The organism is Halomonas sp. AOP43-D1-4 (genome assembly GCF_052446175.1).
GTDB lineage: Bacteria > Pseudomonadota > Gammaproteobacteria > Pseudomonadales > Halomonadaceae > Vreelandella > Vreelandella citrativorans.
Map to the genome: position 1 here is coordinate 345190 of NZ_JBQSVY010000001.1, position 57671 is coordinate 402860.

The window sequence follows — 57671 nt, forward strand, 5'->3', positions numbered from 1 at the left end:
ACTTCCTCCTTCCCTCTGGAAACCCAAACGCTTGGCAACGAGGTTTTTGGGAGCACGTTATTCGGGACGAAAACGACTGGCAGCGGCATATCGATTACATTCACTACAACCCGGTGAAACACGGCTGGAGCAGAGCACCTCGCGATTGGGAGTGGTCAAGCTTCCATCAATACGTAAAAAAAGGATGGTACGAAAGTGATTGGGGTTCAGAACGCATTCCCGACGTTTCCACAATGGACTGGGAATAACAGCCTGTGAGCAGCATCTATAGTAAAGGGTGGTGCTAGCCGTTTTGGATATGCCGCCCAGGCGAGGAGCCGCATCCAACCCCGGCAGCGCGATGCGCTGCTTTGCGCCGGGCCGCCGCTGCGGGTGCGCTTCGCTTACACCGCACTACGGTTAAGCATGCGCAGAATCGTAGCGCGCGGTAACGCAGGCGAGGAACGAGCCTGCGGCACCCGCGAAAGGCGGCGCCAGCCGCCCGGATAACCGCACCTAACCCCGGCAGCGCGGTGCGCTGCTTTGCGGGTGCGCTTCGCTTACACCGCACTACGGTTGAAGCATGCGCAGAATCGTAGCGCGTGGTAACGCAGGCGAGGAACGAGCCTGCGGCACCCGCGAAAGGCGGCGTCAGCCGCCCGGGTGTGCCTCCTTGGTCTGGAGCCGCACTACCTCTGCATCATTTACGTGATGGTGGCGTTTTTCTCGCTAATGCCCCCAAACAACAAAATCCGGGTTGAGGGTTTCGTTGGGGTTGGCATAACAAAGCGGGGTGCCGTCCAGGGTCACTACTCGCCCACCCGCTTGTTCAACGACCGCTTGAGCGGCGGCGGTGTCCCATAGGCTGGTGGGGCCGAGGCGTGGGTATACATCGGCACTGCCTTCGGCGATGATGCCAAATTTCAACGAGCTGCCCATGGGCCTTGTCTCGTGGGGGCCTAGCTGCTTTAACCAATCTTCCAAATAGGGGCTGGCATGGGAACGGCTCCCCATTACGCGCCACGGGGTACCTTCTTTTGGCCTACCGGAAACATGAATAGCGACTCGCTGCCCATGCTTATCAATCTTAAACGCCCCCACGCCGCTGGCTGCGATATACGCCACGTTGAATACCGGTGCCAGCACAACGCCCAATACAGGCTTGCCGTTCTCGATGAGAGCGATATTCACCGTGAACTCATCATTACGCTTTACAAACTCTTTCGTGCCATCCAACGGGTCCACCAGCCAATAGCGCCCGCTGGCATCCGGCCCGGTGAACGCCTCGCCCCCTTCTTCTGAAAGAACAGGGATCCCCTCTGGAAGCGCTTTCAACTTATCTAAAATAACCTGGTTTGCCGCGTTATCGGCGGCGGTGACGGGGCTGTTATCCGATTTAATCGCTACGTCGAACGGTTGAGCGTAAACACGTAAAATAGCATCGCCCGCCTCACGAGCAATCGCACATACCTCTGTTAACAAATCATTCATACTGCCCCCTTGTCTGCTACATTGTTTTAACCCGCAGCCTAAAACGTAAAAGCCGCCAAACGTGGCGGCTTACGATGCAAACATATATGCGTGCTAACTTACAGGTTATAGCCCGCTTCACGGGCAAGCGTGTTATTCGCTTGCAGCCAGCCTTCAATATGGCCGCAATCAAAGGTGCGCCCTTGCATGCGGAACGCCTGAACCTGCTGGCCTTCCTGCATTAAGCGGTCAATGGCGTCAGTCAACTGAATTTCATTACCAGCGCCAGGCGGTTGGTCACGCAAAAGCTCCATAATCCGATACGGCAAAATGTACCGGCCAATGACCGACAACCGTGAAGGCGCGTCTTCGGGCTTGGGTTTCTCGACCACGCCGCGCATATCCGCGCTTTCACCGGCGCTGGGCTCATCACAGTCAACAATACCATAACGATAAACGTCTTCCTGGGGCACGGCTTCCACCATAATTTGCCCGGCGTTGCTGGCGTCCCAAAGCTCCACCATACGGCCCAGATCACAGGTATTACTGCTTGGCTGAGGCTTTACCAACACATCCGGCAGAATAACCGCAAACGGCTCATCGTTACCCAGTAAATGCGCAGCACAAAAAACCGCATGCCCCAAGCCCTTGGCGTTTGCCTGACGCACGCTGGTAATTTTAAGCTCTGGCGGGGCAATGGCTTCAAGCGTTGCCAGCAATGCATCTTTTCCTTTGCTAGCCAGTGCATCCTCAAGCTCAACATGGGCATCAAAGTGATCTTCAATCGCCGATTTACCTGAACGTGTCACCAGGATAATTTCATTAATGCCAGCTGCCAATGCTTCCTCTATGACGTGCTGAATTAAGGGGCGATCCACAACAGGCACCATTTCCTTGGGAATTGCCTTGCTAATGGGCAACAACCGCGTACCAAAACCGGCGACGGGAATAATCGCTTTACGCACTTGGGTCATTACTTATTTCCTTGTTTCATTTCGTAACGGGCGCCACCTACTAGCGGGTAACGCGCTATAACATATCCGAAAGCAACGCCCTAGCGCTTTCAATTAACTCATCCAAGTGCTCAGGGCCTTTGAAGCTTTCAGCATATACCTTGTAGAGCGATTCCGTGCCGCTGGGACGTGCAGCGAACCAGCCGTTTTCGGTGGTCACCTTAATACCTCCAATACTCGCCCCATTACCGGGCGCTGTCACCAGGACAGCGGTAATCGCCTCTCCTGCCAGTGTTTGTGCAGTCACACTCTCACTGTTCAGCTTTTTGAAAGCCGCTTTTTCTTCAGGCGTGCAAGCGGTATCGACCCGCTTATAGCAAGGCTCACCAAAGCGCTGAGTCAACTCGCGATAATACGCACTCGGTGTTTTCCCGGTAACTGCCAGAATCTCTGCCGCCAGCAAGCATAGCGCAATGCCATCCTTGTCGGTCGACCATGCCTTTCCATCGCGCGTTAACAGGCTAGCGCCAGCACTCTCCTCGCCACCAAAGGCCAACCAGCCTTCATGTAGTCCATCGACAAACCACTTAAACCCAACCGGTACTTCATAAAGCTCGCGATTATGAGACGCTACCACCCTATCGATCATGGAAGACGACACCAGCGTTTTACCAATTTTTAGCGACGTCGCCCACTCAGGCCGATGCCCCATCAGGTAGTCGATACATACGGCTAGAAAGTGGTTAGGGTTCATCAAGCCATTAGCATCCACAATGCCGTGACGGTCGGCATCCGGGTCGTTGCCGAAGGCGATATCGAAGCGGTCTTTCATCGTTAACAGATTCGCCATCGCCGCCGTGCTTGAACAATCCATGCGGGTTTTGCCGTCGTGGTCGGGCGGCATAAACGCAAAGGACTCATCGACCTCCATGTTGACCACGTCTAGCGCCAGCTCATAGTACTTTGCAATCGCCTGCCATACCGGCAACGCGGTCCCACCCATGGGGTCAGCGCCCAAGGTTAACCCCGCCCGCTGGATAGCCTGCATATCCACTACGCTATTAAGGTCAGCCACATAGTGAGCGGTAAAATCGTACTCTTGTGCATGAGCAAGCGCCTCGCCCACAGAGGCAAGCGGCACATCGCCCAGCTCACGCAGCAGATACGCGTTGGCGCGTAGCTCTATCCATGATGTCACTTCTGTATCGGCAGGGCCGCCGTGGGAAGGGTTGTATTTAATACCGCCATCTTCAGGCGGGTTATGTGACGGCGTAATAATCAAACCGTCGGCTAACGCCGTGTTGGATGCATTGTGTTGCAAAATGGCGTGGCTAACCAACGGCGTCGCGGTATAGCCGTGATCTTTTTCGATTAGCACCGGTACGTTATTGGCGGCCAATACACGCAGCGCGCACTCCCAGGCAGGCCGGGAAAGCGCGTGAGTATCGAATCCTAGAAATAGCGGCCCTTGGTAGCCGACCTCCATACGATAATCCACCACGGCCTGGGTAATCGCCATAATATGGGCTGCGTTAAAAGTACGCTCAGTCGCGCGGCCTCGGTGGCCAGACGTGCCAAAGGCCACCCCCTCTTTGGCCACATTGGCATTCGGTACTTGTTCGTAAAACGCGTTAAAAATAGCTTCCATACGAATAGCTCCCTTTTTAAACTTAATTATTGTCTTGCCGAGTCTGCCAAAACATAACGGCCTGTTGCAGGTCGCCAATACGTTGAGCATCGATCGCCGCCTGTTGGGCCATGTCAGCGGCTGTTTGGGGATTATTTACTAACTGCTGTAAAGCAGCCTGCCACGCGGCAGGAGAATCCTCTACCAACAAGCCATTTTCACCGTGGCGAACGATCTCCGTATAGGGGTAGCGGTTTGAGTAAATACCCACCCCTCCCATCGCGGCAATATCTAAAAACTTGATAAAGGATTTGCCCTGGTTAAACGGGGTTTCCAACAGCGGCGCCACACCAATATGTAACCGACAGTTCGCCTGGTAGTGACGAAATGCCTGCCAAGGCAACGGATCGGGCGTTTGAACGCGCGGCAATCCGGCCAATTGGCTAGGCGTATGTTTACCCAGCATTAGTTCAAGTTGCGTGTCTAACCTGCCCTGCTGAATTGCCCATAATGCCGGCGTTATATGTAGCAGATCAGTAAGATGAGCCCGCGTACCGTGAAAACCAATCTTCCACGGTGCCTGCGCTGAAGGCGATAATGTAAAATGCTCACGGGTTGGTAATGGCGCAATCAGTGGCGGCGTTAATACCGAAACATTTCCATGCTGCGCATAAAAGCGCTGAGCAAGCTTTTCGCTACAAACGACCACTTCATCGCTTAGCAACAGCAAGCGGGGCTGAAGATGAGCAATCCGCCGCATACGCTGGCAGTATGCGGCAGGTAGCGTTGGGTCGTTGGCAGCAGCAGCAATATCGTCATCAACCAAATAAACGATGTAACCAAAGGCACTGCGATGACGCTCTAACCAGCGCAACCACCCAAGCGGTAATGAACGGCAAAGCAATAAATTGCTGCCCGTGTATTGACGCAAAAAAGCCTGGCCATGCATCCAGGCAGCACCTAATGAGCGTGAAGCAGTAACGCGCGCCACCTTTGCGCCTAGACGCTGAAGCGCAGGAGCCGCAGACGCCAGAAAATAGATATCTTCTGTTGGCCGTCCGCCATCGCTTAGAACGACCCAGGAAGAGGGCTTTCCAGAAACATAATTAATGGCCATTACCTCTTCTTGCCAAGACCTACGAAATCCTCAATATCTTTTACCTTAACGAGAAATCTTCGTGCGCTAACGTAAGGTTAGGATTATAGGCTGGGTCTTCATCTAGCAAACTTCCCCATTGCTTACGCATATAACGTGCTTCTTTTAATGCACGAGCCCGCTTTTTAGGTGTGTTATCTGCTCCACGAGAAATGGACTCGTGATGGTAAAGTTCAGCATATGGTGTCCAAAGGTTTCTCAGTCCAAGCCTATGAACCTTTAGGCATAGATCCACATCATTATAAGCGACTGCTAAATCTGGTTCATTTAGGCCACCAACTTTCTCAAACACATCACGACGAAGTAATAAGCATGCCGCTGTTACTGCTGTTAAATTCTGAATAAGTTGCAATCGCCCAGTATAACCTTCTTCGTTATGCTGAAAAAAACGATGTGCATGCCCAGCAACGCCACCTATCCCTAACACAACCCCACCATGCTGGACGGTCCCATTGGGGTAGTAAAGCTTTGCTCCTACACAGCCTATTTCTGGCCGGGATGCTTGGCTAACCATCTCTGTTAACCATTCACCATCGATAGGTTCAACATCATTATTAATCAGACCGATGATGTCGCCACTTGAATGCTTAGCACCAAAGTTATTAATCGCAGAATAATTAAACTCGTGATTCCAACGAAGCACCTTCACCCGCGCATCACGCCGCTCTACTTCTTCCATATAAGCCAATGTGTTGGCACAACTGGACTGGTTATCCAGAATCAGTAATTCAAAGTGCCTATAATCGGTCCGCTCCAAGATAGCATCCACGCACGGCTTAAGTATTTCGACACCATCACGGGTAGGCACCAACAAACTCACCAGAGGCTGCGGTGAGGGTACGGGCCACTTGACCCGCGCAGAATTAACCACACGCCCAGGAACCACCTGAGCAGAGCACTGCATTTCCTGGAGGCTAAGGCGCACTAGCGAAGCGTAATCGTCAGCTGGCGACAACGTGAATGGTGACGCTCGATGGAACAGTATCCGGCTTATGCGCTTAACGTTCACAGCCTCGGTTTCAGCCCCCATCGCCAACACATTAAGCGCCAGCTTAGCCTGCCAATTACCCACAGCGGTAGCACTTGGTAAGCCACCGGCAGGCATTAGTCCTGGTAGCTTATCGCCGCGAACCCATATTGCGCAGCCAATATACGGCTGAGAAAGGAGTAAATCCGGGTTCCATTGGGGTTTGAAAAGCGGCGAGTGACGCATTCCATCTGCGCCTACTTCATCTTCATCACTGTAAATTAATTCAGCGCCCGCACTGTCCGCCAACGAGTAAAGCGCATGGGCTGCAAGCCGGTCGCCAGGGCACAGGATAGACACCCACACCGTTGCAGAAAGTACCGCTTGCTGGGGCTCATCTTGCAACACTGACAGCGTGATACGTGGATCTTGCTCAACACATGTTTCGATGTGCTGCCGAACATCCGCCGAACACTCTTCTACAGGCAACAAGACTGCTTTCCAATTACCCAACGATTGATCTTGAAGGCTTGAAAGCGTAGTAGCAAGAGCGTCCGTAGTATCAGCACCCGCGACAGGAATATAAAAATAGTACACACCTGCTGACTCAACGACGGCCTGACGCGCCTGAATGTCCGCCCTCATCTTCGCAGGATCAGGTGTCTCTTCAAACTGACGCACCCAAAGTCGATAGTTACGCCGCGAACATAAGCTGATATAGGTGGATTCGTACTCGCGAATAGCCGTTCTACGCCATGATTCGCCTCGCTCACGAGCACGCTCACGGACAATGGCAGATGCAGCTTGCTGGGTAATATCGCGATAATCCTGATGGATATTGATTAAGCGCTGTAATAAACGATCACGCGCAAACGCGGGCGTTACCCATACAAGACGAAAATGCAATATCGAAAAATGCCCCTTCGCATTCATTGGCCTGAAAGCGATGCGCTTTACGCCCCAGGGCGCATACACCAGCCGCTTACTCAATTTGCCTACGCGTAGAGGCATATCGATATTGAAAGTGCGCTTGCCTGCTTCAAAGCGAAAGCTAGCCGCTACCGAGGTGACCGAGCGGTCTACCAGCAGCTCAATCATATACCAGCCGGGTAAATAGATATTGCGCTGAGTGATAAACTCCATCGACTCGTCTAACGCTTCCCAGCGATGGTGAAAGGCATCCCATACCACGTTATCTTTAGGCTCAAGCACTTGCTGAAATGACAGCTTGCCCAGCACCACTTGCATACTGGCTGTTATCGTCACGCGCTAAACCACCCTTCCGGAAGACAATCATTCCATTTAGCCAATCCCCAGTCCGCTAAGGCAGCTTGGTCAGCGGGCATACGTTGAGCAAACGCAGCGGTGTGTTCTTCCATGCTTACGCCTTCTGTTTTTTCAAGAATGGTATCGTGCAACGACCACGTTAATTGTGGCGCCCTCACCATGAAACGTGCGTTAGTCTGCACTAACACCGTTTGAGTTGAGACGGCTTGAACAAGCGATGCATCAATATTGCCAGCGCTATGCACAAAAACCACGCGCCGGAATATTCGAACTAAAAACGGAAACATCATATAGCTTGAAGAAGCTCCCATCACCAAGCAACACTGATCAAGAAACGCATCGCTATTTTCCCACACAATGACACGCCCAAAGTTGGGCAGGCCATTGTCATAGCGTTTATGTTCCTGATGGTCAAATGAGCTTAAGCGCGGAGTTGCAGCCATGCGCACGGGATTTAACTTGCTCCCCAAATCTCCACGCACCCGCACAACTTTATACTGATCCTCAGCAAACCAACGCTTGGCATCTTCACGTGCCGCCAACCCTAATCTACTTACCGCCTCGCAGGCCACGCGCATGGCACCCTGCTGCGTCCAATGGGTATCCGTCATGTGGTAAGCGTCATCACCCATTTGTTTCAACAGCGCTTCAGGATACAGACAAAAATCATCCGGCAACGCTTCAACAACCTGGTCCACCGGCGTAACGGCTCCCATTGGGTAAGGGTGATAAGCGTGCATCACCCTTTCTTTGTTCGGTGCAACCACCATCAAAACGTTCGCGTTTACCTGACCAGAAAGCGTCGTGAGTTGCTCTGCATAGGTAACCCAATTATCGATAGCTTCTTGACGTAACGATATATAGCCAAGGTGCTGGTACAGGCTTGCGTTAGTATCCTGATCGAGAAACAGCCAGCCCTGTCGGCCAATCAGAGCACTGGCCTGAAGCTCCTGCGCTGAAGCATCAGGCATCAGCGTTAAACGCTCTAGCGGTATACGCTGCTCGCCTGCTTCAGTGGTTAGCACAGCAGATAACGTTACATTGCCGGCCCGAACCGGCAGCTCAACACGGAAATGAACAGTACCGCTTGTACTGTCGCCGTCAGTAAATTCAAAGCGAGTAGCAGGAAACACGCATTCGACGCCCTCGTGCCAACGACAGGCAAGCTTCACATTGCTATTAACAGGTGATAAGCCGGCAGCACTCACGTTAGCCTGGAGCAGCACCCCTCGCTGGGTAAGCAGCACCCGAGATTGTTGGGGCCACATTCGTTTCCAGCCAGTAATGGGAAGCTGCAGCGGTACAGCATGAGCGTGCACAAACGCATAGCGTGCCCGCTTCCACCACGATAAGGAAGCCGCCAGCATTTCACGCCATCGCGGTTGCCGAGGTGCATTAACAGGCACCGCAAAGGTGCTTGTGCAGGGTAGCGACAGTGCCTTTAGGTAGACTTGGTTGTCCCATGCCTTGGCGGCATAACACTCGCGAGCATTCCGATCAAAACGGGCGAAGTAATCATCACCTTGCATGGCTGTGAATGTGTTACTAGTGCGCTGCAATACCTGGCCTCGCACAAACTCTTCCACTGACTTAACTGCATAATGGTTAATACGCGCCCCTTGCCAGCATACTCGACGACTGACACCAGGACGCCCTTCAACCCATTGTAACGGAGCCCCCTTACTATTAACGTAATGCCCCGTGTTTAACGTCGCATGGTGTTCATTATCAAAGTGCTGCACCCGCGAAGGCCTAACTATGCTTTTGTAGAGTCGATTGTAACGAAAGGTACGAGAAGAGCGTTGAGTGAAACGCTCAATCACCAAGCCATCACCACGAAAGCGCTCTCCAGAAGACCCAAAACAAGCAGAATTAAGCGCCAAAGCGCTCACCGCGGGATCGCTGAATATATCCCTAAGCCAAGTACGCAACCTGCCTGGGTGCACCATGCTATCAGTAGAGCATTTTGTACTGGTTTCTGAATTCTCCTGAGTACTCTCTTCCTCTAGCGGTAATAAAAACTCGTCCACATTAATGAAGGCAACGATATCTAGCATCGTAGGGCAAGCGGCTAACAGAGACTGGTAAGCAAAAGCCGTACTTGACGCATCGTCCACTTTTGATGGACGACGATGCACTAATGTCACTAAACCAAGGCGTGAAAGTTCGCATAAATATGCATAAGAGCCATCGCTACTACCTGCGTCTGCGATAATAAAATGCTCGACGCCGACAGCTAAATGGAAGGCAACCCACTCTTGCAATGCATCCAGTTCATTTTTAATGACTGCCGCGACACCTAATCGGGGCAACTCCTCCGGCGTTAAAATAGTTCCCAACCCCAACTCACTCCTCATCTACTACCATTCGTTTGATTGACTTCCGTGACAACAGTAGGAAATAGGCGGCTTAATGCATGCGCCATTGCTGCTTGATGAGCTTTGGTACCAAATAAAGCATCAGCACGCTGGCGACCAGCACGCCCCATAGAGGCAAGCAACGCAGGGTTATTGGCCAATACTTCAATCCAGTGTGCTACCCGTTGCACATCCCCCAAGGGGGCTAAAAAACCCGTTTCTCCATGTACTACCAGTTCAGGTAGCGCGCCCCAATCGTAGGCCACGACTGGCCTTGCGGCCGCCATCGCTTCCAATACAGTACGGCCAAAAGACTCCTGGAAATGGGAGAGGTTCACCACAACATCGAGATTTGACAGCGCATCCTTTGGGTCTTGCACGTACCCTTTATGAAACACGCTGCCTTTGTTACCCGACGCTTTATCCACTTTACGCCGCTGATCGAGTAAAGCGTCTAAATCTGGCGTGTTTTCCCCGTACAAATAACATTCTGCCGCAACGCCTTTATGCACCAAGCTATCGGCAAGCGCGACAAAATCTTCCAACCCTTTTTTATGGATCAAGCTACCCAGCAGCCCAATCCGAAGTGGCCGCTGTCTATCAGGTTGTAAGGCTGGAACCGCCTGCCAGCCAGACATATCTATCGTATTTGGCACAATAGCGACTGGCGCACCTGTATATTGAAACGCATTAGCCGTGCACTGAGAATTCACAACCAAAAGATCAGAATGGGTAACTGCATGAGCCACAACCCCCTGCGCCGAGCTGTTTAGTGCATGGCAAAGACCATGATCATACACAGGTAGCTCGCGGACGTGCGTCAACACAGGCAAGCCTAAGCGTCTGGCGACTACCGCTGGCGCCTGAAGTGTTAGCGTATTTACATACACAGCGTTTGCATGGCTCGCTTCAAGCAATGACTGAATTGACGCAAGTGTTACAGGATGGTCTGCTTCTCCTTCTCGCCACCAGCCATACGGTACGACATACACCGAACGGCTAACGTGGCGCAACGCATCCAGGTAGCTTGGGTTGCTAGCATTTGGCACGACCACTACGGTGGCAACACCCAGCGATTTCAGAGTGGAAAGTACATCCAACAAGCTACGCTCGGCACCATATAACCGAGTGCCCACACTATGAGCAAATACCGCTAAACAAAGCTGACTGCGGCGGCTCATCTGTGTGTCGGTACCAGCGAAACGGGGTAATGGGCTTAACCCCCTCCAACGCCCCCACCACCAGTAATGTATAACGGCTTGGGAAGGCTTCCACGGAGGATGTCCGCAATAACCATAACCACTGATGCTGATATGCGGCGAAAGCTCACGGCCTTCTGCCAAGCCATATAACAAGCCATGGGCGAAAGCATTTCCTCCTTCCGCCGCCACATCAGGATTGTTCTGTAAGTACCATTGCTTATTAAACAGGCGGGCGACTGCCCAACATAAAAAAGGGTAGCGCCAGCCATGCAGTCGCCACCCCTTCATATGTTGTGCCCATCCCAAGCTTCTCACCACCCGCCACGCTCTCATAGCACCACTCGGCCACCACCCGCCAAGTAGGCTATTAGTTCTTCGGTTTGCAAGGTCGGCAATGGTTGACCTGCCAAATCACGCACACCTTCCTGTGTGGTTAGCTGCGGCACACTATCAGGCCAGCTAACCGAAGGAGCAAGCGATTGCACACGTATTTCACCGCAGTGTAATTTGATGCCGCCATGAGCAACCGCAATATCTTCCTCGTGGCAAAGTTCCCACATCTCATCCGCTAACCAGCGCGTATTAAAGTCATCAGGCTTGCTCCAAGGGCAAACCACAACGCGGTAGCCTGCTTGGCACAGTCGTAACAGCGTATTCAATAGCTGTAAAAGCTCTGGGTTACGCGCAGAGGCATCGACTACGACAGCAATGTCATAACGAATACAGGGGTGCGGGTAATTACCAAGCGGCGTGGGAAAAAGCCGCCGATGCCCTTGATTAGACATAACCGGCACCACTTGGCGCTTCCGCCACCATGCTGCCGCTTGATGATACAAATGCCGCAATCCACAGTGAATGGTGCGCACATGGGTTATTTTGCGCTGCGTCAACGAAGCTGCTTGCACTAACGAAAAAGCCAAAGGCACGTCAGTCGCCACTTTAAATAGTGCCTCTGCGCCATAGTACCTTTGTAACCGCTCAACAAACTCATTATCCGCTGCAACCGCGACCTCATCCCACAGCCCCAGCGTATCCAACACCTCACGACGTACCATGACAGAAGCAGGGTTGGGTTCCAGCCAATCAGAACATAGATGCCATGGGCCTAACGGCTGCAAATGCTCATTTACGCGCACCCAAAAAGACTGGGTAGCCATCACCTCAGCATGGCGCATAAGTGTTAATACCTGGCGTTCAATTTTTTGCGGATGTGACCAGTCATCACTATCATGCACCGTTACAAAGGCCCCCTTGGAGGCCTTCACACCCGTATTTCTAGCACTGTAGGCTCCCTGATTTCTCTCATGCCGAATAAGCGTGAGACGGGGCTCTAGACGCGCACGTTTCTCGACTCGTTTAGCCGTGCCGTCGGTACTGGCATCATCGACTACAATAATTTCAAGGTTGGGCCAGCTCTGCGCTAATAACGATTTCAGCGCCACATTAATGGTGTTTGCAGCGTTATAGGCAGGCACCACCACCGATACCAACGGCACACGCCGACGCACCTTGGCTCTCACTCGGCGTGTCTTTAATCGCCCTAAGCCACTTTTTGACTCTAACGGCAGCAACGGCACCAGCTTACGGCGAGCAAACCACTGATTTAACGGGACTAACCGCTGCTCCAAGGGTAGATTAACCGACGCCAGTTGCAACATCGCCTCATCCAAGCCATTGCCTGAGACGTGCTGTTTATCACGCAGCGCTTCAGAATCAGCTTGCTTATCCAAGCGTACATAACATTTTAGCAGCGCCTGTGGGATCCACTGCTGGTACCGTTCAGCATCACCTTCCGCAAGCGTTTGTAAATGCGTCAACGCCTCTTCATAACGGGATTGACCATAATACCAGCCTGCCAAGTACCACAGCGCCGCAGATTGCCCCTGAGCAGCCAGCGCATGCAATTTAGGAATTGCCTCCCCCGCGTGGCCATGCCAAGCCTGGTGATGCAGCCAAACCGCTTGCCCTTGGAAGAGAGGAAAATCACTGATATGGCCTTCAACGGAAGGCAAGCGCCCTTCATGAATGCCATAGCGTAAGAAGTGCAGCAGCGGGTTCACTTTAGCCCGCCCGACATCCCCATAGCGAGAGATGTACCACTGAGCATCAAACCGAGGGCTCGGGGTTAGTCCCGCACGCCACCCCAAGCGCAAGAAATGCAGTTCAGGCCTTACCCACAGCCACCGCTGCAAGGCTGGCATTTGCTGCTGATAATAACGCCGTTCGAACACACCGTGCTGTGCTAACAAACCTATGTCGCTGCGCTCTCTGGCGCTGGTAAGCGGTAACAGCGCTTTCAAATAAGAAATAATGGCCACTATTAATCAACAGTTATCGGGTAAGTTGAACACATATTAAGCACACTAATGAACGGCATGGTTAGCGAGTTTTCAATATTCTAAAGCCCGAATAGCTGAGAGCGCGACTATGCGAGGTAACAGACACCTTAGCCACAGATGCCGCCTTCGGGCCAAAATGGAGCTTACCAAGCATACGTTCCACCTTAGCAAGATCGCCTTTCAATACTGCCTGCACTGAGCCATCAGCGCGATTGCGCACCCATCCTTGGACATTCAGCGCTGCTGCCTCACGACGCAACCACTTACGATACCCCACCCCTTGCACTTTGCCTTCAATCGAAACAAGGCGCTGGCAAGGCTTAGGTAACGACGCTTTAATAGGCGTGATCGAAAAGGTACCGGCCAGCGCCTTCTGTTTTTCATAAGCGCGTCGCCAGATAGGTGTGGCTAAATCACGTGGTGCACCGCGCATCGGGAAATGGTGGCCACCAATACCAGGGCCCGTATTTACCTCGATAATGTAGGCGGTCGGCGCAGACTCATCCGACGTATCTACCATCACATCGACGCCTGCCCAATCCAAACCAGGAATAGCTGCAACGGCCTCGATAGCCGCCTGTTTCGCTATTTCCGGGACGCTATCGGTGGCATCAAACGAGTCCGCTCCTAGCGAAATATTTGCCTCTTGGCGAAGCACTACTTCCTGCCCTTCAGCCGGTATGCTTTCCCAGGTTAGTGACTGTTTAGCCAGGTTCTGCTCTACCCACTCATCTTTGGGGATCAAGCTGGTCATTAAGCGGGGGTTTAAGGCGCGAAGTTCGTTCTTCGCATCCACCAATTCACTTACTGATAACGTACCATCACCTACCACATGGGCAGATTTTTTACCCAAAACAGAAAGCACTTGACCGCCCAGTACAAAAAAACGGTATTCGATACCAGAAACCTGTTCTTCCACCAATACGCCAATGGAGGATTTCGCCTTGTGATAAGCATCGACAATCTCCGACTTATCACTCAATCCTAAACTAACACCGCGGCCTCGTGTGCCCTTGATCGGCTTCACCACGACAGGCTTGGCAAGCTTAGTAGCAAAATTAGCGGCACCTTCCGCAGAGTGCACTATTTTATAGCGCGGTTTAGAAACATGGCCCCTATCTAAAAAACGGTGAGTAAACAATTTATGGGTAGCAATTTTGGCACCAACAGCTGCTTCGTTAGAGCGTACGTCCCAAAAAAACACCTGCACGCCGTTGAGCGAAGCTAAAAACATAGCCCGGCTAAACCACGTCACCTCAGCACCTTCACTTTCCGCTACCCGGGCAATTAACCAAGGCCCCAGTAAATGTGTTTCATGGACACTACGAGCGAGATTACTTAGCTCATCGGTATAACTGTTCAGGGATTCATCGCCCGTATAAGTAGGCAATACTACAGAATTCTTCATTCTCAAGCTCTTAAAGGCATGGCTTGCAGGCTATTTATCAGCGGCCGCGTTGTCCAGCTCAAACATCGCCCCAAGGTAAAGATCAGCCTGTTCACCAAAGGCATGGTAAGTACCAGGCACCGGCGTAAGTTCACCCAGCACCGGCCCCTGGCGGGCTTCATATAAATCTACTCGGCAAAAAGGGGTAGGTAACGCCGCCGACACCCGCTCTGCAACGTACAATAGTGCTTCGGGGTCGCGCGGGGGTAGCAGCGCCGGGTCAATTGCATCAGCATACTTACCTGTTTCAACAGGGTGCCAATCACGGTCATACCAACGATAATACTGCCCTTCCGGTTGCCGAGCTACCTGTAGGATTAACCCCACACGGCCACGGAAGGCATAAAACTTGAAGTCATCCACCGGGCGCAGTAACCCAGAAGGCGGTAACAATAGTTCTTCTAACTGCCAGTGGTTGGGGAACTGATGCTCGCGCATTTCCTGATAAAGCCGTTCAAGAATGTCGACCAAGCGCAAACGACAGCGCAACTGTAAGCACTCAAAGGTAATTTCATCCACCCGCTTAAGTGAGAGCACCCCTCGGGAGCTATGAGCTTCTTTGGGTTTGATCACACATGCATCGACGCCTTGCAGCACATCCCGCAGGTGCTGCAGTGAAAAGTCATCTTTAAGAATCTTCGCGGTGGGCACCTCTAACGCATTCATTTGGCTTGCCACCCAACCACGATTACCCGCCAACTCCGCAAAGCTGTACACTCCAGCCTGCTGCTCTTCCCGCTGGTAGCGGCGCACCAGCGCATCCATCGCAGAGCGAAACGAAGGCGGCGCGGGCAAAGTACCTTTACGAGCTGGGTGGGAAGCTTGTATCCAAGCCAATTGTTCTGGCGTCAGAAGAAAATCACAAAAAGAAGGGATAACAAGCTCACTCATTGAAAAAGCCGTAGCAAATGGGTATAAAGAGGAGAAAAGAGGGCTAATATCAACCTAATAAGTAATCAGGAAAGGCTCAGCCCTAAGCAATAAAAAAATCAATGTGTTAATAATGCAGAATATACTTTGGGGAACTTTTCCATAAGATCCACTGAAAAATTTTTCAATGGATCATTGCTACGTATAATATCCAACAAAGTTTGATCTGACGGATCAATGTTTTTCAAAAGTAATGAGCGTGTTGAAAAAAGCGATCTACTTTCAGAACAGCCATTAAAACACCAATGCCAAGGCTCATAAATCACCCCAAAGATATTATCTTTTATGTATGACTCATAAAAGCCATACTTATACGCATGCTCCTTAAGCCATTTATAAGAGTCTGAACGAGATAAACGCCCGCCCTCCATTTTCTTTGGCAAACGAATATCAATTGCAAAGCCAGTATGATGCTCACTATGGCCAGGCAGAGCAACGCGGGAAAGCGTTTTAACCATGCCAAGCTTTTTTTTCACACGATAGTATTCAAAAGTGCTGGTTTGGCGCTTGTAAGAGCGATAGCCAATCTTAATAATAACGGGGGCAACGCCATCTCTATGCATAGCATTGCTCATTTCTAAAAAAGCAGAGGCAGCATGTTTATGTAGCCAGACACTATCATTTAAACACACCAGGTTTTCAGTCGCCACCTCATGATAACGCAGATGACCAAAGCGAATTGAAGAACCACTCTTTTCAAACTGCTCTAGCCCTGCGCTATCAATAACGCTTGATTGTCTCATGCTTAAAGGGCCTTTAAACTTGCAGTTTTAAGAATCGACATAACCAAAGCATCAAAATCTGTGCCCGCATGCTTAGCTGCTTGAGGAACCAGGCTACGCTCTGTCATACCCGGACAAGTATTAATTTCTATTAACCAAGGCATACCTGAATTATCGATAATAACATCTACACGACCCCAGCCTTCACAACCAATCATCTCATAGGCTTTCTTCGATAAAGCTTTGAGGCGATCTTCTGTTGCAGGCTCAAGACCACAGGGTAAATTATAAACAGTGCCTGAAGACTGATACTTCGCTTCGTAATCATAAAAATCATTGGAAGGAACCATACCAATTACTGGCAGCGCCTCACCAGACACAACGGCCACCGTATACTCATTACCCTTAACAAACTCTTCCACCATTACCAGCTTATCGTATTGCAAAGCATCCTGATAAGCTTCTATCAGTTCATTTTGATCTTTTGCTTTTACAATACCAATGCTAGAGCCTTCATGAATTGGCTTCACCATCACAGGGAACGTAAAAGTGCCACAAACTCTATCTAATTCATCTTTAGAGTGAAGAAGCGTAGATTTAGGCGTATACAAGCCTCCCATAGACCAAACTTGTTTAGTCTTATACTTATCCATACCAATAGCAGAGGCCATAACACCACTACCGGTGTAGGGTTTACCAAGCCATTCTAAAACCCCTTGGATACAGCCATCTTCGCCACCGCGGCCATGAAGCGCAACAAAAGCAACATCAAACTCAGCATCTAACAACTGCTGAACAGCATTATTCTTTAAGTCAATACCAAAGGCATCAACACCAGAACAGAGCAAGGCATTCAGAATAGCCGTACCACTTTTGAGAGACACTTCTCTTTCAGCAGAGATGCCGCCCATTAAAACAGCAATTTTAGTCATGGCTCTTAGACCCTAATTTCTTAACAAGTGAGTTTACTAATTTAGTCAAACCTATGCTGTTAGATGACTTCATTAAAACAGTATCTCCATCTTTCATATCACGCCTTAGGAGAGGGAAAATTTGAGTATATTTTGTAAGTGCGGCGCCTCTAACTTCTGGGTTAAGCTTGGACCAAAGATCCCCCATAGCATTCCCGACTAAATAAACCTTGTCAACCTCAGAACTATTGATTGAGTCTAATAACTCATCGTGATAATGCTTAGATTTCTCACCTAGTTCTAGCATATCACCTAGCACCATTATCTTCCTCCCCCCAGGACAGTCTAAATTAGAAAAATATTCTATAGAAGCTTTCATAGACAAGGGATTAGCATTATAGCAGTCGTCTATCAATTTAAACCCTTTACCCTTTAATGATAAATCATGGACAACACCACGACCTTTCACAGGCGCTATTTTTGAAAAAGCATCACGATAAGACTTAAATGAGTAACCTAAGGCTGACATTACCGCAATAGCACCAAGTGCATTTATAGCATTATGCTTACCAGCTAGGCTAAGTTTAAACTCAACTTCCTCACCGTACAAGGAAGCAAGAACTGTACCTTGCTGTGAATTGTAATCCACTAATTTAATATCAGCAAAGCTATCCTCACCAAAAGTAGTTAAATTAACACCACTTGCTAACTTACCTCTTACTTTTTCAAAAAAAGGTATATCACAATTTACAACAGCGGTACCGCCAGACTTAAGGCTAGAAAGTAGCCTTGATTTAATCTCAAAAATATTTTCCATGTTGCCATATTTTTCAAAATGCCCCTCGCCTATCGATGTCAAGACTGCAACATTCGGTTTAACGATATCCTCTGAAAAATTTAGCGCGTGAGCAGACACCTCAAAAAGTTTAAAATCAAAGCCAGAAAGTAAATAACTTCTCTCCAAAACTCCATAAGCACCATTAGACTTTGAGTGACCAATTGAGCCATTTTTTTCAAGCAAAGTTGATATTATTCTTTTCGTAGAAGTTTTACCAACGGTGCCTGTTACGGCAACTAACTTACACTTCTCCTTTTCTGCATTAAAATTCAATAGATCAACAACTGACTTAGCTACAGAAGGTACAACAATTCTATTATTAGAGGGGAGTTTTTTAAAATCGTAATTCTTATCAATCAAAAACACAACTTTATCTAAAGACAAGGATTTAATATCCTCTGGCAAAACCCCTCTTCTCCCATTAAAAAAACTCTCAACCCCTTTAGGAACCACTAAAAAATAAGAGCCAACTTCACCATCAGGAACTAGGCTCTTATCAAAACCAATACCTTTAATTGTTTGACCAGCATCTAAATTATGGTACGCAATATCACCCAACGCATCTTCTAATTCAGAAAACTCATTAAAAGTAAGCATTATCAACCTCACTATATTATGATCCAGACAGCTAGTTTTGGCTAAACACTTAGCCATGTACAATAGTAGCCCCACCTCAAATAGAACAGCGGTGACAACCAAAGACTAGAGATAGTATTAAATCACTAAATCTTAACTAAACAATGCAATTCTACGGATTAATTTCAATAAACTCTCAAAATAAGAATCTTCACCACTTCAGAGCGGCTTGAGGATAGTCATCTTTTCCGCCATTACTATATATATCTACAAACGAGAAATAAGACTTAGCACTTAACAATTATATTTTATGAAAACTTATTCAAATAATATCCATCAACAAAATAACGATAGATAAATCTTTTAAAACACACAAGCGTAAACATTAAAAAAAGACCTCCAAGCCTTATAGCTTTTAATACGGGATACGTTGAAAATCAATTACAAAAGAAACAAAAGCACCCCCATAAAAACAAAGAATAGCTTATCACCTCTTAATCAATCCACCTACAACCTTACCAAACCCAATCGAATTAGATGCCTTAAAAAGAACAACGTCTCCCTGAGAAATATTTTTACCGAGCAACGTAAGTAAATCCTTCGTGTCAGGAAGTAAAGCTATCTTCTTGCTTAAGGATATTTCCTTCCATGCTTGTGCAACTTCTTGTCCAACTAGAATAACTTTATCTGCAGACGAGCCATTAATTAATGCTGCAAGGCTTTTATGAATCTCTTCAGAAGCATCACCAAGCTCCAACATATCACCAATTACGGCAAATCTCTTTCCACTTAAACTAGGCTCAAAGTTAGAAAGACTATCAAGGCTTGCCTTGAGCGAAGCTAAATTAGAGTTATACGATTCATCAATTATAGTAAATGTTTTTCCTTTAAGATTCGCCTCATGGGTTGAGCCTCTACCTTTAGGCGTAGAAAAAGTAAGTAAATTGTTTGAAACTTTCTTCAAATCATCTGGTGTATTGCACAAGGCTGTCATAACAGCAATCGAGTTTAATAACATGTGCTTAGATTGCAATTTAGTTGAGAATACAACGTTACGGCCAAAATAAGAAACTTCTGCTTTCCCATTTTTAAGATCATAAGAAACGAGCTTTACATCTGCAGCGTCCGCCTCGCCATATGTAATAACATTATCCACCTTCATCTTGGCAATTTCGTACACTATATCTGAGCATGGCATATCCACATTTAACACAATTCGCCCATCTACTGGCATCTTATTAAATAAGGTAGATTTTATCACCGCTATATCATTAACAGAACCTAGGTATTCGGTATGGGCCTGTGATAAATTAGTAAAAATAGACACATCTGGGGAGATAGAAAAATCACTTTTAATGAAGCGTTTAGAAGCTGAGACTTCTAGAATCGCTGCTTCATAGCCATAAAGACGTGACAAAGAAGAAACAGAATCTCGAAAAAAATTGTTATTAACACCTTCGGCTGAATACAAGTGGTCGCCATAACGTTCTCTTAATGCAAGTTCAAGCATTGCACAAGTAGATGTTTTCCCAGCTGAGCCTGTAACTGCAAAAACCTTACAACCTGAAACTTCTCTTATATACTCTGCAGCATTTAGAAAAAAAGGCCAAGTATCACTAACCACTACTATACTTCTGACACCTGAAACACTCTCAATAATCTCTTTATGCTCAACCGGAACAATAAAGCCATTAAAGCCTCTAGACACTGCTTTTTTAACTAGCTTCTCAACACTTCCAACAGCAAACTGACGCTTTTTTGACTTTTCAGGCCAACTATCATCAGCAATAACAAAGAACAACCCATTAATGTATCTAGTTAAAGCACCATTCAAACCTGTGAATAATGCATTTTTATCCCCTTCAATAGTGTAATCACCATCAGGGGACATTTTTTTCATAAAACAAGAAATATTTTGCAATTTTATGCTCACAGTTTCACCTTACGTTTATCGGTGCTATACGCACCGCAAACTTTAATTAAAATTAATAAAATTTAAGATAATGAAGAATAAAGCAACTAAATTATTTAAATTAGATCTATACCAATAGGCCATCTGGCATTTCAGCTGAAACACAAAATACTAATTCTGTTCAATATTAAGCCACTCCTCCTCATTAGGCACTACCCGAACATCATTAAGATTAAAATAACCATTATTCATATTGCCACTACACAACCTCTCTAACGCTAACTTAGGTGTAGTTTTAAATGAAGTCTCACGATTATCGGTTAGCAGTGGAAGCATTTGAACAGTCGGGTAACTAGGCGCCGACTCATTGAATTCAAGCTTAACAATCATACCAAAAGGCGGAGCACCAGTTTTAGCATATTGCCCTTGAGTATTAAACACCATATTACCAATAGAGTGAAATATAATTGATCCTTTATATCTTTCTATATCCCCGATAGTATGTGTTCCATGCCCAATGATTAAGTCCACTCCATTATCAACTCTGTCTCTACAATACTGTGCAATGGAATCAGTCACATTACCGTAATCACAACCCTGCCAATGTGGGTAGTAGACTACAAATCCAGAAGGATCTTTTTGTTTTATATCCTTAACTGTTTCATCAATTCTTGAAGCTGTTGACCTAGCCAAACCTGCCTTGTTGCCTTTGGCAAAAAAACCATATTCAGAGTATCTTTTAGAAGCACGTAACGCTCCTAAAACATATACATTCCTACTTTTTTCCGAATCTTCATTAACTGTAATTACTGCGGGCTTTAATGATTGTCTGCGGCTAGTGCCAGCGCCTATAACCTCTATACCGGCCGACCGGAGATGTACGATAGTTTCTAAAAGCTTTTCGACCCCAAAATCCATAGCATGATTATTTGCTAAGGATACCGTTTTAGCACCAACATAATTAAGGCATTTTATCGTATTTTCAGGATCATCAATTCCACAATATAGCTTGCCTGGGGCTGCAATACCTTCAGTTTCGGAAATAACTGTCTCTAAATTGACCACGAGATGGTCAACACCTTCTAGCGATGGTTTTACCTCGCTGAAAAAAGAAATTGGATCATTTTTGACCCTTTCTAAGACAGGTTTCCAATTAGGACTTTGAAAATAACGATAGCCGAGACTTGTATCCCCACCAAAAGCAATTGTTTTAATACCCATTTAATTTTTTGCCTTCCATAAGTTCTGAAAATTCAGTGAATTTTTTGCCTTGAATCAAGTCAAGCAAAATTCTACCTCGTGCCTTGACATGCTCTTCACCAAGCCAACGGTCATAATCTTCTGTGAATTCATCCCACTGCCCCGGCCGCGGAGTAAACTCTCCAAGGACCATATCACCTTCACTTTTGAGCATGTCGATACGCATAAATGGGACAGGGATTTTTAAGCTTACTCTCTCTATGCTTTCTATATCGCTAAGTGAGACGCCTTCGCCAACCCAATCGTCACCAATATATTTTCCGGTGCCCGCTAAGCGTTCACCATCTCTAGACCAAAAGCAATGTCTAACCTTTTCGCCCCTTACTATTTCTAAAATAAAAACCACTTTTCCGTAGAAAGTGTAAAACTTTAGATCACGCCCTGGTATTTTTCTTCCCTTATCCTCTAGCACCAACTCTTCCAGCATCCATCTATCACGTATACCCTGAAAGTTATCTTCATGTTTTAAAACATGCTTCTTAGTGTATTCTGAAAACTCTTCCCAAGAAGAAAACTTCTTTTTATCCCTTAGTAATACAATGTCATTTTCCGAATAGAAAAAAGCAACACCTCTAGCGCCTGTTGATTTAACAGGCTTTAAAACCATTGGTTTTGTGGGTTTCTCAATTTCATCAAATGTATAAGTTTGATTGTTACAGTCTGGCCGTCTTAACCCTATTGAGTCAGCAAAATTATAAGCCTTTGTTTTTTCATCAAGCTGCCACCCTAGTACTGGCGAACCAATGTGTCTCTCTTCAGACTCCTGCATCATTATAGTGTGAAATGATAACGCTCTTTTTACTGAAAGCTTCCTTCTTTCAATATGTCTTAGCATAATATGGCTGATCTGGCGAGGATGCGCCAAAGAAACCAGTGTATTCAACTGATTTTTACTGAAGCCTCGTTGCTTATCAAGATTTTCTCTTGTAATTCGGTACTTGTAGAACTGTTGGCTTTTTTCTTCAATTATGTCTGAAATAACTTTAGGTAAATCTAAGCGCAAACCTGCAGCACGAGGACTTTCATAAAGCTCATCAATATATTTTAAAAACAATGATTTTTTAATCTCACCATTATCACTCACAGCTCGTGTCTTACGAACTTTAAAGCCATCAGTTACTTCAAGTCTTGACTCCTGCCTCTCAATGGAGTCAACTTTAAAACCGTTTGTTTCTTTCATAACCGCAATATAAAAATTTTCTAGATTATTTTCATTGCCTTTAGCAAGAATCTCAACGCGGCCATCGTCTAGATTTCTAGCCCAACCAGATATATTTAATTTATCAGCTTCACTCTTTAAATATTTCCTAAAGCCAACTTCCTGAACTTTGCCACTGACAAATATTTTTCTGGTCATTATATTATGCATAGCACTTCCTTAAAAATAAATCATGAAACTGTTACACTGGTGGGCACTTCGTTTATGCCCAAGCCATTTGCATAAATCCACGTTAGGCTAGCTAGCGCCCAAGTAGGCCCACTTAGCTCGAAGTGGACTCGTCCAGTTACTTCATCTAACTCATCTAGTTTTAGCGTTAACGCTAGCACACTAGCAACGTCGCCTAGCTCCTGCTTTAACCGCTGCCCGTTACTCACCCCTGAAAGCTCAACGTGTATCGTAGCTTCCGTTGACAAGTCAGGCATTTTGCACTCTGCTACCTGCTCTAAAATTGCTTGTGCGGCATCAAAATGATCGCTGATGAGTTTGTAGCATTTAAGGTGTTCAGAAAGTGCGATGACCACATAATTGTCATTGTTTGCAGGTTCGGTAGGGTTATCGACAATTAGGTCGACCCGCAAAAAATCCATCCCCTGCAAAACTTTTGCTACCTTTCGGCCAACAGCTTCGTAGCTTTCATGGATATCATCGCTTTGCTGCCACTGCTTGGCGCCGGCAGGTTTGGTAAGTGCCGCGACGACTTTACCAAACGCTACAATAAGACGTAGTTGCTCGCCTTCTTGTTGTTTTTCAACCATATAACGCACGCTTAACGGCAGAAACTTACGGCCGTGCTCGTCTATGTGGTCTTCTGAAAGCCGTGTCATGGCATAAGGCGATGCAGATAAATCACTGGCTTTTTGCTTTTTAAGCTCTCGAGACTGCCTGAAAAGAAACTCCAGTTCAGCATCGTTTTTAATATCTTTAATGTACTCTTCAAATAGCGTATTACGAATAACGGGCTTGAGTACAACAGGGTAGCCAATTTTCCGCGCGTAACGAATGTGATCGCGTATTGAGCGACCCGAAAAAGATGCGGCTTTTACAACTTTAACCCCGGCACGCTCTAGCCTGGCCCGCCATGCACGAATATCCTGGCAGAAGTTAACTTCAGGTAGCAGATTGCGGCCACTTACACCGCATACATAGCCACTTGGCTTAGCGTTTTCCGCACCTGCTTCAGGCTTGGGTATTTGCTGGTAGTAATAAGCCAACTGGCGGGGTAACAGTAATGATTGGGCGCTGGTGGGCATACGCAACGCATGCACTAACAACCCTTCCCGCGTAATGCTAGGCAGCTTGCCAAGTAGATCTGTGAAGTTTTCGAGACTTGCATCCATCACGGGTTAGCCTTCAGGGAATGAGAGTGAATTCATCGAAGTGAGCTGATTCAAGATGCGTTGTGCGAACCGAGGTTGGCAGCGCTTCGGATGGCCCACGAATACACGCAGTGGTAAGCGCGGTGATACCTACTAGCGATCCTTGCAACACCGTTTCTACCTCCCTTGGCCCTACATTTTTCACGTATCCCTTTAGCCCACTACGCTGCGCGTGACGAGCCAGCCACTTACGGTAACCAACACCGGTTACTTTGCCGCGAATATTTACTTTTACTGCGATGTTATCTTCAGGCAATGGCGTCAACGGTAAATTATGCTTGACCAGCGCTTCTTCAATAGCATCTCTTGGAACGTTTACCGGCTCACCAAACATGGTGTAACACGCGGTTCCAATCGCAGCATGGGCATTAAGTTCGCAAATACCTATATCGGTTTCGCCTACGGGTTTACGGTGGTCTTCGATCAAAAAGTCGATACCACAGTAATCAAGCCCTGGCACAGCTTTAACAGCATCCTCGGCCACTTTGATAATGCTTGGATGCATTTCATGTAGGATATTGACGCTGTCCCCGCCTTGGGAGAGATTACATGAACCAGACAGGATAATCTGCTTGCCAGCCGTTGGTACGCTATGAAGTGTTAACCCCTGTTTATCCAGCTGATAACGGGTAGCTTCGCTAAATACAATAGGTCGTGATTTCAAGTGCGGAATATTTTGGCGGTAGCGGTTTTTAATAAGTATCAGTTCGGCAATATTATGCTTCCCATCGCCTGTCACATTCGCGGGTGCCCTTAGCGTTGCAGCACGCACCGTACCGCCAATTACCATAATCCGGTAGTCTTCACCGAATATGTGTTTTTCTACGATAAAGTCGTCATGGCCTAGCTTACTGCTTTCAAGCACATGGAAAGCACTTTTTAATTCTGTATCGCTGGTAATGTTTGGCACAACGCCAATACCACGAACCCCTGTCGCAGGTTTTACAACAACGGGGTAGCCGATCAGATTGGCAAATTTCGTCGCATTGTCATAATCACCGGCGGGGAACATTCTCCCACGAGGAACAGGAAAGCCTAGTGGCGCTAAAAATTCACGCGTCGCTTCTTTGTGGGTACATAGCGAAATAGCATCAATACTCACCAACGGCGAACGACTTAATTTGAAATAGAAGCGCTGGCCGTTGTTATCCGCCGTAAAAACACCTTTACCAGTACGCAGGATGTTGTAGCCCTGGCGTACACACTCACGCTCCATTAAGTGGCTTTTTGCATCCATCGTTCCTAATGGAAGCATAAGCACGGTGTCGTTAGAACTGTTGGGAGATAGCGATTCTGAAGGGGTTTGAGGCTTACCCTTGATAGTGGGCTGATAGGTATACGTCGGCGGCGCTGCCTCGGGCAGGTACAGAACATTCTGTGCCCGTGAGAACAGTGCTTCTACTAACGCAGCATCTGAAGCAGTCTTTTCGACTGCCTCTTCCTGTGCCAGCGCTTTGAATACCTTGCCAAGTAGCTTGTGGGTACTGGTAACAGCAGACTGTATCTTGCTCCACTGACGTTTATCGAGTGGGCCTGCGTTATCAATCAAGCTCTCGGTGGCTTCTACCCACTTTCTAGCGGCAACTGGCATGTTGCCGCTCTGCAGAGACTCAGATGTCAGTTGGCTGCCCATTAGGCGTGATGCCACTGTTTCCAGGTAATCCCAGTAACGGGCAGCCATTGGCTTACCGCGTCGCTGTCCCAGCCCCCCCTCTATAGCAGTTACACGCTCTTCACCCGCACAGTCAACAGCCACTTTAAGGTAAAAATTTACCTGCTGTGCACCACTTGCCTTTACGTTGTGCGCAACAGGCTCATTATATGGCTTGTCATAGGCGATTAGCTCGATGCGTGTAACATAAAAAGGGTCTTGCGACATTTACAACACCATTAATGAGTCGAGTTGAGGGTGGTTTCTAGCGCTTTGTCAGAGTAACTGTAACGCTCTTGCTCTGCCAGTTCGCGGTCAATAAATCGATCATCATAGACGCTTTCTAACAGTGCCTTACGCATCTCGCGCTTATTGGTACGGCCGTCCACGTTAAACGCGTGCAATGCCTGCAAGCGCTTGCGCGCTCCCGAACGGCACAGGTTGGTTGCAAAACCTGGCCCTTCTGGGATTTGTAGTTTGTTATTCTCAAGCGTAACACACGGATACACTAACCGCGTTTTTCCCTCTTTCTTGAATGAAGTTGAGAAATAACGATTAAAGCGCATTGCACTTGCCAACGATACCATAGCGATAGTGTTATGGTTGGTAGTGCCATTAATACCCGCTAGGAAAATGCCTTTGCTGAAGCCGTGTTGCTCTGCTTCTTTTTCAGCTTCCAGCACTTCGTGGTAGCCGCCTGCTTTTTGAGGAGTAATTTTAAGCTCAACATGGGGTAGGTAAGCAGCGAGACGGTTAATGGACTCGCGACCCCATACTGGCTTAGATAGCATAATGCTTACTGGCGTGCTTTCCATTTTGGCGAATGCTTGCTGATAAAAAGCATCAGCGTCTTCGTGGAAGGGATCTTCTACAATAACGTTTACATTCTGCTTAGCTGCCAAGCCAGTAAGGGCAACTTCATCGCAGAAATCGCTCCACTCATCTGTTGACCAACGCTGTCCAGCATTAAGGATAATACCGTTAAGATCGTGAGTATGGCCAGATAGTGCGAATAGCAGTGAGTTCACTAGAGCACTGGCATCTTTTCCAGTGATACGCTTACCACGACGAAGCCAGCCACTCACTTGCTTTCCTTTAGCAATAGAGCGCAACAACCGCTCAGGGTTCTTGAGAGGCTCATTGTATACATTGCGCTCAACAGCGGCTGGCTCATCTGAGCAGGTTAACTGTGCAACGCTAACGCCCTGCTTTTTAGCAATCAAATCCAGCAGTGCGCATTCAGTTGCAAAACAAACAGAAGGGCTTGGGCGTTGCTGACTTGCGCCATTGCCACTAATGCCAAAAATATCACTGATGACGTTTTGGACAACGTCATTCACTTGCTCGGTAGGCGTTTGGGATGTCAGGTCTAGCTGCTTACCGATAAGGCGTCTTGCCATTTTTCGAGCATAGCGCAAGGCGTTGTTCAGCGATTCACCGCTGGCACTTGTTGGTCGCGCTTCACCTAAACCTATTAAGGAAGCCCCATCATGCTCTCCTGTTATTCTTATGAAAATCGAGTAATCGCTTGGCTCGCGTGCTGGTGTATCTTGTGCGCCTGCCTCGCGTTCAGAACGGCTTAGTGGTTTATTTTTCAAAAGAACCACTTCTGTATTACAAATTTTCATACGTCCACCTCTGGTACAGTTTTAGTTACAAGTTAATAAGACAAGCAACACATGTTAATTATACTTAACACTGTTGCATGATATCATACTTAGCATATAGCTCAGTAACTTTCTCGTTGCTAAACAGGGGTTTATGCATTTGAAAAAGTCTCACCTGACTATAGCTGTTTCCCTCTAACACAACAAAATCATCATCTTGAAGTATTAAGTCGAAGCCACAGTACTTTAGGTACGTTAGTTTATTGAATATTGCTATTAATTTATTCTTATATGCATTCCAGTTAGGAATATAAGCACCCATGATTTTTTCGCCAGTATCAGGGTGTGTTGTCCATCGCTGCCCGGTAAACCGCCCAGCTGCTGCTACTGCATGGCCTAACTCTCCTGTTTCCTTGTTAATATCTATGCTTAACCCGCCTAGCGAGAAGTTATCGATGGGATAAGATTCGCTATTACCTACTCTTAACACTGCCCGTACTAAACAAGGCTCGCCAGTTGTTGCGTTACGAACAACTAAAGCACGCACTGTATTAACCGTAAGTGGATAAAGCCGTTTGGAAAACTCGCCTTGTTGTACATATTCATTAATGATAAACGGCACCCGTTGCCGACTAAACACTTCTCCTAATGCTTCGGCTTTTACACTAAAGCGTGGGTTTGTTGCATCGTTGGTTTCTACTACGGCATGGCGCTTATCTATACGAATAAAGTAAACACTGCCGCCGCCCCCACCGCCCAAGGGTTTGGCGACTAACATTAGCGGGCCTGCTTGGCCTGCCTCGACCTGCTGCCATAGGTCAGTATGAGGGATTACTCTGCCCTGTCGGCATACCGCAACGGTACGTGGTACGTTGCAATATTGGCCGAACACCTGATCAAATAGTATTTTATTATTGAAAACAACACTATAAGGGCCATTGACTAGCCGGGTAAGCCAACGCTGAACATCGCTTAAGTAACGGTCGATGTTGTCGCGGTTGAGCCCATAAAGCCTTGCCTTTTCAGGTAGAAAGCCACGCTCGTAGAAGAATTGGGCGTCTTCTTCACTAAGGCTTGCCAAATCAGGGTCGGCATGAAAATCCAGCGTAAAGCGCTTTAACAGTGTAAGCTGGTCGGTTTCTTTAAGACTTTCCATTAAACGCTTGTGATGATCCTTCGGCAGCACTGTATCGCTCAGTTCTACCGCTTGCGCTTCCCGAGTGTCTGGGGTGGTTTTAGATGAGTGCCTGGGGGCCCAAAAGGTGGTGTCTCGCTTCATATTCCAAACTCACGCATAAAGTCGATAGCTGTTTGGCTTTGCATTAACGGACCGTGTACCTGGAAATCTTCCACCGTAGGAGCAGCTGCAAGTCGAATCAGCATTGGGTTCGGCGTTGAAATATCGATATCCACTTGAACAAAAGAGTAAAGCGACTCTTTTTGAATAGGAAAAATAATGTCTTTACTGGCTTGTTGCCAAGCAGCTTTGTAGCGGTATTTTTCCCAAGGTACCGGTTTTCTAGGCCCGACGATCGTCCCACTGGTGTTAAAACGTACAACGCTTCGGGTGCGGCCGCTATTGGGCGATAGCTGCATGCTAAGCGCCATGCCCACGGTGGCAGCCGTCGCTTTTTTGGTAGCCACAACTGCGAGAGGCACCAGCCCAGCGCCTGCGGGGTCCATGATTAATATAACTTTAAGAACCGGCCCTGTGGGCTGTGCTTGCTTCGTCATTACGGGATTGGCAACCATCGGTATGCGCTGGCTGTAGAGCTGCCACTGGAGTTCTGTGTTTTCCAACAACGGTTGCATTGACCCGTTTGTTTGGGCTAGCAAACTAACCTGAAGGTCGCTGATATAGGCATCTACCCGCGTATCTGGCAGCTTGTAAAAGCGCTTTCGGTTGGGTAGAAAACCACGATTATGTAGGTATTCTGCTTCCTGCTGGGAAAGGCTTCCCTGCTGCCCCCGAAAAGTGTGGCTAAATTCGCGCCAGGTTTGCACGCCCTCAAAGTGCTCTAGTCTTTTGACGCGGCCAACATGGCTTAGGTCTACGCTTCTGCGTGTTTTGTAAATCACGCGATGCTGGTTTGCGCTTCCTTGCTTGTGCATCATGCTTTGCACACCGCCCAGAAAGGGCGTTGGCCTGCGGTCTTCTTCACGGCCAAAACGCAAATAGTGCAGTAACGGGTTCATGGAAGCGTTACGCACATCATCGTACTCTTCCAGATACCACTGGGTATGAAACCCCGGCCCAGGGTTGTGACCTTGCTGTATCCCGCTAGCCAGGTAATAACCTAGTGGGTCTTTTACGGCGCTGGGCTCATTGAGCAACTCGGGGTAATTAGCAAGATACCATTCTGAATGGAAGTAGCCACTTTGCTCTACCTCTGCTCGTATTATAGCCTCTTGATAACCCAACCGCCTTTTTAGGCGCCACTCAAGCGTTTTGAATAGCGTTGACATATAGTGCGTTGGCACGACGTGTTGCGCTTGCATAACTAGCCACTCACCTTGCTCAAGTGATTAGCAATGCTGGCATGTTCAAGTAGTGGTTGATGCATTTGGTGTGCTGCCATAACGTCGGTGTTGGTACCAAAGAAAGATACGCCTGTTTCGGTAATCACAAAGCTTAGACTGCAAACGTGCAAATATGATGACTGATCAAAGAAACGCAGCAGGGCTTTTCTTATCGCTTCCCAGTTAGGCAGGTGTTCGCCGGCAAGGGTTATGGCAGTGTCAGGATGTTGCACATAGGTGTCTATCGTGCCCTGCTGGTTAAGCCCGCGGCATGCTGTTATTAAGCCCGTTTGAGGATTGATACTGGCACTGAGCGCGCCTTCTTCTACCCGCGCGGGTGTGCTGGAGAGGGTTGCTGCACGGCCTATTGTTAAGCTGGCAGCGGCTATTTCAGGTAACCCTTCATCGGGCTCACGTACCAGTAAGACATGCAGCAAATGGTAGCCTTCAGGGCTTACTTTTGTTAGCCAACTATGCTGGACTGGCGCTGTGGAAATGATCAACGCTTCGCTGTGTTCTTGCGCTTCTTCAACCAACTGGTTAATAAATGCTTTTTGAAACACTTGCGAGTCACTGCTCTCAGCCAGCTTTATTTTGCGGTACTGCGCATGGCTATCCGGTGCGAGCGAATGCACGTGCACCTCGCCAGGCGCTGTATTTCCGGTTGTCCACCACGGTGACTCTAACCACTGGGCACCATTCTTGGAAATGATGCAGATGTTTTTTTCAACGTCGAAGTAATTGGCCAACACATGGCCACATAGCACACGGTCGGAGAGGACGGTTTGGTATTTTTGGTTAATCGATTGCAGCCTAAGTGACTGGTAATCACTCAGGTAGGCATTAAGGTCGTTTTCCGTTAAATCGTACAGGCCTGCTCGGCTTCTGTAGAACCCGCTGTGAAATAGCTGGCGGCTTTGCTCTTCTTTTATGGTTGGCGCATTATCTTCCCAGAACCTGAACGTAAAGTCTTTCCAGGCTTGTAGGGAGGCGATGTCGTTGGCGTGCGCAATACTGTCTGTATGTGTTGAGAACATAGTGTTTAATAGCCACCTGTAAAGAATCTATTCGTCGTCGTTGGCTTCTTGAAGCGACTTCAGCTCAGCTTTTTGTTTCCGCCATGTGCGAAGTTTGGCATTCATGTCGCTTTTTAGTTCTACTAACTCTTTTGGTGACACACTGTTGCTATCTTTTGCCTCTTTATAAATAATCTTGGCTTCTCTAAACACTTTTCTTGATGCAGTGACCTCTTGACGCGTTTTTTTGAGCCGCTCAGACTCAACCAGACCATATGCCTTGTGATAAGCATCAATCGCATCGTCGATGCTATCAAACCAGGTGGCTTCGCCTTTGTTAATAAATATACCTGCCTGGCAAAGCTCTCTGAGTATGCCTTCGCTATGCGAGACCATGATAAGACTGGCCTTGCCCGTTTTTTCCCGAAAGGCGGCTTTTGCCTTGGCTTTAAAGTTTTTATCGCCCACGGCGGTTGCTTCATCAGAGATGTAGACATCAAAATCAAATGCGAGCGATAAGCCAAACGAGACACGCGAGCGCATCCCTGAGGAAAAGGTTCTGACAGGTTCGTCGAACGCGGTGCCTATGTCCGCGAAGTTTTCTACATGCTTAATGACTCGCTTTACATCTTCGCTGGAACTACCGTGAACCCGAGCAACGAATTTTACATTTTGTCGTGCTGTCATATTTTGCTGCATACCACCTGACAGCCCTACGGGCCAAGAAACCTTGCTATGACGAATCACTTCGCCTCGTTCAGGTTTATCCATACCCGCAATTAAGCGTAGTAACGTTGACTTGCCCGCACCATTGGCACCTATCAGGCCCACGCTCACCTTGGGGGGAATGGTAAGGTTGATATTTTTCAATACCCAATCGCTACCGTGGTGGTTGTGGTAGCGCTTATAGAGGTTGCGTATCTCAATCATGTGCTACCTGAAATATGGTGCATCAATAAATAATAGGCCCTGCTGATCCTTGCTTGAAAGCTGCGGCGGTTGATTAGTGAGCAGCGGCCATTGAATATCGAGCGCAGGGTCGTCCCAACGTAGCGATACTTCATCCCCCGGAGCGTAGTAGTCCGTACATTTATACTGGAATTCTGCTTTTTCACTAGTCACGTAAAAACCATGAGCAAACCCCGGCGGTACCCACAGCATTTGCTTGTTCTCTTCGCTTAGCATAGCACCTACCCACTGGCCGAATGTGGGCGAGCTTTTGCGCATATCGACGGCCACATCGAACACTTCACCACGAGTGACCCGCACGAGTTTTCCCTGGGGCTGGTGCAACTGGTAATGCAAGCCGCGCAAAATGCCCTGAGCCGATTGGCTATGGTTATCTTGCACAAACTGATAGTTGCCGCAATGGGCTTCAAATTCATTTTGGCGAAAGGTTTCCATAAAGAAACCGCGTTCATCACCGAAAACGTTAGGGGTAAGAAGAACGACATCCGGTATGGCGAGTTTTTCGTAGTGCATAGTTAAACCGTGAGGAGTGAGGGGTAAAATGTGAGGTGTGAAGGGCAAAACGCCTCACTCCTCATGTCTTACTCCTCACTTTTAAAAGACGTTGCAGGTATTGGCCGTATTGGGTTTTAGCCAGCGGCTTGGCGAGTTCTACCAAGCGCTCATCGCTAATCCAGCCATTTTGCCAGGCGATCTCTTCCAGGCAGGCGATTTTGAGGCCTTGGCGATGCTCAATGGTTTGTACGTACTGGCTGGCTTCTAACAGGCTATCGTGGGTGCCTGTGTCCAGCCAGGCAAAACCACGCCCCAAGCGTTCGACGTTTAGGTCACCCCGCTTAAGATACGCGTTATTGATGCTGGTAATTTCAAGTTCGCCGCGCTCAGAGGGTTCAACCGCTTTAGCGATGTCTACTACGTCATTATCGTAAAAATAAAGGCCGGTAACGGCATAGGCAGACTTGGGCTTTTTAGGCTTTTCTTCTATCGAGATTGCCTTGCCCGCCTCGTCAAACTCTACAACGCCAAAGCGTTCAGGGTCTTTTACCAGGTAGCCAAACACTGTGGCGCCGTTAGGCTGCGTACTGGCTCGTTTAAGCTGGTCTGAAAAGTGCTGGCCGTGAAAGATGTTATCGCCCAACACAAGACAAACCGGGCTTTTTCCGATGAATGCTTCGCCAATGATAAAGGCTTGCGCCAGGCCATCGGGCGATGGCTGCTCGGCGTATTCAAATTGCAGGCCGAAGTCTTCGCCGCTGCCAAGAAGGTTTTTATATTGGGGCAGGTCTTCTGGCGTAGAAATAATTAAAATCTCACGTATGCCTGCCAGCATCAGCACCGAGATCGAATAATAAATCATCGGTTTATCGTAAACAGGTAGCAACTGCTTTGACACCCCCCGGGTTATGGGGTGCAAGCGTGTACCAGAGCCACCCGCCAGAATAATGCCTTTTCTTTGTGATGGGTGAGGTGTGATGGGTGAGGTATTCATTCCTGAAATCCTGATTTTATGAGGTGTAATGTTTGGGGTGTGACATCTTACTCCTCACAATACTCCTGCAGTGTTAGGGCCAGCTGGCTTTGCCAAGTAGGCATGATGATGCCTAGTGCATTTTCCAGTTTGTTGAGCGCTATACGCGAATTAAGCGGGCGCTGAGCGGGCGTAGGGTAATCGCTTGTGGGTATTCCGCTTACACGCCCTGCCTGAATAGTCAGCTCTTCATCTAATTTACCCGCTTGCTTGAAAATTTCACAGGCAAAGCCGTGCCAGCTGGTTTCACCCCGTGGCGCAAGGTGGTAAACGCCGGATATTACGTGAGGGGTGAAGTGTGAAGCATGGGGAGTAAAAGCCAGTGCCGTTACTTGGGCGATTAGGCGTGCGGGGGTGGGCGCGCCTATTTGGTCATCCACAATGTTGAGCGCATCGCGATCGCGCCCAAGCCGCAACATGGTTTTCATGAAGTTATGGCCGCGCGCGGCGTATACCCAGCTGGTGCGGAAGATGAGGTAGTTGGCGCCGCTTTCAGCGATGGCGTTGTCCCCTTCCAGCTTAGTTTGGCCGTAAACGCTTAATGGGCCAGTGGGGCTATCTTCTTGCCAAGGCTCGGTGCCATTGCCGGGGTATACGTAATCGCTTGAGTAGTGCGCCAGGGGAATATCGTGCTGGGCGGCATAGTGTGCCAGTTGGGCGGGTAATTCAGTGTTTAAGCGCTTTGCCTGCTCTGGCTCACTTTCAGCTTTATCAACGGCGGTATAGGCGGCGGCGTTTAGGATTAATGCGGGCTTGTGCTCGGCAAGAAAAGCATCAACGGCTTGGGCATTGGTTAAATCGAGTTCCTGGCGTGTGGGTGCCAGAATGTTACCGAAAAGGGCAAATTGACGCTGGAGTTCAAAGCCGACCTGGCCATTGCTGCCGGTGATGAAAATGTTCATGGAAAATCCTTTTTCGCTTTTGGAGCCTTGATTGTTGCCGTGGTGGCCTTCGGCACCGCTGCGCGGTGCTCCTGCGGGTGCGCTGCGCTTACCACGCACTACAAGAATCCCCTAACAGATGGCTGCACACATTGTAGCGCGTGGTAACGCGCCGTGAGGAACGAACGGCAAGGCACCCGCGAATGGCGGCGTCAAGCCGCCCCGGATGCGCCACCGCATTTCCAACCCCGGCACCGCTGCGCGGTGCTCCCGCGGGTGCGCTGCGCTTACCACGCGCTACAAAATATCGCTACCATGCCTTTATCAACGCATTACAAAACATACTTTTATCATGCCTTACCCAAGCGCTCACCTTGGTAACTGCCATCTTGAACGCGCTTCCACCAGGTTTCGTTGGCGAGGTACCATTCAACGGTTTTGCGCAGGCCAGTTTCAAAGGTTTCTTGCGGTACCCAACCTAACTCACGTTCGATTTTGCTGGCGTCAATGGCGTAGCGCACATCGTGGCCTGGCCGGTCAGTGACGAAGGTAATTAACTCCCGATAGGAAGCATCTTTTGGCACCAGCTCTTGCAGCAAGTCGCAAAGCGTTTCGACTACAGTAAGATTAGCTTTTTCATTGTGGCCGCCGATATTGTAGGTTTCACCTACCTGCCCTTCCATTGCTACCTTGATGAGCGCACGAGCGTGGTCTTCAACAAAAAGCCAGTCGCGGATTTGCTGCCCATCCCCGTATACCGGCAGCGGTTTATCTGCCAAGGCGTTGAGGATCATCAACGGAATCAGTTTTTCCGGAAAGTGATAGGGGCCGTAGTTATTAGAACAGTTGGTTATCAGCGTGGGCAGGCCGTACGTGCGTTGCCAGGCACGTACTAGATGGTCTGAGCTGGCCTTGCTGGCGGAGTAAGGTGAACTGGGCGCATAGGGGGTTTGTTCGGTAAACAGGTCTTCTGTGCCTTCCAGGTCGCCATACACTTCATCGGTACTGATGTGATGAAAGCGAAAGGCATTGCGACGCTCGCCTTCCAAACTATTCCAGTAACTGCGTGCCGCTTCCAAGAGTACGGCAGTGCCCACGACGTTGGTTTGAATAAATTCGGCGGGGCCGTCGATGGAACGGTCTACATGGCTTTCAGCCGCAAGGTGCATCACTATATCAGGCTGGTGCGCTTCAAAGAGTTGCTGCATCGCCGCAGCATCGCAAATATCCGCTTGCACAAATGTATAGCGGGCATTGCCTTCAATGCCGTTGAGCGATTCCAGATTACCTGCATACGTCAGCTTATCAATATTTATCACCTGGTGCGGTGTGTGTTGAATGAGTTCACGCACTACTGCTGAACCAATAAACCCCGCACCGCCGGTAATAAAAAAAACTTTATTCATTTGAATATTTATCCAAAAGCAAAATTGATACTTTTACATGTTCAAGGCTGACAAATGAGTCTTTAAAACCACAACCCCGCTTACTTCTAATACTTAATTAGTCGCTACCAAACAGATCACGCGTATAAACCTTCGCTATAACATCATCCAAGTCGCTAACAACACGATTACTCAGGATAAGATCCGATTCCTCTTTAAATGCTGCCAAATCATTAACAACGCGTGAATTGAAAAAAAATTCTTCTTGTAGTGTGGGTTCAAACACAATGACTTCAATTCCTTTGGCTTTCAATCTCTTCATAACACCTTGCATAGCGCTGGCCCGAAAATTATCAGAGCCTGCCTTCATGATAAGTCGGTACACACCGACCACGTGAGGGTTGCGCTTCAGTATGGACTCAGCAATAAAGTCCTTGCGTGTACGGTTAGCATCCACAATTGCTTGAATCATATTGCTGGGCACATCTTGATAGTTAGCAAGCAGTTGTTTCGTGTCTTTAGGTAGACAGTAGCCGCCGTAGCCAAAACTAGGATTGTTGTAGTGACTGCCTATACGTGGGTCTAACCCTACCCCCTCAATAATCTGCCGCGTATCCAGCCCGTTAGTTTCAGCGTAGGTATCAAGCTCGTTGAAGTAGGCTACACGCATGGCCAAGTAGGTGTTGGCAAACAATTTGATGGCTTCAGCTTCTGTACTGTTAGTCAGTATTACCGGCACTTCTTCTTCAATGGCGCCCTGTTTGAGCAGGTTAGCAAAGTGCTCGGCTCGCTCTGAGCGCTCACCTACAATAATGCGTGAAGGGTGAAGGTTATCGTAAAGGGCTTTACCCTCGCGGAGAAACTCCGGCGAGAAAATCAAATTTTTGGTATTAAAACGTTGACTGGCTTTAACTGTAAAACCTACCGGCACAGTAGATTTAATAATCATTAGCGCACTGGGGTTAACCTTGATAACTTGGCATATCACCGCCTCAACACTTTGAGTATTAAAGGTATGGGTGGTGGGGTCATAGTCGGTTGGCGTAGCAATAATCACAATGTCCGCTGCCGCATAGGCACGTTCGGAGTCGCTCGTTGCGCTAACGTCAAGATCATCGCGTTTAAGAAAGCTGCTAATCTCCGCATCAACAATCGGTGATTGGCGAGCATTAATTTTGTCTACTTTCTCTTTAACAATATCTACCGCTATAACGCTGTTATGCTGGGCCAGCAGCATAGCATTTGAAAGGCCAACGTAACCAGTACCTGCTACCGCTATCTTTTTCATGGTGTCTCAGTATTAACATTGAGATTACTAATTTTTTGATCGTTTAACCTATCTGTGCATTTCAGGAGAAATTTACGATCCTCAAATGCTTGTCTTTACGCCGATAGAGCGCTTCCAGTTCTTTTTTTAACTCAACACGAGCCGCTTGGTCACCATGTACCAAGCGGATGGTGTGGGGCCAGCGGCGCATGCGTTTTACGAAATTGAGCAGGTCTTTTTGGTCGGCATGGGCCGAGTAACCACTGATGGAGGTGACGCCTGCTTTAATGTCGATTCGCTCGCCGTCAATTTCTACCCAGCCGCCTTGGCCGTATTGCTGTATAGCGCGGCCTGGGGTGCCAGCGCCCTGGTAGCCTACGAACAGTACTTGGTGGCGGGCATCACCCAGCATGGCTTTTAGGTAATTCATAATACGCCCGCCTGCACACATGCCGCTGGCGGCGATTACCACGGCGGGCCTGCCGGTTTTGGCTAAATATTCAACCGTTTGCTCGTGTTCGGTGTGGCTTTCTACGGTGTAGAGGCTGGCAAAGTTGAGCGGGTGTCGGCCCCCTTTTAGCCGCTTTTGGGCTTCATCGTCCCAGTAGGGTTTGAGCTCGCGGTATACCTTGGTAAAGCGGGCGGCCAGCGGTGAATCGACGATAATTTCGAGCGTGCTCCACTGGCTGTTTTTGGCTTCATGAATAATGCCTTCCAGCTCGTAGAGCAGCTCTTGGGTGCGGCCTATGCTGAAGGCGGGCACCATCACCGTGCCGCCGTTGGCTAGCGCTTGTTCTATCGCTTTTCTTAAAACAGCACGGCGCTGGCGGCGGTCCGGGTGGGTGCGGTTGCCGTAGGTGCTTTCCAGCACTAGCTGGTCGCAGCCGTGGGGCGATGTAGGCGCGGGTAACAGCGGCGCGTGGGGAGCGCCCAAGTCGCCAGAGAAGACGATACGCTCTTTTTCGCCATTGGCCGCCTGGTGTGCTACTTCAACGTAGCAGGAGCCTAATATGTGCCCTGCCCGTTTGAGCTTGATACGGGTGGTGCCATTTTCATCTTCAACGATGCGGTGCCATGTTTTGTAAGGCACGCTAACAATTTGCTTTTCCAGCTGTTCCTGAAAGCGTTGGATCAGTTGTGTGTTGCGGGTAAAGCCAATTTTTAGCGCGTCTTCAATGACCAAGGGCAGTAGCTTGGCAGAAGGCTCGGAACAGATGATGGGGCCTTTGAAGCCAGCTGCCAGCAAGTAGGGTAAACGGCCTACGTGGTCAATATGTACGTGAGTGATAACAAGCGCCTGTACGGTGCTGATATCAAATTCGATTTGGAGCTGTTCAAAGCTGTCTTCTTCCGCGTCTTCGCCTTGAAAGAGGCCGCAATCGATGAGTAGTGAATGCTCGTTATTCAGTATCAATTGGTGGCAGCTACCGGTTACGCCTGTTGCGCCACCGTGGTGAATAATATCGAGCATGAGGCTCCTTTTTTGGTGTTGCTAGGGGCTTCACCGAAGCCAAGTAGCGGTGCCGGGATTGAACATTGGGGGCACATCCGGGCGTCGTTCCGCCGCCATTCGCGGGTGCCGTTTGCTCGTGCCTCGCAAAGCGTTACCGCGCGCTACACAACCAGCAGGGTAGATATTTCGTAGCGCGTGGTAAGCGCAGCGCACCCGCAGGAGCAGCGCGAATCGGTGCCGGAGTTAGGCATGGGGGCACATCCGGGCGTCGTTCCGCCGCCATTCGCGGGAGCCTTTTGCTCGTGCCTCGCAAGCGTTACCGCGCGCTACACAACCAGCAGGGTAGATATTTCGTAGTGCGTGGTAAGCGCAGCGCACCCGCAGAAGCAGCGCAGAGCGGTGCCGGGGTTAGGCATTGGTGCCACATCCGGGGCGGCGTTTCGCCGCCTTTCGCGGGTGCCTTTCGCTCGTGCCTCGCAAAGCGTTACCGCGCGCTACACAACCAGCAGGGTAGATATTTCGTAGCGCGTGGTAAGCGCAGCGCACCCGCAGGAGCATCGCGAAGCGGTGCCGGGGTTAGGCATGGAGGCGCCATCCGGGCGGCGTTCCGCCGCCATTCGCGGGTGCCTTTTGCTCGTGCCTCGCAAAGCGTTACCGCACGCTACACAACCAGCAGGGTTGGTATTTTGTAGCGCGTGGTAAGCGAAGCGCACCCGCGGGAGCGGCGCAAAGCGGTGCCGGGGTTAGGCCTTGGGGCACATCCGGGGCATCGTTCCGCCGCCTTTCGCGGGTGCCTTTTGCTCGTTTCTCGCAAAGCGTTACCGCGCGCTACTCGAAGGTGTGCCTAGCATCTACTAGCGACCCTAGCTTGAATAATTTTTTGATAATAACCGCTTAGTTGTTTCTTTTTCTGCCTTAACGCATCGATTTCGGATCTCGTCAGCGGTTCTAAAGCCGACGAGATAACTTGCTTCGTTGACGGTGAGGGCTGAGGTTTGTATTCCGAAGATATTTTTGATTTCATCACCAAAGCGCTCCTCCAATAATTGGATATGCTTTTTTACTGCGCGAAAACTTGTTGATCGACCAGCATTTACCAGCAGTATAGACCCAATTGCGTTTCCGCCGTTCATTGAAGAGTACTGCTCAAGGACGTGCATTTTTATGCCGCGAGAGCAGCGCACCCGCGGGAGCAGCGCGAAGCGGTGCCGGGGTTGGGCCTTGGGGCACATCCGGGGCGGCGTTCCGCCGCCTTTCGCGGGTGCCTTTTGCTCGTGTCTCGCAAGCGTTACCGCGCGCTACACAACCAGCAGGGTTGGTATTTTGTAGCGCGTGGTAAGCGAAGCGCACCCGCGGGAGCAGCGCGAAGCGGTGCCGGGGTTAGGCCTTGGGGCACATCCGGGGCGTCGTTCCGCCGCCATTCGCGGGTGCCTTTTGCTCGTTCCTCGCAAAGCGTTACCGCGCGCTACACAACCACCAGGTAGATATTTCGTAGCGCGTGGTAAGCGCAGCGCACCCGCGGGAGCAGCGCGAAGCGGTGCCGGGGTTGGGCATCGAGGCGCATCCGGGGCGTCGTTCCGCCGCCATTCGCGGGTGCCTTTTGCTCGTGCCTCGCAAGCGTTACCGCGCGCTACACAACCACCAGGTAAATATTTTGTAGCGCGTGGTAAGCGCAGCGCACCCGCGGGAGCAGCGCGGAGCGGTGCCGGGGTTGAGCGTTGGGGCGCATCCGGGGCGTCGTTCCGCCGCCTTTCGCGGGTGCCGTTTGCTCGTGCCTCGCAAGCGTTACCGCGCGCTACACGACCAGCAGGGTAGATATTTCGTAGCGCGTGGTAAGCGCAGCGCACCCGCGGGAGCAGCGCGAAGCGGTGCCGGGGTTGGTTTTCACCGTTCGCCGTTCGCCGTTCGCCGTTCGCCGTTCGCCGTTCGCCGTTCGCCGTTCGCCGTTCGCCGTTCGCCGTCATCAGTCTCGGTGATCTTTTACGATCATGATGATCATGCTGAGGATGAAGGCGAGGAAAATGGTGATGATGGCAAATACGGTGCTGTTGTATAGCCGCCTGGGTTCGGTTGGGTATTCGGGGTATAGCGGGCTTTGCAGTACGCTTACCTGCTTGAGCTGGCGTGCCGCTTCCAAGCGAGTGTTTTCCAACGCGGCTAAAGCACTAGAGTAAGTCTCTTGAGCAAACTGCGCTTGCAGTTCCAGTGTTTCGTACTCGGCAGAAACGCGGTTGAGTGCGCCACCTGCGGCCTGGGCCAAGCGCTCGCTCTGTTCGCTGATCTGATCTCTTAGTGCCGTAATATTGCGCTCTACCTGGCGTAGTTCAGAAGATTGCGAGCTTTGGAAGCTGGCCATAGCATCGCGTTGGGCTTGCAGGCGGGCCAAGTCCCCTTCCAGCGTGGCAACCACTTGGTTCAAGCTTTCAACGGTGGCGGTGGGAGATACCAGGCCATACTCGTTTTGAAAATCCAACAGCTCCGCACGGGTTTCGCGAAAACGATCCTCTAGCCTTACCATCTGCTGTTCCAGAAACAGCACTTGCTCCTCGGCCAAGCGGTGCCCCATCTGGTTCATGTGATCTTCGCCCGCTTTTAGAAGCAACTCTGTCATGTCGTACGCAAATTCTGGCGTAAATGCTTGTACGCTGATATTCAGTACGCCCGCGTATTCATCCAGCTCAACATCTACGCGGCGCAGGTAATACTTGTGCAGCTCTTCAATGGGCGCATCAGCGTTACGTAGTCGGGCAAAAAAATCACCGTGTTCACTGTAATGCTGACGAATATTCAGCGCTTCATTCAAGTTGCGCAGCATGTCTACCGAGAGCAAGTGCTCACGCAATAACAATAAATCGTGTGTATTACCGCTCCCGCCCCCTCCCATTATGGATGCAAAGCTGATTTCAGGCGCAGCTACCTGGGGGCTTTCCAGCACCACCGTTGCACTGGACACATAGCGAGACTGCGCCCAGACAAACCAATAAAAGGAAACCAGAAGGATAGCAACAAGCGCGGTCGCCCATTGAGGGTGTTGGGTAAAAAAACGGCGTACAGAGCGCTGCATGGATTATTTTGCCTTTAAACGGTCAACAAAACGTAGGTGCATTAATAGACCTACCGACATCAAAGTGAGGGTAAACAACCAAAAATAGAGCATGCTAGTACCGTGGACCACTTGGTATTTATCGAAAAAACCCAGCCGAAGTGTTTCTAATCCATGCGGGATAGGGTTTAGCATCAGGTACTCAAGCAGCCAATGCGGCAAACTATTGAGTGGCAAAATCACCCCGGAAACGATTAACAATGGTAGTGATAACATGCGTATCACTTTACCAACTTCAGGTACTAGTGAAGCGGCCACAGACGTTACCAACCCGGCCCCCAGCCCCAAACACCAAAGCGAGAGCCATGCGTACATCGCCCGTATAGCGTTATCAGGGTACATGTCCAGCCCTAGCATTAACCCGCCGCAGATAAATACCAGAAATACCAGGCTGCGTAGTGCACCTTCTAAAAAATTGCGTACGAGAACAGGATCAACGGGCTGCACTTGGCGATACGCAAATAGAGCACTATTGGCGTCGACAGCCCCCATGCCGCGCAGCATTCCTTCTCGTACCAAGCTAAAACCCAACAAGCCGGCAATCAGCCACGGAATAAACTCCGCGTTGATGACCAACCGGTCACCACGGATAAAGCTGCGCACGCCAACCATAATGCCGACAAACGCAACAGGCTCAAAAATCATCCAGAACCAGCCCATACGATCTGCCATGGTGCGTGAGATTGCCTCGCGCATGAACATGGCATACCACACGCTGCGGGTCACTTGCCAAGGCGTACGGGCACCCCGGGGTGTTGCTTGAGTATCAGCCATGGCGTGTTGCTGCCTTAAGGTACGTGTTGTTTGTCATGAATTTTTGCATGTGCGGGTGCGGCTTCGGGCGGCGGGCGCCGCCTTTCGCGGGTGCCTCGCTGCGCTCGTTACCGCGCGCTACAAGGGCACCCGAGAATCCTTCTACTTACTCCTCACCCCTCACTATTCACCACTCACTTCTCTAGAGATCAAGCGCGACGCGGGTGGTTACGGCGATCTGGAAGAGCATCTGGGTAAGCGTAGAGGCAAGCTGCAAGTTGTGTACCGGAGCCCTGGGCATGACGAGGATTTCATCACCAGGCCGCAACGGTGAGTTTTTGGCATGCTCTACGGCACCGTTTTGGCGTACCAATAGAATCTGATTTTCATTGGCCCGTTCAGTAAAGCCACCGGCGCCATTCACATAGTCGATCACGCTCATACCGGGGCGGTACACCACGGCTTGGGGCACCACGATTTCACCGCTGATCAGGACAGAGTCGCTGATTTCAGGAATGGTAATCACATCGCCATCCTGGAGGCGGATATCTGAAATTTTGCCGTCTTGCGCGACCACCAAACGGCCACTGGGCTCAAGATCCCGTGCGCGCTCGATAAAGCGCTCGATAAGCTCGGCTTCGCGAAGGCGAATTTGCGCTTCTTCGTCGGTGCGTGATGTCGCGCCTAAGTACGTGGTTTCCAGGCGACGCAAGCTATCTTCAAGCGCCTGCTCTTGCTGCTCGCGGACGCTTTCACGATGCAGGGAGACACTCTCGACAGCGGTTAAATTGGGAGGTACGGCAATGGCATCAAGCAGTTCACTTAGGCGAGCATTGCGCGGCAAGGCGTAAAGTGAAGGCCCGAAGTAGCTGCCTTCTATTTCGACCACGATGGTTTCACTGCGCTGGTCGGCGGTGAAAGTGACTTCATCGCCACTGCGAATAGTTTGGCCAGCAAACAGGGCGATAGGGAAATAGTGAGCGATAGGACCATCGGTACGATGACCACGCAGTAGCACGTTGGAGACACCGCTTTTCAACCGCGCCAGGTTTAAAAGCTCGGCGCCGCTAAGCGTGTTACTGGTTAGCTCGTAGCGCATCTCGCTGTGCACGTCTCCAGTAACCGCAATCGCCGGGCCGCGCTCTTCCACAACGATGGTGTCGCCATCCTGGAATTGCGGGCGTGCAATGGTGCCGTTAAGCAAAAAGTCGTAGAGGTCCACCGTTGCAACCAGGCGATCGTTGCGCATTACGCGCACTTGGCGATAGCTGCCCAGGTTTTGTTCGATCCCGCCTGCCTGGTCAAGAAAGTAGAGCAGCGAGTCATCGGGCGTACCGGCATAGCGCCCGGGGTTTTGCACATAACCTGTGACATAAACGGCGACGGGCTGGACGCCTTGCAGGTTGGTGTACACCTCTACATTATCTGGATAGACGGAGGTAATCGCTTGGCGAACGCTGTTGTCAACCTGCTGGCTACTTTGGCCTTCTACATTTAGGGGGCCAGAACCAGGAATAAAAATATTGCCTTGCGCATCAACCGGGAGCACGCGGTCTAGCTCAAAAGCACCCCAGGCACGCACGGTTACCTGGTCGCCCGGCTTGATTCGGTAATCGGCATTCAGTCCATCGCCCATGGCGCCGCGAAAGCCACCTGTGAAGAGGTTATATCCAAAGGGGGGCAGTGCATCCGGGTCGCGGGGCGGTGTGGCAATTGGCCCGTAGGTACCACTGCGCCAATCGGCTCGTGGCATGTCCTCCACTTGCCCTTGGCCCGATGATGACTGCGACTGACCACTTTGCTGGCCTGAGAGCTCATCAGGCAGGCTAAGAATTTGCGCATAGACAGGTGCACTAAACGCGGCGAAACAAGCTAGCGAAACGATGGTCAGCGCTTTCGATAAGTATGTGCGCTTACGTGCGACAAACAGATTCATTAAAGGCGCCCTTCTGCTGTTTGCGTTATGACTCGCTGATTTACCCAATTTTCTGAAACTTTACACACCAAGGCACGTCGTGCCTCACCGCCCATGGCAATAATTTGCAAGCGTCGACATTCGCGACCACTGGCAGCCATATAGGGTTCGTCGGCTACGATCTCAATATTGTCACCCCACGGGCTTGTGGCAGCACTCACGATACCGCCTGCCGGTGCCTGACTTAAAAAGCCATTAATATTTTCATCAAGGATAGGCTTGGCAGCATCACTGCTCAGCACATAGTGGGGCTGTTGAGAAGCGCTGCCGGAAGGATAATTCGTCGCGCATCCACTGACTGCAACGATACCTAGCGCGGCCAGCAGCATGCGAGCCGGTCGCGCTATTAAAAAAATAGAGGTATTTGGCATAGTAATTTCCAAAAAAAGGCACGCTACCGCCCAGGGATTGTAACGGGCGTATTCCCTTGCCCAACGCTGTGCGGATGTAGTTGATTTACATTTACTTCGAAATTTACCAAGAACATTGTAAGGGATTAGGCGGCCTGGCTCTACACCGTCAGCGTACATATAGCTGTTCATTTCTTTTAGCGTTATAACCTAGCGAATAAAATCAAAAAAAACCGACGCTTAACGTCGGCTTTCTGACAGTGGCTCTCCTATTACCCAATGATTACGATACGGCCTCCTGAGGAGTTCTTCGTTTTTGATTCGTATAAACTCCCCACAATACAGCCAGCAAAAATGCATACATCATCACGCCGCTGTTGTGGGTTAAAAACGCCTGAGATAACCCAAAGTCTATATACGTAACAGGCAGCAGCACACCGGCAGTAGCAACCGCCCTCGTTGCCAGGTTTTGTGCTTTTAGCTGTTTGGCAAATAAGCGCATTGGTACAAGAAAGAGCCCTAGCAGAACGATTAAACCTAACAACCCTCGTTTTGCAAATGCATCCATGAATTCATTATGAGCGTGACCATATTGTGTGACTCGCTCATCAATAACGCCCTGCTCACCCAATTCTTGCATTGCCTTGATGTAGCCTTGCGTCCCCCAACCGGTTAGCGGTTTTTCAGCTATTAAATGACTGGCTCCACGCCACATTTCAAACCGAGCGCCCAAGGAGTTAGCGCGGTTCTCGCCCGTTATATAATTGTTAAGGTCAATAATGGTATAGGCCACTCGATCTTGCACCCCTGTTTGAGGTATTGAATAGACGCCTACACACGCCAGTAATACCGAACCAATGATGGCCAGCTTTACCCAGGTAGCAAGATAGTTCCCATAGGCACGATAGAGCACAAGCATGACAAACGGAAAACCAATCCAGCCCCCTCGGCTCCCGGAGAAGAGAGACCCCAGCACACCACCGAAGAATCCACCCAGTAGCAGGGCTACCCAAAATGCGCGGTACTGATCTCGACTATACGCCCACCCCAAGCCTGCCAGGCAAAGCACCCCTAACAGCATACTCAGGTTGCCAAACTGGATAACGTGCGTAAATCCCTGCGCTCTTTCAATACCTTCAACCAACTTCTGCCAACTGGCCCAACTGCCCGCTCCTATCCCGCCAATGGCAATACCGACCCACATAACGGATAGCCTGGGCGGGTAGCGCAACACCCACCACAGAGCGGGAACGGCCAGCACAAAACGTATTGGTTTATCTATTCCACTACTACCCTGCCCATCCCATAGCGCTTCAATTATCTCAACTAGCGCATAGGCGCAAAGCGACGCAACAATCAGCCAATCTTCTCGTGCCAGCGTTGGGAGACGCCACCGAACTAATAAATAAGTACCCGCAAGCACCAGGATCAAAGCGCCTAACGAGTAACCGCTTGGCACTATAAGGGCAATACTGGTAAGCAGAAAAACGGCGATATCGCTCAGGATGAGTGGAAAGGCAGGTGACGCATGGGGTACATGCGTATTCATGACAGGCTTCAAGACAGGCATCCTTCGTTAAGCGCTGCGACAAGTGGCAACAGAAAGAGCGAGAATGCTACCACAGCTAAAACCCGAACCAGAAAGAGGTTATCGCCTCTTACCTCGCCTGCCGTTCTATTGCACAGGCGTTGGCTTACAGATCTGCCACTTATTACGTCATTTCCATGGGCATTGATCGCGTCGTGCCGGGCTTCATTATCACTCTACTTAATGGCCGTGAACAATGGCGTACTGCTGCCAGCGCCATGTATCCGACAACATATCATTCAGTGTTTTTTCAGCGCGCCAGGCTAGCTCATGCTCGGCTTTGGATACGTTCGCCCAAAATGCCGCTAAATCCCCTTCGCGGCGTGGCGCAAACTGGTAAGGAATATCAACACCGGTGACTTCAATAAAGCTTTGCACCATATTTAATACCGAGGTCCCACATCCCGTGCCCAGATTGTAATAATGCATACCCGGGCGGTCCAGTACCCGCAGCGAGGCACGGTGACCGACAGCAAGATCTACCACATGCAGGTAATCACGCACACAGGTGCCATCCGAGGTTGAATAATCATTACCAAAAATCATTACCTTTGAAAGCACTCCAGCCGCTACCTGGCTGATAAAGGGCATCAGATTATTGGGCGTGCCTTGGGGAGATTCACCAATTAACCCTGTCGGATGCGCACCAATGGGGTTGAAATAACGTAGCACGACAATCGACCAATCAGGGTCACTCGCACCAAGGTCTTCCAGCACTTTTTCTACCATTCCTTTGGAGACACCATACGGGCTAGTAGCCACGCCTCTGGGCATACTTTCCAAATAAGGCACCTCGGCATCAGGACCATAGACAGTCGCCGATGAGCTAAAGATCAGCTTTTTTACATTGGCTTTTTGCATTGCCTGGCACAGACATATAGAGCCGTAAACATTGGTGTCATAATACGCCAGCGGCATGGTGACACTCTCGCCCACCGCTTTTAATCCTGCGCAATGGATCACCGCCTCAATTGGGCACTTCTCAAAGATTGAAGCTAGTAAAGCAGCGTCTCGGATATCGCCTTCGTAAAATACAACCGGGCGCTGCGCAATGCTTTCTATACGCTCAATAACACTGCGATTGCTATTACAGAGGTTATCGACAATCGCTACCTCTACCCCCATCCCCAGTAGCTCTACTGCGATATGAGAACCGATATAACCTGCGCCGCCTGTTAATAAAATCATGACAACATCTCATTAATATGCATTTTTATGCTTAAACCCCTTAAAAACAGTCATAAAAATGATTTTAAGATCGAGCCAGATAGACCAGTTATCGACATACCATAAGTCGTACTCGACGCGTCTTTGCATTTTTTCCAGCGTATCGGTTTCGCCTCTTAACCCATTCACCTGAGCCCAACCTGTAATCCCTGGCTTTACCTTGTGCCGCCGCATATAGGACTCCACAAGCTCTTTGTAATACTCGTTGTGAGCTAGTGCATGAGGACGTGGCCCCACTATCGACATCCTTCCTTGCAACACATTATAAAATTGCGGTAATTCATCTAATGAGGTTTTGCGCAGAAAGGCGCCTATCGGTGTAAGACGGCTATCTCCTTTGGTCGCTTGCGTCACGACGCCTTGCTTTTCTTTATGAATTTTCATAGAGCGGAATTTATATACTTTAAACACCTTACCGCTTGAGCCTGTTCGGTACTGCTTAAACAAGACAGGCCCTGGTGATGTCATTTTAATGATGACGGCAATAACAGCACACACGGGCAAAATCATTAGTGTAATGAGCGTACCCAACACAATGTCTTCTGCGCGCTTAAAAAAACGTGCCATACCATTTATAGGCGACACACTCAGGTCGATGGCCAAGTGTCCGGCCATTTCGCTGGTGCGATGGTTCAGTAGGCGCATATCTTTAAAGTCAGGAATTAGCCGAATATCCTCGGTATGGTTTCTTAGCGCATAAAACAGGGCATGTACGGTCTCCCCCATTTCTAGCGGGGCACATATCCAGACTTCAGCAGCACCAGAGCGGCTAATCCTATCCGATATATTTCTTAGCTGATTATCTGTAGGGGGCGATACTGTATGAAAGCGCTCTACCCCTGCGATAGAGTGCCCCTCCCAGGCAGCAGCTCTCATTCCCTTGGCAACCTTAAGCACGTTTTGACCAGGGCCCACTAAGAATATCGGCCGCCGGGCCCCTCCACGAAGACGAATACTATGCAGGCCAAACTGCACAAGCACCCGGGCGATTGCGGCCAGCATAAAGGAACTCAGCAGCGTGAACCCCACCCATAATCGAGAGTAACGCTCCGATGCATCTGCAAAATATATAATTGATGTAACGACGATACCCACGGCAAGCCATACAAATAGCAACTTACTGAGTAAATCTATTGTGGAAGATACGCGCCAACGTTTATAGCTGCCTGTGGAGCTATTAACCATGACGACGATTAGCGATATACATGTCAAAGCGAGAACATAACGTTCATGCAAAGCGATGGTGTCAAATCTCAGTAGATAGACCCCTACCCCGCAAAGAAAAATAATCAATATATCCAGCGCTGGAAATATGACTTTTGGCGGGAAGCGCTCTGAAAAGACAACCCCCTTTTTTTGTCGATTGGCTTCGACACTCATTTATTTACCACCCTATTCAGATGCTTCTTAATATAATCTAAAGGAAAAACACGAACCTTCTTGCTGCCACTATCGCTCATAAAAATAAATGCTGCGATGTACACAAAAAGAAAATTAATGACATTAGTAGATTTAGTTGTATAGGATTCCGTTATATTTGAAAGCAAAAAAAGTGTCAAAATTGCGAAGCAAACTACCATTTCCTTGAATCCAAAACAATCGTTTCTTACAAGGCTTTTTATAATAAGATAAAATATAACGCCATACAGCACTACTCCCAACAGGCCACCTTGAATAATGATATCAACATAGCCGTTATGAGCATCTTCTGGGAAAAAATCGCCCATTCCTTGTATCGGACCAAGCAAATAAAAATTTTCTCTTGTCCAGAACCCATCCAACCCATAACCAAACCAAAAATGCACACCACTCAAATGAGTGAGCGCAAACTCCCAAATCGTTAGGCGCCCCGTCAAAGACAAAAACTTACCATAAACACTAATTCCATCTTGCCCTGAGAACAAACCAACCACTTCAGTATTCATAGCCACAAGCAATGTCGCTATTGAAATTTCCGCACCTAAAATCGCTAAAAACGTTTTCTTATAAACATAGTCACTTTTCAAGACATAATACGTTAAACCGAACGCAAATGTAATTAGAGCGACCAGTACTCCCGTGGCAAGGCCAGTGCGTGACCCTGCATTTAACGTAACTATCGCAGCAGATATCAAGGCAAAAACGGAATACAGTTGAACTGCTCTATCTTTGCTATAAAAAATCAGCAACATAGAAAACACTATCAGCAGTGCTCCAACTCTTCCCAACGCATTTTTCTGATCGTAAATGCCTTTCCAGTCCCCTTCAAACTTGCCGACCTCTAATCCAATATGGGGTAAAAATTCAGACACAGCAATATTGGCTATCAGTAATAAAAAAAGCGACACTACCACTGTTTCAAGAAACTCCAACAGCGTTAACTTATTAGCAGAGAAAGCGGCCACCCCAACAACCAAGCTAAAAGCGGCAACCTTGACCATCTCCTTTTCTGAACCTCCAAAAAAAACACCTACTAACAACATATAGAAAAACAAAAATGGAAAAAGAAACATCTTAGGACTTAATACAACTCCTCTAACGAAAACCATAACACCAAAACACGCCAATACAGCAAGCATCAAACTGTATTGCTGCCCAAACGTTAGTATTCTGTCATCAATATCTCCACCGCTTAAAAAAAACCAGCCTCCCAGAAACATTAATACAACATTAATCCCCTTCATTGCACCCTCACTCACTGAGTATTTAATTTTCTGGAAGCCGGTCTTTTAGTATCTCACTAACTATTTAAAAACTTTCTTTTGAGCCTTTCAACAAAGCTCATCTTCCACCCTTTACCCCAATGATGTATTAAATAAGTATCTTTCTCTATATAGCTATACATAAGCTGCTTTCTATCGTGCACCTTGGCGTAGGGATTATAGGGATAAAAACACGGCCAGGGTAACAGCTTAATGTCTGATGCATCTTTTTTTACACAGATATTCGCCACTTCTGGCGCTATCAGAAAAGGCTTGTTTTCGCGATGACGACTTTCAATAAGCTCAATAGCATTCTGAAAAAAATGGTGGCCCGCTACACCTCCCAACACGGCGGTATTGAGCCGACCTTCATCTTCATAACCTAAAAAACAGTCATGCTTTAACAGAGGTTCTAAGCTGCGCACGGCTTCAATATCTACGTCGAGGTACACCCCTCCATGGTCACGCAACGCCACCATACGCATATAGTCTGAAAGAAACGCCCACTGTTTTTTTTCCAAGCAGAAAGCGATAAATGGATGACTTCGATCAATCGAATTTTCGTTCCACTCTATGATTTCAAAATCAGGCATAGCAAGGCGCCATGTTTCAACGCATTGTTTATACAACGCAGACATTTCACGCCCACCAAACCAACAAAAATGAATTTTCTTAGGTATCATAAATTACTCAATTTTATTGCCGAACTTGATCAAAAAATAAGGATAGTCGCTAAAGTAGCGCTTAGACAGGCGACGCGGCTCTTTCAATAGGCGATAGAGCCAACGCAGATGAAATTTATTTATGAACTCAGGATAGTAATCATCGCCCCGCGCTTGCACTAGCTGGTCCAAATACCCACCACATGTAAAGCCCGTACCCTGCCACCCCTTTGCACGTGCACTCAACAATACTTTTTCCTGTTTTCCTGCTCCCATACCAACAATCAGAATATCAGCAGACACCGCCTTATCCATACAATTTTGATAGGTATCCTCATTATCAAAATAGCCTGGCTCGGCAAGCAGTATTCTTATCCCTGGATACTTGCTCTCAAGCAAATCTTTAGCTTGTTGAATATTTTCTTGCGTTCCTCCGATTAGGGCGATAGATAGATCGTTTTGACAGGCGTGGTGAAAGACAACCGGTGCCAAGGAGGTATCATCAAAACTGGTACGCTTAATGACCCTTTTTTTAAACAATCGGACATAGGCAACAATAGCAATACCATCGGCCAGAAAGTTTATCCTCTGGCACTCTTGATAGATCAGTGACTGACATACCACGCCAAGCGAATATGGGTTAATAAAACTATAATCTTCGCCTAACTGAAAGATGAATTCCTCTTCTAACTTTATCATCAAAGCTTTCCTATCTAAAATTAACGTTGCTGCCTGTTAGACGCCAATATACCTCGCCAATCCACAATTAGAAAACCAAACTCCTTAAACACAATATATACAGACATGAAGTTCTGAATAACTAAACATAAAAGCAGTGAGTATGCGGCGCCTTCTGCGCCAAATCGCGGTATTAAAACAACAGAAGCGAGACCTGCTATCAGCACCGAATAAATGAGAATATTTCTTGCTATTTTTTGATGATCTGTCATTAACAAAAACAAAACAACAGAGCCTGTCATTACGTTAATTAACTGAGCCACGACTAAAATGCGCAGCACATTACCTCCAGACTTATACTCTTCTCCAAAGAAAGACAGCACCCACTCGGGCCACACTAAAAAAAAGATAGAAGGAATAAGTGAAAAACAAAACATCTGCATAGCACTTTTTTGTGCCAAGAGACTTAGAGCTTGTATATTATTTTCATGATGCAAACCTGAAAACCGTGGCCCTAAAATACTATCGTACACCGTTAGAATAAACCCGATGACCATTGCCATTCTTAAGCCAAGACTAAATATCGCCACTTCACTTTCGGTCTCGAACAGACCAAGCACAATGCCTAATCCCCACTGAGTATAGAAAAATATAATACCCACTAACAAAAAGTCAGGCAGACTACTATAAAAACTCTTAGAAAATGTTAGTGTATCTGTAAAGACAAGGCTACTTTTCTTATAAACACCTACTACCAACCCAAGCGCCACTACCAAGTATATAGCCAACACAACCGCCAGCATTAATACCAAATGAATAACATTTAATGAAACACCTAGCAATATTGAACACGCTATAATCACGAGACTAAGCAAAATCGAAATACAGCCTATTTCAAATAAACAAGAAATATTGGCCTTACCCCACCCTTTTAAAATGAAATTACATAGATAAATAATGGTATACAAGGGCGCAATAGCTGCCGTTACCCTCAAGCTTGCCACCCCTAAACCGTGATCAGAGAAGAACCACTCGGATACAGCGGGTGCCAAAAACCACAGCAAAGCAGCCAATAGCACACTAAATACCAAATTTATAATAAAGGCTTGCTTATAAACCCAGTACACTTCATCCCTGCTTTTATTTGAAAGTGCCACACCCATAAATTTCAGTGTTGCCCTATCCGTCCCTATACTGGCAAACACCTGCAAACCAATCATAATAGAAAAACATATCATGAAAGCGCCAAAATCTTGAACGCTCACCTGTGTAGCAAGAACATAAGAGAGCAAAAAAGTGCCGCCTGCAGCAACCCCTCTGGCGGCAAATGTTGTTAATAACTGATTTTTAACTAAGCTCATATACACTCTTTAATGAATTTATTAGCAGGCATTAAACCATACCTTCTCTATATAATATTCTTGCGGGCGTCATATCACGGCCTTTTAGGCTATACACAGCACCCGGCACTTCCTGTCGCTAATAATAAGTAGGAATAATAAACTCTTTCTTACCCCTATGCACGCGATAGAAAACCTCTGCCTCAAAACCCTCACTCAACAACTGCCTTCAAGCTTAGGCTGCTTCGTACAAAGCCGAGCGTATAAACGACCCTAAAGAGCTAATATCTCCCTACGAAATTGATTGTTAGCTACAAAAAAACCGGCCTCACAAGAGGCCGGTTCTATTAGGTCTGCTAGGCAGATTACTCTTAAAGCAAGGTTGTTAAACCAGGCTTAGAAGAAGTAACGAACGCCTGTCAGCCAGTATGCATCATCAGTCAGGTTATCAAACTGCTGACGTGTGCTGTCGTTGCCAGCTTTGGCATCGTTATCGTTAACTTCCACGAACACGTCCATAGCGCTGGAAACTTTGTAGTAACCACCCAGAGACCATGCTTTGCTGCTGTCCTGACCGTCGCGGTTGATGTTGTAGAAATCACCCGTGAATGCCCAAGGACCAGTGGTATAGGTAGCACCTAGACCAACCGTGTTGTAGCCATTTTCGTCTTTCGGGCCCATGCTGTCTTTGTAGCTGTCGCCATTATTGTTTTGGCGATTTTCATAGCCCAGACGCGCAGAGAACTGGTCGGTGAACTGGTATTGACCGATCAGGCCATACATCATTTTACCGTTACCACCGCCGCGACGTACGTCTTCAACAAAACCCAGACCTACCGTAACAGGACCGTTCTCATAACGAACACCACCCTGAGGAGCAATAACGTTGCCCTTCTCAGAAGTCCGCTCTTGACCGTCAAATAGGGGAGCGTTTGGATCCTCAACATAACCACGCTCGCTGTAGTTTTTCAGCTGCAAGAAGGCAGTGAAACCTTCTAGGTCAGGCGTGTAGTAACCAATGGAGTCGCCACGCGACTGCTTAGCATGACCAGCGAATTGAAGGCCATTATTGATGTAAACATCGAACGGGCTGGAAACGAACTGCAGGTAGAAGCTGTCGAAGTTACCCGCTTGGAAGGTACCGTACTGCTGGCTCTGAATACCCAGGTAGCTCTGGCGAAGTTCGTCAAAACCGGTACCAGCGTCTTCCTTGCTGTTGGCTTTGAAGCGCCACTCAAGACGACCAAATGCAGTCATGTCGCTAGTGATCGCCTGGCTCATGCGCAGACCAAGACGCGAACCAACGTTTACAAAATCGCCGCTGCGGTTGATGCGCTGTGCTTGGGTATTACCATCTGCATCTTCATAGGTTTTATCGCTGTACTGAGAGCCGCCGCCTTCAATACCCAGACCGATACGGCCATAGATGTCCAGCTTGGTGCCGTCCTGGTCATATACGGTAGCTGCTTGAGCGGCAGCCGTGGCGCTCAGGGCACCGATGATAGCAGTCGCTAAAAGTGTCTTTTTCATGATATAGGTTCCTTAACTAGCTTACTGTTTCGATCGTAGCTGCCGGGCTTATATGGGCCTTCAGCAGTTGGCTTGCGGGCCGTGCTCGTTTTCTCATCCTCTGGTTTTTCCCAGTGGTATGTGGCACGTCCTCAAACAAACCTTGTTATAGTCCAATGCTCGCACGTCAAACTCTATACCGGGATTTCACTTAACGCAATAAAAAAAACAGTGTTTTTTTATGAAATAAGCAATTTCAAGGAACCCCACCAGCGTAATCAGGTCTCAGCGCGCTTTGAACCTTTGCTGCAGGTCTTTTAATTTATCTTCCATGCTCAACGGCTTCTCTTGTCTAACCTTATCCGCCTCTTCACCCTTGGCCTGGAGGGTTTGCGTCGCTATCGCCGGTGCTGATAGGTGGGCGCTCTTTTTTTCTAAAGGCTTTTTTTGTGGCGTGCGCTGTACACGCTCTGTTGTCTCTAATCCTTTTTGTTTCGCCTTACGTTTCTCCGCAGCGTGCAAAGCTGCCTCTTTATCTACCTTTCCGGCCAACTGGCCATCCAGGTCAATACGCTCCCCACCTTCCCGTACCGATTTTAAATAACGCGGTAAATTCACGTAATTAGCCAAGGCGCGGCGAATCAGCTTTCCTGACCAAGGCTCACGTGCTGCCAGGTCTTGATGAATGCCGACTTTTAAGGGCTTCGTGTGGCCTTTGAAAAAGGTATTCGGGTAACGCTGATACCACTCTTTTAGAAGGGCATGAGGCGACGGAGGCTGCGTTTCATGAGTAGCCAAGGCTTCAGCGGCATCGGCTTCGGGATTTGGTTCAACCGCAGGCTGAGCCAGCGCCACCTGTTCTGTGCCTTCATGCACGCCATCCGTGCTTGCTTGTTGACTCGGCGCACTGGGCTCGTCGAGCGTTTGTTGCAGCGTAACTGCTTGCGCTGCGAGCTGCTCTTTTAACTGCGCGTTCTCCCGCCGCTGGGCTTGCAACTCCCTTTGAGCCTGCTCAAGGCGCGACTCCAGGCTGTCTAATAACTGCATTACACTGGCGGCCATACCTTCTCCTTTGACCTTTTTTAGTCAGCAGTGCGCTCATAAACTACAAAATCGTACGCTGGCTTGCCTTCAGAAGGTGTCCCAGCCACACGCTGTACTTCCCGCCACTCGTCGGCAGCCAATTCGGGGAACGCAGCATCACCTTCCACTTCAACATCCACTTCTGTGATGTAAAGCCGCTGTGCGAATGGTAGCGCTTGGCGGTAGATCTCTCCTCCCCCCATCACCATAATTTCTTCAGCCGCATCAATCGTTGCCTGCTGGTCTGCCAGTGCCAAAGCGGCGGGCAAGTCGTGGCAGACTCGAACACCGTCGGGTGCGAACTCTTTATTATGTGTTACGACTATATTAAGCCGATTCGGCAGCGGCTTGCCAATGGAGGAATACGTTTTGCGCCCCATTACCAGCGGTTTTGCCTGAGTCATACGTTTGAAGAATTTAAGATCTTCCGGAAGATGCCAAGGCAGCTTACCATCCACACCAATAACACGGTTTTTGGACATTGCTACAATCATGGCAACAGGGACTAAAGGTTCAAATTCATTGCTGGTAAGGCTCATACCGCTACCTTGGCTTTTATATGGGGGTGGGCGTCATACGCTTCGATGTGGATATCATCAAAGGTAAATGCAAATAAATCCTTCACCTCAGGATTCAGCACCAACCGTGGCGGTACTTTCGGCTCACGCGTGAGCTGCTCTTCCGCTTGCTCAAAATGGTTGCTATAGAGATGTGCATCCCCCAGCGTATGAATAAACTCTCCCGGCTCAAGCCCCGTTACCTGCGCCACCATCGCCAGCAGTAGCGCGTAGCTTGCAATATTGAACGGTACGCCAAGAAAAATATCGGCACTGCGCTGGTAAAGTTGGCAGGAAAGGCGACCGTTTGCTACATAGAACTGAAACAGACAGTGGCAAGGCGGCAGTTTCATTTCATCCACCTGAGCAGGATTCCAGGCGGAGACTATCAACCGACGCGACTGTGGTGTGGTACGAATTTGCTTCAACACGTTGGCAATTTGGTCGACGCTGCCTCCTTTAGGGTCGGGCCAGCTGCGCCATTGATAGCCATAAACAGGGCCAAGATTGCCGTGCTCATCCGCCCATTCGTCCCAAATGCGTACACCGTTTTGCTGTAAATAGGCAATATTGGTATCGCCTTTCAGAAACCACAAGAGCTCATGGATAATAGAGCGCAAATGCAGCTTTTTCGTCGTTATCAGTGGAAAGCCGCGTGATAAATCAAACCGCATTTGATGACCAAACACCGAGCGTGTACCCACCCCGGTACGGTCGTTGCGGTCTACGCCATGCTCCAACACAGTGCGCATTAGATCCAAATACGGCTGTTCAAGCGCAGGTTGGGCACCGGCATTCATCGTCATATTTGATGTAGGCGTGGTAACAGTCACAGAGTTTCCAAAATTGCAGGCTATATAGAGGCGTATTCTAGGCCGCTTGGCTGCGAGGGTCTAGCGCGAGGGATTAATGGCCGATGAAGCATTCGCAAGGCGTAAGGAACAACGCCCATGGGCACCTTTCTGCATTTTGGCACCGCTGCGCGGTGCTTCCGCGCCGGGCCGCCGCTGCGGGTGCGCTGCGCTTACCACGCGCTACAATTTCACCTAACGCTTTAATTATTTAAATGTAGCGCGTGGTAACGCGTCGTGAGGAACGAACGGCAAGGCACCCGCGGGAGGCGGCGGAACGACGCCCGTTGGGCACCTCATTCGCCCTGGCACCTCTCTGCATCTTGGCACCGCTGCGCGGTGCTCCCGCGGGTGCGCTGCGCTTACCACGCGCTACAAATTAGCTAACGCTTTGATTATGCAACTGTAGCGCGTGGTAACGCGTCGTGAGGAACGAACGGCAAGGCACCCGCGGGAGGCGGCGGAACGACGACCGTTGGCACCTCGCTGCATCTTGGCACCGCTGC

47 protein-coding genes (1 of these 47 running past the window's edge) are annotated in these 57671 nt (G+C 48.9%); 1 reads left to right on the plus strand and 46 read right to left on the minus strand.

Going from position 1 to position 57671, the window contains the following annotated elements; all coding sequences use genetic code 11:
- Positions 1-248 carry the 3' portion of an REP-associated tyrosine transposase gene (locus ACT3RQ_RS01595; protein ID WP_444638711.1) on the plus strand. It extends 262 nt beyond the left edge of the window, so only the last 248 of its 510 coding nucleotides appear in the window; its start codon lies off the left edge, out of view; it ends in the stop codon at positions 246-248.
- A 460-nt stretch (positions 249-708) separates the two neighbouring features.
- On the opposite strand, the gene cysQ is transcribed toward ACT3RQ_RS01595, so the two are convergent.
- From cysQ to ACT3RQ_RS01825, 46 genes are all read right to left on the minus strand, one after another.
- Positions 709-1470 carry a 3'(2'),5'-bisphosphate nucleotidase CysQ gene (gene cysQ, locus ACT3RQ_RS01600; protein ID WP_444679826.1) on the minus strand — a complete coding sequence of 254 codons (762 nt, stop codon included), beginning with the start codon at positions 1468-1470 and terminating at the stop codon, positions 709-711.
- A 98-nt stretch (positions 1471-1568) separates the two neighbouring features.
- Positions 1569-2423, minus strand: coding sequence for a UTP--glucose-1-phosphate uridylyltransferase (locus ACT3RQ_RS01605; RefSeq protein WP_444679827.1), 855 nt, complete (start codon positions 2421-2423; stop codon positions 1569-1571).
- 55 nt (positions 2424-2478) lie between these two features.
- On the minus strand, positions 2479-4050 hold the full coding sequence (gene pgm / locus ACT3RQ_RS01610) for a phosphoglucomutase (alpha-D-glucose-1,6-bisphosphate-dependent) (RefSeq protein WP_444679828.1): 1572 nt from the start codon (positions 4048-4050) through the stop codon (positions 2479-2481).
- A 22-nt stretch (positions 4051-4072) separates the two neighbouring features.
- Positions 4073-5146 carry a glycosyltransferase family 1 protein gene (locus ACT3RQ_RS01615; protein WP_444679829.1) on the minus strand — a complete coding sequence of 358 codons (1074 nt, stop codon included), beginning with the start codon at positions 5144-5146 and terminating at the stop codon, positions 4073-4075.
- A gap of 40 nt (positions 5147-5186) precedes the next feature.
- Positions 5187-7418 (minus strand): glycosyltransferase family 2 protein, encoded by a 2232-nt coding sequence (locus ACT3RQ_RS01620; protein ID WP_444679830.1) that lies wholly within the window; start codon positions 7416-7418, stop codon positions 5187-5189.
- Complete coding sequence (locus ACT3RQ_RS01625) at positions 7415-9778, minus strand: glycosyltransferase family 2 protein (protein WP_444679831.1); 2364 nt, start codon at positions 9776-9778, stop codon at positions 7415-7417. Before ACT3RQ_RS01625 ends, ACT3RQ_RS01620 begins: the two co-directional genes overlap by 4 nt.
- Before the next feature lie 14 nt (positions 9779-9792).
- Positions 9793-11304, minus strand: a complete 1512-nt coding sequence (locus ACT3RQ_RS01630; protein ID WP_444679832.1) for a glycosyltransferase family 4 protein — start codon at positions 11302-11304, stop codon at positions 9793-9795.
- Between the two features lie 23 nt (positions 11305-11327).
- Positions 11328-13316 (minus strand): glycosyltransferase family 2 protein, encoded by a 1989-nt coding sequence (locus ACT3RQ_RS01635; RefSeq protein WP_444679833.1) that lies wholly within the window; start codon positions 13314-13316, stop codon positions 11328-11330.
- A gap of 61 nt (positions 13317-13377) precedes the next feature.
- Complete coding sequence (locus ACT3RQ_RS01640) at positions 13378-14745, minus strand: acylphosphatase (protein WP_444679834.1); 1368 nt, start codon at positions 14743-14745, stop codon at positions 13378-13380.
- Between the two features lie 30 nt (positions 14746-14775).
- Entirely contained in the window at positions 14776-15675 is a 900-nt protein-coding gene (locus ACT3RQ_RS01645) for an ATP-grasp fold amidoligase family protein (protein ID WP_444679835.1), read from the minus strand.
- A gap of 98 nt (positions 15676-15773) precedes the next feature.
- Entirely contained in the window at positions 15774-16457 is a 684-nt protein-coding gene (locus tag ACT3RQ_RS01650) for a M15 family metallopeptidase (RefSeq protein WP_444679836.1), read from the minus strand.
- 2 nt (positions 16458-16459) lie between these two features.
- On the minus strand, positions 16460-17368 hold the full coding sequence (locus ACT3RQ_RS01655; protein WP_444679837.1) for a D-alanine--D-alanine ligase: 909 nt from the start codon (positions 17366-17368) through the stop codon (positions 16460-16462).
- Positions 17361-18782 (minus strand): UDP-N-acetylmuramoyl-tripeptide--D-alanyl-D-alanine ligase, encoded by a 1422-nt coding sequence (locus tag ACT3RQ_RS01660; RefSeq protein ID WP_444679838.1) that lies wholly within the window; start codon positions 18780-18782, stop codon positions 17361-17363. Before ACT3RQ_RS01660 ends, ACT3RQ_RS01655 begins: the two co-directional genes overlap by 8 nt.
- A gap of 466 nt (positions 18783-19248) precedes the next feature.
- Positions 19249-20694 (minus strand): Mur ligase family protein, encoded by a 1446-nt coding sequence (locus ACT3RQ_RS01665; protein WP_444679839.1) that lies wholly within the window; start codon positions 20692-20694, stop codon positions 19249-19251.
- A gap of 150 nt (positions 20695-20844) precedes the next feature.
- Positions 20845-21894, minus strand: coding sequence for a CapA family protein (locus ACT3RQ_RS01670; protein ID WP_444679840.1), 1050 nt, complete (start codon positions 21892-21894; stop codon positions 20845-20847).
- Entirely contained in the window at positions 21884-23302 is a 1419-nt protein-coding gene (locus tag ACT3RQ_RS01675; RefSeq protein ID WP_444679841.1) for an ATP-grasp fold amidoligase family protein, read from the minus strand. Before ACT3RQ_RS01675 ends, ACT3RQ_RS01670 begins: the two co-directional genes overlap by 11 nt.
- A gap of 20 nt (positions 23303-23322) precedes the next feature.
- Positions 23323-24492: a hypothetical protein gene (locus ACT3RQ_RS01680; RefSeq protein ID WP_444679842.1), complete on the minus strand. Its 1170-nt coding sequence runs from the start codon at positions 24490-24492 to the stop codon at positions 23323-23325.
- A gap of 13 nt (positions 24493-24505) precedes the next feature.
- Positions 24506-26410, minus strand: a complete 1905-nt coding sequence (locus tag ACT3RQ_RS01685) for an acylphosphatase (RefSeq protein ID WP_444679843.1) — start codon at positions 26408-26410, stop codon at positions 24506-24508.
- Positions 26411-26421: 11 nt separating this feature from the next.
- Entirely contained in the window at positions 26422-27810 is a 1389-nt protein-coding gene (locus tag ACT3RQ_RS01690; RefSeq protein ID WP_444679844.1) for an enolase C-terminal domain-like protein, read from the minus strand.
- Positions 27811-27874: 64 nt separating this feature from the next.
- Positions 27875-29068: a sugar-transfer associated ATP-grasp domain-containing protein gene (locus ACT3RQ_RS01695; RefSeq protein ID WP_444679845.1), complete on the minus strand. Its 1194-nt coding sequence runs from the start codon at positions 29066-29068 to the stop codon at positions 27875-27877.
- A complete protein-coding gene (locus ACT3RQ_RS01700) occupies positions 29065-30288 on the minus strand; it encodes a hypothetical protein (RefSeq protein WP_444638679.1) in 1224 nt (407 codons plus the stop codon). The genes ACT3RQ_RS01695 and ACT3RQ_RS01700 overlap by 4 nt, the downstream gene beginning before the upstream one ends.
- A gap of 2 nt (positions 30289-30290) precedes the next feature.
- Positions 30291-31346 carry a sugar-transfer associated ATP-grasp domain-containing protein gene (locus tag ACT3RQ_RS01705; protein ID WP_444638678.1) on the minus strand — a complete coding sequence of 352 codons (1056 nt, stop codon included), beginning with the start codon at positions 31344-31346 and terminating at the stop codon, positions 30291-30293.
- Between the two features lie 27 nt (positions 31347-31373).
- A complete protein-coding gene (locus ACT3RQ_RS01710; RefSeq protein ID WP_444638677.1) occupies positions 31374-32255 on the minus strand; it encodes an ABC transporter ATP-binding protein in 882 nt (293 codons plus the stop codon).
- A 3-nt stretch (positions 32256-32258) separates the two neighbouring features.
- Positions 32259-32807, minus strand: coding sequence for a dTDP-4-dehydrorhamnose 3,5-epimerase (gene rfbC, locus ACT3RQ_RS01715; RefSeq protein ID WP_444638948.1), 549 nt, complete (start codon positions 32805-32807; stop codon positions 32259-32261).
- A gap of 61 nt (positions 32808-32868) precedes the next feature.
- Positions 32869-33783 (minus strand): glucose-1-phosphate thymidylyltransferase RfbA, encoded by a 915-nt coding sequence (rfbA, locus tag ACT3RQ_RS01720; protein ID WP_444676543.1) that lies wholly within the window; start codon positions 33781-33783, stop codon positions 32869-32871.
- 47 nt (positions 33784-33830) lie between these two features.
- A complete protein-coding gene (gene rfbD, locus ACT3RQ_RS01725; protein ID WP_444679846.1) occupies positions 33831-34724 on the minus strand; it encodes a dTDP-4-dehydrorhamnose reductase in 894 nt (297 codons plus the stop codon).
- A gap of 329 nt (positions 34725-35053) precedes the next feature.
- Positions 35054-36109, minus strand: a complete 1056-nt coding sequence (gene rfbB / locus ACT3RQ_RS01730) for a dTDP-glucose 4,6-dehydratase (protein WP_444679847.1) — start codon at positions 36107-36109, stop codon at positions 35054-35056.
- A gap of 97 nt (positions 36110-36206) precedes the next feature.
- Positions 36207-37376, minus strand: coding sequence for a nucleotide sugar dehydrogenase (locus tag ACT3RQ_RS01735; RefSeq protein ID WP_444679848.1), 1170 nt, complete (start codon positions 37374-37376; stop codon positions 36207-36209).
- Positions 37377-37437: 61 nt separating this feature from the next.
- Positions 37438-38826: an MBL fold metallo-hydrolase gene (locus tag ACT3RQ_RS01740; protein WP_444638670.1), complete on the minus strand. Its 1389-nt coding sequence runs from the start codon at positions 38824-38826 to the stop codon at positions 37438-37440.
- A 476-nt stretch (positions 38827-39302) separates the two neighbouring features.
- Complete coding sequence (locus tag ACT3RQ_RS01745) at positions 39303-39425, minus strand: hypothetical protein (protein WP_444679849.1); 123 nt, start codon at positions 39423-39425, stop codon at positions 39303-39305.
- Positions 39426-39671: 246 nt separating this feature from the next.
- The gene (locus tag ACT3RQ_RS01750) at positions 39672-39941 is read right to left on the minus strand and encodes a hypothetical protein (RefSeq protein WP_444679850.1); all 270 of its coding nucleotides are present in this window, start codon (positions 39939-39941) and stop codon (positions 39672-39674) included.
- 830 nt (positions 39942-40771) lie between these two features.
- Entirely contained in the window at positions 40772-41872 is a 1101-nt protein-coding gene (locus ACT3RQ_RS01755) for a chain-length determining protein (RefSeq protein WP_444638666.1), read from the minus strand.
- 3 nt (positions 41873-41875) lie between these two features.
- On the minus strand, positions 41876-42685 hold the full coding sequence (locus ACT3RQ_RS01760) for an ABC transporter permease (RefSeq protein WP_444638665.1): 810 nt from the start codon (positions 42683-42685) through the stop codon (positions 41876-41878).
- Between the two features lie 181 nt (positions 42686-42866).
- Positions 42867-44600, minus strand: a complete 1734-nt coding sequence (locus ACT3RQ_RS01765; protein ID WP_444638664.1) for a polysaccharide biosynthesis/export family protein — start codon at positions 44598-44600, stop codon at positions 42867-42869.
- A complete protein-coding gene (locus ACT3RQ_RS01770) occupies positions 44600-45010 on the minus strand; it encodes a DVU3141 family protein (RefSeq protein ID WP_444638662.1) in 411 nt (136 codons plus the stop codon). Before ACT3RQ_RS01770 ends, ACT3RQ_RS01765 begins: the two co-directional genes overlap by 1 nt.
- Positions 45011-45272: 262 nt before the next feature.
- The gene (locus tag ACT3RQ_RS01775; protein WP_444679851.1) at positions 45273-46538 is read right to left on the minus strand and encodes an O-antigen ligase family protein; all 1266 of its coding nucleotides are present in this window, start codon (positions 46536-46538) and stop codon (positions 45273-45275) included.
- Positions 46539-46757: 219 nt separating this feature from the next.
- Entirely contained in the window at positions 46758-47765 is a 1008-nt protein-coding gene (gene galE, locus ACT3RQ_RS01780; protein ID WP_444679852.1) for a UDP-glucose 4-epimerase GalE, read from the minus strand.
- Positions 47766-47777: 12 nt separating this feature from the next.
- Positions 47778-49184, minus strand: a complete 1407-nt coding sequence (locus ACT3RQ_RS01785) for an undecaprenyl-phosphate glucose phosphotransferase (protein ID WP_444679853.1) — start codon at positions 49182-49184, stop codon at positions 47778-47780.
- Positions 49181-50467 carry an O-antigen ligase family protein gene (locus ACT3RQ_RS01790; RefSeq protein ID WP_444679854.1) on the minus strand — a complete coding sequence of 429 codons (1287 nt, stop codon included), beginning with the start codon at positions 50465-50467 and terminating at the stop codon, positions 49181-49183. Before ACT3RQ_RS01790 ends, ACT3RQ_RS01785 begins: the two co-directional genes overlap by 4 nt.
- 56 nt (positions 50468-50523) lie before the next feature.
- Positions 50524-51168, minus strand: a complete 645-nt coding sequence (locus ACT3RQ_RS01795; RefSeq protein WP_444679855.1) for a glycosyltransferase family 32 protein — start codon at positions 51166-51168, stop codon at positions 50524-50526.
- 3 nt (positions 51169-51171) lie between these two features.
- Positions 51172-51846: a WecB/TagA/CpsF family glycosyltransferase gene (locus ACT3RQ_RS01800; RefSeq protein WP_444679856.1), complete on the minus strand. Its 675-nt coding sequence runs from the start codon at positions 51844-51846 to the stop codon at positions 51172-51174.
- Positions 51847-51866: 20 nt separating this feature from the next.
- Positions 51867-53186: an oligosaccharide flippase family protein gene (locus ACT3RQ_RS01805; RefSeq protein ID WP_444638655.1), complete on the minus strand. Its 1320-nt coding sequence runs from the start codon at positions 53184-53186 to the stop codon at positions 51867-51869.
- 375 nt (positions 53187-53561) lie between these two features.
- Complete coding sequence (locus tag ACT3RQ_RS01810) at positions 53562-54695, minus strand: porin (RefSeq protein WP_444638653.1); 1134 nt, start codon at positions 54693-54695, stop codon at positions 53562-53564.
- Positions 54696-54959: 264 nt separating this feature from the next.
- Entirely contained in the window at positions 54960-55736 is a 777-nt protein-coding gene (locus tag ACT3RQ_RS01815; RefSeq protein WP_444638652.1) for a ProQ/FINO family protein, read from the minus strand.
- A 20-nt stretch (positions 55737-55756) separates the two neighbouring features.
- Positions 55757-56296 (minus strand): dihydrofolate reductase, encoded by a 540-nt coding sequence (locus tag ACT3RQ_RS01820; RefSeq protein ID WP_444638650.1) that lies wholly within the window; start codon positions 56294-56296, stop codon positions 55757-55759.
- Positions 56293-57120 carry a thymidylate synthase gene (locus ACT3RQ_RS01825; RefSeq protein WP_444679869.1) on the minus strand — a complete coding sequence of 276 codons (828 nt, stop codon included), beginning with the start codon at positions 57118-57120 and terminating at the stop codon, positions 56293-56295. Before ACT3RQ_RS01825 ends, ACT3RQ_RS01820 begins: the two co-directional genes overlap by 4 nt.
- Between the last annotated feature and the right edge of the window lie 551 nt (positions 57121-57671).

Coding starts and splice junctions, on each gene's coding strand:
- ACT3RQ_RS01755 (WP_444638666.1), bottom strand. CDS start 41,872: ATGCAGCGCTCTGTACGCCGTTTTTTTACCCAACACCCTCAATGGGCG.
- ACT3RQ_RS01645 (WP_444679835.1), bottom strand. CDS start 15,675: ATGAGTGAGCTTGTTATCCCTTCTTTTTGTGATTTTCTTCTGACGCCA.
- galE (WP_444679852.1), bottom strand. CDS start 47,765: ATGATTTTATTAACAGGCGGCGCAGGTTATATCGGTTCTCATATCGCA.
- ACT3RQ_RS01695 (WP_444679845.1), bottom strand. CDS start 29,068: ATGAAGCGAGACACCACCTTTTGGGCCCCCAGGCACTCATCTAAAACC.
- ACT3RQ_RS01650 (WP_444679836.1), bottom strand. CDS start 16,457: ATGAGACAATCAAGCGTTATTGATAGCGCAGGGCTAGAGCAGTTTGAA.
- ACT3RQ_RS01810 (WP_444638653.1), bottom strand. CDS start 54,695: ATGAAAAAGACACTTTTAGCGACTGCTATCATCGGTGCCCTGAGCGCC.
- rfbB (WP_444679847.1), bottom strand. CDS start 36,109: ATGAATAAAGTTTTTTTTATTACCGGCGGTGCGGGGTTTATTGGTTCA.
- ACT3RQ_RS01805 (WP_444638655.1), bottom strand. CDS start 53,186: ATGAGCTTAGTTAAAAATCAGTTATTAACAACATTTGCCGCCAGAGGG.
- rfbC (WP_444638948.1), bottom strand. CDS start 32,807: ATGCACTACGAAAAACTCGCCATACCGGATGTCGTTCTTCTTACCCCT.
- ACT3RQ_RS01740 (WP_444638670.1), bottom strand. CDS start 38,826: ATGCTCGATATTATTCACCACGGTGGCGCAACAGGCGTAACCGGTAGC.
- pgm (WP_444679828.1), bottom strand. CDS start 4,050: ATGGAAGCTATTTTTAACGCGTTTTACGAACAAGTACCGAATGCCAAT.
- ACT3RQ_RS01615 (WP_444679829.1), bottom strand. CDS start 5,146: ATGGCCATTAATTATGTTTCTGGAAAGCCCTCTTCCTGGGTCGTTCTA.
- ACT3RQ_RS01670 (WP_444679840.1), bottom strand. CDS start 21,894: ATGGGTATTAAAACAATTGCTTTTGGTGGGGATACAAGTCTCGGCTAT.
- ACT3RQ_RS01795 (WP_444679855.1), bottom strand. CDS start 51,168: ATGATACCTAAGAAAATTCATTTTTGTTGGTTTGGTGGGCGTGAAATG.
- ACT3RQ_RS01765 (WP_444638664.1), bottom strand. CDS start 44,600: ATGAATCTGTTTGTCGCACGTAAGCGCACATACTTATCGAAAGCGCTG.
- ACT3RQ_RS01815 (WP_444638652.1), bottom strand. CDS start 55,736: ATGGCCGCCAGTGTAATGCAGTTATTAGACAGCCTGGAGTCGCGCCTT.
- ACT3RQ_RS01700 (WP_444638679.1), bottom strand. CDS start 30,288: ATGCAAGCGCAACACGTCGTGCCAACGCACTATATGTCAACGCTATTC.
- ACT3RQ_RS01775 (WP_444679851.1), bottom strand. CDS start 46,538: ATGAATACGCATGTACCCCATGCGTCACCTGCCTTTCCACTCATCCTG.
- ACT3RQ_RS01685 (WP_444679843.1), bottom strand. CDS start 26,410: ATGTCGCAAGACCCTTTTTATGTTACACGCATCGAGCTAATCGCCTAT.
- ACT3RQ_RS01800 (WP_444679856.1), bottom strand. CDS start 51,846: ATGATAAAGTTAGAAGAGGAATTCATCTTTCAGTTAGGCGAAGATTAT.
- cysQ (WP_444679826.1), bottom strand. CDS start 1,470: ATGAATGATTTGTTAACAGAGGTATGTGCGATTGCTCGTGAGGCGGGC.
- ACT3RQ_RS01605 (WP_444679827.1), bottom strand. CDS start 2,423: ATGACCCAAGTGCGTAAAGCGATTATTCCCGTCGCCGGTTTTGGTACG.
- ACT3RQ_RS01660 (WP_444679838.1), bottom strand. CDS start 18,782: ATGCTTACTTTTAATGAGTTTTCTGAATTAGAAGATGCGTTGGGTGAT.
- ACT3RQ_RS01710 (WP_444638677.1), bottom strand. CDS start 32,255: ATGATTGAGATACGCAACCTCTATAAGCGCTACCACAACCACCACGGT.
- ACT3RQ_RS01640 (WP_444679834.1), bottom strand. CDS start 14,745: ATGAAGAATTCTGTAGTATTGCCTACTTATACGGGCGATGAATCCCTG.
- ACT3RQ_RS01675 (WP_444679841.1), bottom strand. CDS start 23,302: ATGCATAATATAATGACCAGAAAAATATTTGTCAGTGGCAAAGTTCAG.
- ACT3RQ_RS01750 (WP_444679850.1), bottom strand. CDS start 39,941: ATGAACGGCGGAAACGCAATTGGGTCTATACTGCTGGTAAATGCTGGT.
- ACT3RQ_RS01680 (WP_444679842.1), bottom strand. CDS start 24,492: ATGGATGCAAGTCTCGAAAACTTCACAGATCTACTTGGCAAGCTGCCT.
- rfbA (WP_444676543.1), bottom strand. CDS start 33,783: ATGAATACCTCACCCATCACACCTCACCCATCACAAAGAAAAGGCATT.
- rfbD (WP_444679846.1), bottom strand. CDS start 34,724: ATGAACATTTTCATCACCGGCAGCAATGGCCAGGTCGGCTTTGAACTC.
- ACT3RQ_RS01655 (WP_444679837.1), bottom strand. CDS start 17,368: ATGACTAAAATTGCTGTTTTAATGGGCGGCATCTCTGCTGAAAGAGAA.
- ACT3RQ_RS01760 (WP_444638665.1), bottom strand. CDS start 42,685: ATGGCTGATACTCAAGCAACACCCCGGGGTGCCCGTACGCCTTGGCAA.
- ACT3RQ_RS01790 (WP_444679854.1), bottom strand. CDS start 50,467: ATGAAGGGGATTAATGTTGTATTAATGTTTCTGGGAGGCTGGTTTTTT.
- ACT3RQ_RS01735 (WP_444679848.1), bottom strand. CDS start 37,376: ATGAAAAAGATAGCGGTAGCAGGTACTGGTTACGTTGGCCTTTCAAAT.
- ACT3RQ_RS01705 (WP_444638678.1), bottom strand. CDS start 31,346: ATGTTCTCAACACATACAGACAGTATTGCGCACGCCAACGACATCGCC.
- ACT3RQ_RS01825 (WP_444679869.1), bottom strand. CDS start 57,120: ATGACGATGAATGCCGGTGCCCAACCTGCGCTTGAACAGCCGTATTTG.
- ACT3RQ_RS01770 (WP_444638662.1), bottom strand. CDS start 45,010: ATGCCAAATACCTCTATTTTTTTAATAGCGCGACCGGCTCGCATGCTG.
- ACT3RQ_RS01820 (WP_444638650.1), bottom strand. CDS start 56,296: ATGAGCCTTACCAGCAATGAATTTGAACCTTTAGTCCCTGTTGCCATG.
- ACT3RQ_RS01785 (WP_444679853.1), bottom strand. CDS start 49,184: ATGAGTGTCGAAGCCAATCGACAAAAAAAGGGGGTTGTCTTTTCAGAG.
- ACT3RQ_RS01745 (WP_444679849.1), bottom strand. CDS start 39,425: ATGGCGGCGGAACGCCGCCCGGATGGCGCCTCCATGCCTAACCCCGGC.
- ACT3RQ_RS01690 (WP_444679844.1), bottom strand. CDS start 27,810: ATGAAAATTTGTAATACAGAAGTGGTTCTTTTGAAAAATAAACCACTA.